55 protein-coding genes (2 of these 55 cut by a window edge) are annotated in these 56,415 nt (G+C 68.4%); 27 read left to right on the forward strand and 28 right to left on the reverse strand.

What is annotated here, in order from left to right:
- Window positions 1-579, forward strand: partial view of a YibE/F family protein gene (locus ABZ953_RS08895; protein WP_361719004.1) — the final stretch only. Its footprint begins 885 nt before the window's first position; the window shows 579 of its 1,464 coding nt (coding positions 886-1,464); the start codon falls outside the window, past its left edge; the stop codon is at window positions 577-579.
- Window positions 580-665: 86 nt separating this feature from the next.
- On the opposite strand, the gene ABZ953_RS08900 is transcribed toward ABZ953_RS08895, so the two are convergent.
- The 4 genes from ABZ953_RS08900 to ABZ953_RS08915 form a co-directional block, all read right to left on the reverse strand.
- The gene (locus ABZ953_RS08900; RefSeq protein ID WP_361719007.1) at window positions 666-1,103 is read right to left on the reverse strand and encodes an SsgA family sporulation/cell division regulator; all 438 of its coding nucleotides are present in this window, start codon (window positions 1,101-1,103) and stop codon (window positions 666-668) included.
- 103 nt (window positions 1,104-1,206) lie between these two features.
- Window positions 1,207-2,010 (reverse strand): helix-turn-helix domain-containing protein, encoded by an 804-nt coding sequence (locus ABZ953_RS08905; RefSeq protein WP_361719269.1) that lies wholly within the window; start codon window positions 2,008-2,010, stop codon window positions 1,207-1,209.
- Between the two features lie 262 nt (window positions 2,011-2,272).
- Window positions 2,273-2,494 carry a DUF5326 family protein gene (locus tag ABZ953_RS08910; RefSeq protein WP_361719010.1) on the reverse strand — a complete coding sequence of 74 codons (222 nt, stop codon included), beginning with the start codon at window positions 2,492-2,494 and terminating at the stop codon, window positions 2,273-2,275.
- A gap of 222 nt (window positions 2,495-2,716) precedes the next feature.
- Window positions 2,717-3,034, reverse strand: coding sequence for a cupin domain-containing protein (locus ABZ953_RS08915; RefSeq protein WP_361719013.1), 318 nt, complete (start codon window positions 3,032-3,034; stop codon window positions 2,717-2,719).
- Window positions 3,035-3,145: 111 nt separating this feature from the next.
- On the opposite strand from ABZ953_RS08915, the gene ABZ953_RS08920 reads away from it, so the two are divergent.
- The 3 genes from ABZ953_RS08920 to ABZ953_RS08930 all read left to right on the forward strand — a co-directional run bounded on the left by ABZ953_RS08920 (window position 3,146) and on the right by ABZ953_RS08930 (window position 5,492).
- Window positions 3,146-3,526: a phage holin family protein gene (locus tag ABZ953_RS08920; RefSeq protein WP_361719016.1), complete on the forward strand. Its 381-nt coding sequence runs from the start codon at window positions 3,146-3,148 to the stop codon at window positions 3,524-3,526.
- A gap of 131 nt (window positions 3,527-3,657) precedes the next feature.
- Entirely contained in the window at window positions 3,658-4,848 is a 1,191-nt protein-coding gene (locus ABZ953_RS08925; protein ID WP_361719019.1) for a cystathionine gamma-lyase, read from the forward strand.
- Window positions 4,849-5,009: 161 nt separating this feature from the next.
- Window positions 5,010-5,492, forward strand: coding sequence for an NUDIX hydrolase (locus tag ABZ953_RS08930; protein WP_361719021.1), 483 nt, complete (start codon window positions 5,010-5,012; stop codon window positions 5,490-5,492).
- Window positions 5,493-5,511: 19 nt separating this feature from the next.
- Here the strand turns inward: ABZ953_RS08930 and ABZ953_RS08935 are convergent, their stop codons facing one another.
- Window positions 5,512-6,948: a globin domain-containing protein gene (locus ABZ953_RS08935; RefSeq protein ID WP_361719024.1), complete on the reverse strand. Its 1,437-nt coding sequence runs from the start codon at window positions 6,946-6,948 to the stop codon at window positions 5,512-5,514.
- 390 nt (window positions 6,949-7,338) lie between these two features.
- Window positions 7,339-7,971 (reverse strand): HAD-IB family phosphatase, encoded by a 633-nt coding sequence (locus ABZ953_RS08940; RefSeq protein ID WP_361719027.1) that lies wholly within the window; start codon window positions 7,969-7,971, stop codon window positions 7,339-7,341.
- A 180-nt stretch (window positions 7,972-8,151) separates the two neighbouring features.
- Here ABZ953_RS08940 and ABZ953_RS08945 point away from each other — a divergent pair, with 180 nt between their 5' ends.
- On the forward strand, window positions 8,152-9,021 hold the full coding sequence (locus tag ABZ953_RS08945; protein ID WP_361719030.1) for a GNAT family N-acetyltransferase: 870 nt from the start codon (window positions 8,152-8,154) through the stop codon (window positions 9,019-9,021).
- Between the two features lie 60 nt (window positions 9,022-9,081).
- On the opposite strand, the gene ABZ953_RS08950 is transcribed toward ABZ953_RS08945, so the two are convergent.
- Window positions 9,082-9,516: a heme-binding protein gene (locus ABZ953_RS08950; RefSeq protein ID WP_361719033.1), complete on the reverse strand. Its 435-nt coding sequence runs from the start codon at window positions 9,514-9,516 to the stop codon at window positions 9,082-9,084.
- 79 nt (window positions 9,517-9,595) lie between these two features.
- Window positions 9,596-10,819, reverse strand: coding sequence for an MFS transporter (locus ABZ953_RS08955; RefSeq protein WP_361719036.1), 1,224 nt, complete (start codon window positions 10,817-10,819; stop codon window positions 9,596-9,598).
- Between the two features lie 139 nt (window positions 10,820-10,958).
- Here ABZ953_RS08955 and ABZ953_RS08960 point away from each other — a divergent pair, with 139 nt between their 5' ends.
- Window positions 10,959-11,417 (forward strand): MarR family transcriptional regulator, encoded by a 459-nt coding sequence (locus ABZ953_RS08960; protein ID WP_361719039.1) that lies wholly within the window; start codon window positions 10,959-10,961, stop codon window positions 11,415-11,417.
- A gap of 80 nt (window positions 11,418-11,497) precedes the next feature.
- Entirely contained in the window at window positions 11,498-11,950 is a 453-nt protein-coding gene (locus tag ABZ953_RS08965; protein WP_361719042.1) for a GNAT family N-acetyltransferase, read from the forward strand.
- A gap of 58 nt (window positions 11,951-12,008) precedes the next feature.
- Here the strand turns inward: ABZ953_RS08965 and ABZ953_RS08970 are convergent, their stop codons facing one another.
- From ABZ953_RS08970 to ABZ953_RS08980, 3 genes are all read right to left on the reverse strand, one after another.
- Complete coding sequence (locus ABZ953_RS08970) at window positions 12,009-13,388, reverse strand: serine hydrolase domain-containing protein (protein WP_361719045.1); 1,380 nt, start codon at window positions 13,386-13,388, stop codon at window positions 12,009-12,011.
- Window positions 13,389-13,445: 57 nt separating this feature from the next.
- Window positions 13,446-13,910, reverse strand: a complete 465-nt coding sequence (locus tag ABZ953_RS08975; RefSeq protein ID WP_361719049.1) for a carboxymuconolactone decarboxylase family protein — start codon at window positions 13,908-13,910, stop codon at window positions 13,446-13,448.
- Between the two features lie 64 nt (window positions 13,911-13,974).
- Window positions 13,975-14,445, reverse strand: a complete 471-nt coding sequence (locus ABZ953_RS08980; RefSeq protein ID WP_361719052.1) for a MerR family transcriptional regulator — start codon at window positions 14,443-14,445, stop codon at window positions 13,975-13,977.
- 58 nt (window positions 14,446-14,503) lie between these two features.
- Here ABZ953_RS08980 and ABZ953_RS08985 point away from each other — a divergent pair, with 58 nt between their 5' ends.
- Window positions 14,504-15,457 carry an SDR family NAD(P)-dependent oxidoreductase gene (locus tag ABZ953_RS08985; RefSeq protein WP_361719055.1) on the forward strand — a complete coding sequence of 318 codons (954 nt, stop codon included), beginning with the start codon at window positions 14,504-14,506 and terminating at the stop codon, window positions 15,455-15,457.
- 74 nt (window positions 15,458-15,531) lie between these two features.
- On the opposite strand, the gene dnaB is transcribed toward ABZ953_RS08985, so the two are convergent.
- Entirely contained in the window at window positions 15,532-17,007 is a 1,476-nt protein-coding gene (gene dnaB, locus ABZ953_RS08990) for a replicative DNA helicase (protein ID WP_361719058.1), read from the reverse strand.
- 460 nt (window positions 17,008-17,467) lie between these two features.
- Between dnaB and ABZ953_RS08995 the strand changes: the two genes are divergently transcribed.
- Both ABZ953_RS08995 and ABZ953_RS09000 read left to right on the forward strand, forming a co-directional pair.
- Window positions 17,468-18,805, forward strand: a complete 1,338-nt coding sequence (locus tag ABZ953_RS08995) for an MATE family efflux transporter (protein ID WP_361719061.1) — start codon at window positions 17,468-17,470, stop codon at window positions 18,803-18,805.
- 3 nt (window positions 18,806-18,808) lie between these two features.
- Window positions 18,809-18,874: a pentapeptide repeat-containing protein gene (locus ABZ953_RS09000; protein WP_361719271.1), complete on the forward strand. Its 66-nt coding sequence runs from the start codon at window positions 18,809-18,811 to the stop codon at window positions 18,872-18,874.
- Window positions 18,875-18,955: 81 nt separating this feature from the next.
- Here ABZ953_RS09000 and rplI read toward each other — a convergent pair whose 3' ends face one another.
- From rplI to rpsF, 4 genes are all read right to left on the reverse strand, one after another.
- A complete protein-coding gene (rplI, locus tag ABZ953_RS09005; protein WP_361719064.1) occupies window positions 18,956-19,402 on the reverse strand; it encodes a 50S ribosomal protein L9 in 447 nt (148 codons plus the stop codon).
- Between the two features lie 18 nt (window positions 19,403-19,420).
- A complete protein-coding gene (rpsR, locus tag ABZ953_RS09010; RefSeq protein ID WP_003949403.1) occupies window positions 19,421-19,657 on the reverse strand; it encodes a 30S ribosomal protein S18 in 237 nt (78 codons plus the stop codon).
- Window positions 19,658-19,730: 73 nt separating this feature from the next.
- Entirely contained in the window at window positions 19,731-20,342 is a 612-nt protein-coding gene (locus ABZ953_RS09015; RefSeq protein WP_361719067.1) for a single-stranded DNA-binding protein, read from the reverse strand.
- A gap of 78 nt (window positions 20,343-20,420) precedes the next feature.
- On the reverse strand, window positions 20,421-20,711 hold the full coding sequence (gene rpsF, locus ABZ953_RS09020) for a 30S ribosomal protein S6 (protein ID WP_016644628.1): 291 nt from the start codon (window positions 20,709-20,711) through the stop codon (window positions 20,421-20,423).
- A 266-nt stretch (window positions 20,712-20,977) separates the two neighbouring features.
- Here rpsF and ABZ953_RS09025 point away from each other — a divergent pair, with 266 nt between their 5' ends.
- From ABZ953_RS09025 to ABZ953_RS09035, 3 genes are all read left to right on the forward strand, one after another.
- Complete coding sequence (locus ABZ953_RS09025; protein WP_361719071.1) at window positions 20,978-21,292, forward strand: hypothetical protein; 315 nt, start codon at window positions 20,978-20,980, stop codon at window positions 21,290-21,292.
- 148 nt (window positions 21,293-21,440) lie between these two features.
- Entirely contained in the window at window positions 21,441-22,562 is a 1,122-nt protein-coding gene (locus tag ABZ953_RS09030; protein WP_361719074.1) for a peptidoglycan bridge formation glycyltransferase FemA/FemB family protein, read from the forward strand.
- Between the two features lie 66 nt (window positions 22,563-22,628).
- Complete coding sequence (locus ABZ953_RS09035; RefSeq protein WP_361719077.1) at window positions 22,629-23,660, forward strand: alanine racemase; 1,032 nt, start codon at window positions 22,629-22,631, stop codon at window positions 23,658-23,660.
- Between the two features lie 129 nt (window positions 23,661-23,789).
- Here the strand turns inward: ABZ953_RS09035 and ABZ953_RS09040 are convergent, their stop codons facing one another.
- A complete protein-coding gene (locus ABZ953_RS09040; RefSeq protein ID WP_361719080.1) occupies window positions 23,790-25,325 on the reverse strand; it encodes a glycosyltransferase 87 family protein in 1,536 nt (511 codons plus the stop codon).
- A gap of 143 nt (window positions 25,326-25,468) precedes the next feature.
- A complete protein-coding gene (locus tag ABZ953_RS09045; RefSeq protein ID WP_361719083.1) occupies window positions 25,469-28,225 on the reverse strand; it encodes a transglycosylase domain-containing protein in 2,757 nt (918 codons plus the stop codon).
- A 373-nt stretch (window positions 28,226-28,598) separates the two neighbouring features.
- On the opposite strand from ABZ953_RS09045, the gene ABZ953_RS09050 reads away from it, so the two are divergent.
- From ABZ953_RS09050 to ABZ953_RS09065, 4 genes are all read left to right on the forward strand, one after another.
- A complete protein-coding gene (locus ABZ953_RS09050) occupies window positions 28,599-29,285 on the forward strand; it encodes a helix-turn-helix transcriptional regulator (protein ID WP_361719086.1) in 687 nt (228 codons plus the stop codon).
- Between the two features lie 59 nt (window positions 29,286-29,344).
- Window positions 29,345-30,427, forward strand: a complete 1,083-nt coding sequence (locus ABZ953_RS09055; RefSeq protein WP_361719089.1) for an inositol-3-phosphate synthase — start codon at window positions 29,345-29,347, stop codon at window positions 30,425-30,427.
- Window positions 30,428-30,506: 79 nt separating this feature from the next.
- On the forward strand, window positions 30,507-31,763 hold the full coding sequence (locus ABZ953_RS09060; RefSeq protein ID WP_361719092.1) for an MFS transporter: 1,257 nt from the start codon (window positions 30,507-30,509) through the stop codon (window positions 31,761-31,763).
- A 141-nt stretch (window positions 31,764-31,904) separates the two neighbouring features.
- Window positions 31,905-32,402: a hypothetical protein gene (locus ABZ953_RS09065; protein WP_361719274.1), complete on the forward strand. Its 498-nt coding sequence runs from the start codon at window positions 31,905-31,907 to the stop codon at window positions 32,400-32,402.
- Window positions 32,403-32,515: 113 nt separating this feature from the next.
- Here the strand turns inward: ABZ953_RS09065 and ABZ953_RS09070 are convergent, their stop codons facing one another.
- Entirely contained in the window at window positions 32,516-33,958 is a 1,443-nt protein-coding gene (locus tag ABZ953_RS09070) for a CCA tRNA nucleotidyltransferase (protein WP_361719095.1), read from the reverse strand.
- A gap of 193 nt (window positions 33,959-34,151) precedes the next feature.
- Here ABZ953_RS09070 and ABZ953_RS09075 point away from each other — a divergent pair, with 193 nt between their 5' ends.
- The 7 genes from ABZ953_RS09075 to trxA all read left to right on the forward strand — a co-directional run bounded on the left by ABZ953_RS09075 (window position 34,152) and on the right by trxA (window position 44,252).
- The gene (locus ABZ953_RS09075; RefSeq protein ID WP_361719098.1) at window positions 34,152-36,533 is read left to right on the forward strand and encodes a DUF6049 family protein; all 2,382 of its coding nucleotides are present in this window, start codon (window positions 34,152-34,154) and stop codon (window positions 36,531-36,533) included.
- A 46-nt stretch (window positions 36,534-36,579) separates the two neighbouring features.
- Entirely contained in the window at window positions 36,580-39,108 is a 2,529-nt protein-coding gene (gene murJ, locus ABZ953_RS09080) for a murein biosynthesis integral membrane protein MurJ (RefSeq protein WP_361719101.1), read from the forward strand.
- Window positions 39,109-39,226: 118 nt separating this feature from the next.
- Complete coding sequence (locus tag ABZ953_RS09085; protein WP_361719104.1) at window positions 39,227-40,939, forward strand: protein kinase family protein; 1,713 nt, start codon at window positions 39,227-39,229, stop codon at window positions 40,937-40,939.
- Between the two features lie 42 nt (window positions 40,940-40,981).
- Window positions 40,982-41,716 (forward strand): RNA polymerase sigma factor SigM, encoded by a 735-nt coding sequence (gene sigM / locus ABZ953_RS09090; RefSeq protein ID WP_361719107.1) that lies wholly within the window; start codon window positions 40,982-40,984, stop codon window positions 41,714-41,716.
- Window positions 41,713-42,690 carry a hypothetical protein gene (locus ABZ953_RS09095; protein WP_361719110.1) on the forward strand — a complete coding sequence of 326 codons (978 nt, stop codon included), beginning with the start codon at window positions 41,713-41,715 and terminating at the stop codon, window positions 42,688-42,690. Before sigM ends, ABZ953_RS09095 begins: the two co-directional genes overlap by 4 nt.
- Before the next feature lie 213 nt (window positions 42,691-42,903).
- On the forward strand, window positions 42,904-43,881 hold the full coding sequence (trxB, locus tag ABZ953_RS09100; RefSeq protein WP_361719113.1) for a thioredoxin-disulfide reductase: 978 nt from the start codon (window positions 42,904-42,906) through the stop codon (window positions 43,879-43,881).
- 41 nt (window positions 43,882-43,922) lie between these two features.
- The gene (gene trxA, locus ABZ953_RS09105; RefSeq protein ID WP_361719115.1) at window positions 43,923-44,252 is read left to right on the forward strand and encodes a thioredoxin; all 330 of its coding nucleotides are present in this window, start codon (window positions 43,923-43,925) and stop codon (window positions 44,250-44,252) included.
- 135 nt (window positions 44,253-44,387) lie between these two features.
- Here trxA and ABZ953_RS09110 read toward each other — a convergent pair whose 3' ends face one another.
- From ABZ953_RS09110 to rpmH, 9 genes are all read right to left on the reverse strand, one after another.
- On the reverse strand, window positions 44,388-45,005 hold the full coding sequence (locus ABZ953_RS09110) for a GNAT family N-acetyltransferase (protein WP_361719118.1): 618 nt from the start codon (window positions 45,003-45,005) through the stop codon (window positions 44,388-44,390).
- Between the two features lie 307 nt (window positions 45,006-45,312).
- On the reverse strand, window positions 45,313-46,428 hold the full coding sequence (locus ABZ953_RS09115) for a ParB/RepB/Spo0J family partition protein (RefSeq protein WP_361719121.1): 1,116 nt from the start codon (window positions 46,426-46,428) through the stop codon (window positions 45,313-45,315).
- Complete coding sequence (locus ABZ953_RS09120) at window positions 46,425-47,501, reverse strand: ParA family protein (protein WP_361719124.1); 1,077 nt, start codon at window positions 47,499-47,501, stop codon at window positions 46,425-46,427. Before ABZ953_RS09120 ends, ABZ953_RS09115 begins: the two co-directional genes overlap by 4 nt.
- A gap of 285 nt (window positions 47,502-47,786) precedes the next feature.
- Entirely contained in the window at window positions 47,787-48,494 is a 708-nt protein-coding gene (gene rsmG / locus ABZ953_RS09125; RefSeq protein WP_361719127.1) for a 16S rRNA (guanine(527)-N(7))-methyltransferase RsmG, read from the reverse strand.
- A 99-nt stretch (window positions 48,495-48,593) separates the two neighbouring features.
- On the reverse strand, window positions 48,594-49,109 hold the full coding sequence (locus ABZ953_RS09130) for a R3H domain-containing nucleic acid-binding protein (RefSeq protein ID WP_361719130.1): 516 nt from the start codon (window positions 49,107-49,109) through the stop codon (window positions 48,594-48,596).
- A gap of 14 nt (window positions 49,110-49,123) precedes the next feature.
- Window positions 49,124-50,446: a membrane protein insertase YidC gene (yidC, locus tag ABZ953_RS09135; protein WP_361719133.1), complete on the reverse strand. Its 1,323-nt coding sequence runs from the start codon at window positions 50,444-50,446 to the stop codon at window positions 49,124-49,126.
- Between the two features lie 3 nt (window positions 50,447-50,449).
- On the reverse strand, window positions 50,450-50,806 hold the full coding sequence (gene yidD / locus ABZ953_RS09140; protein WP_361719136.1) for a membrane protein insertion efficiency factor YidD: 357 nt from the start codon (window positions 50,804-50,806) through the stop codon (window positions 50,450-50,452).
- Entirely contained in the window at window positions 50,803-51,174 is a 372-nt protein-coding gene (gene rnpA, locus ABZ953_RS09145) for a ribonuclease P protein component (RefSeq protein ID WP_361719139.1), read from the reverse strand. The genes yidD and rnpA overlap by 4 nt, the downstream gene beginning before the upstream one ends.
- A gap of 21 nt (window positions 51,175-51,195) precedes the next feature.
- Complete coding sequence (rpmH, locus tag ABZ953_RS09150; RefSeq protein WP_006381191.1) at window positions 51,196-51,333, reverse strand: 50S ribosomal protein L34; 138 nt, start codon at window positions 51,331-51,333, stop codon at window positions 51,196-51,198.
- Between the two features lie 367 nt (window positions 51,334-51,700).
- Between rpmH and dnaA the strand changes: the two genes are divergently transcribed.
- The 3 genes from dnaA to gnd all read left to right on the forward strand — a co-directional run.
- The gene (gene dnaA / locus ABZ953_RS09155) at window positions 51,701-53,581 is read left to right on the forward strand and encodes a chromosomal replication initiator protein DnaA (protein ID WP_361719142.1); all 1,881 of its coding nucleotides are present in this window, start codon (window positions 51,701-51,703) and stop codon (window positions 53,579-53,581) included.
- A 941-nt stretch (window positions 53,582-54,522) separates the two neighbouring features.
- Window positions 54,523-55,653: a DNA polymerase III subunit beta gene (dnaN, locus tag ABZ953_RS09160; RefSeq protein WP_361719145.1), complete on the forward strand. Its 1,131-nt coding sequence runs from the start codon at window positions 54,523-54,525 to the stop codon at window positions 55,651-55,653.
- 88 nt (window positions 55,654-55,741) lie between these two features.
- On the forward strand, window positions 55,742-56,415 hold the 5' portion of the coding sequence (gnd, locus tag ABZ953_RS09165; RefSeq protein WP_361719148.1) for a phosphogluconate dehydrogenase (NAD(+)-dependent, decarboxylating). The gene runs 211 nt beyond the window's last position; only the first 674 of its 885 coding nucleotides appear in the window; its start codon is at window positions 55,742-55,744; its stop codon lies off the right edge, out of view.

The raw sequence follows: 56,415 nt of genomic DNA on the forward strand, positions 1-56,415 counted from the left end.
CTCTTCATCGGATGGGCCTCCCTGACCGGCAACACGGACGACAACACCGGCCTCATCCATGGCCTGTATCCGTCCATCGACATGAGCGGCCTGCTGCTCGCGGGCGTCATCATCGGCTCCCTCGGTGTACTCGACGACGTGACGGTGACGCAGACCTCCGCGGTCTGGGAACTGCACCAGGCCAACCCGACGATGGGCTGGCGCGGCCTGTACCGCGCGGGCATCCGCATCGGCCGCGACCACATCGCCTCGGTCGTCAACACCCTCGTCCTCGCCTACGCGGGTGCCGCGCTCCCCCTCCTGCTGCTCTTCTCGATCGCGCAGTCCAGCGTGGGCACGGTGGCCAACAGCGAGTTGGTCGCCGAGGAGATCGTGCGCACCCTGATCGGCTCGATCGGCCTGGTCGCCTCGGTGCCGGTGACGACCGCACTGGCCGCCCTGGTCGTCTCGGCGGACCGCACGACCGGGACGCCCCCCGCCCCCGGCACGGGCCCCACCGCTGCGGCGGGCGCCAACGCCATCGCTACCGGTCCCGCCCGGCCTCCCCGGGGTGGAAAGGGGCGGCGCCGCAAACGGTGACCGCTTCCGACACTACGGAATGCACCCAGCCCAGTGCCACGAAATGCACCAAAATGCCACCCTCATCCGCCCCTTGCGGCTACAGGTCAGCCCGCGTTCTGCTCCTCCGCGAGGATCCGGTCCAGCGCCTCGTCGAGATGCGTGTCGAAGTCGGCGAGCGACCGCTCCTGCCCGAGCGGCACCAGCCTGTCCGTACGGTCGAGGAAGGCGAGCAGCGGCGGGATGCCCACCCGGAACAGCGCCTGGTCCGCGCCGACCTGAAGCCTGATCAGCGCCTCGTCGAGCAGCCCGGAGTCGGTGGGCTCGACCCGCACATCCCCCTCCCCGCACGGCCTGCCCACCCCGTCGATCAGCAACTCCCGACCAAAGGTCCAGGTCACCGGGGCGTCCCCCGGCAGATGGAACGTCAGCCGCACCGCATAGGGATCGTCGATCTCGTAGCGCAGCTCCACCGGGATGCGAAACGACAGCTCCTCGGAAACAAGGAAGCTCATCATGACCTCTGCCTGAACCGTCTCGCCCATCGCGCCCTACCCCGTCACGTAGCCCTCGAGGAGCCAGAGACCAACTCCCTGGCACCCTTGGCATCTTGCTCAACGTGCACACCAGATCACAAGGAGTGAGTTTTCAGATGCTGATAGAGAAGGCGAGTGTCCCTAGTAGCTTTCCGAGTTCACGCTGCAAACGGTGGGCTGCGGGCAGCAGCCGATCGGCTTGGTAGGAGGGGACAGAAATGGCCATGGTCGCGACGGTGTCACCCACTGTGATCGGAATCGCCGCGCAAACCGTGCCGAGCGCGTACTCCTGACGCTCCACGACGGGCTGCATCCGCTCCATCGTGGCGAGCCGCCGCATGAACGCGCGGTCGTCCCGGACCGAGTAGCGAGTGATCGACTGGACCGGATAGCGGTCGAGGTGGTCAAGCCGGGCCTCATCGTCGAGTTGACCCAGCAGACACTGCCCGATCGCGTGGGCGTGCCCCGTCTCCCGGAAGTCCGCCCACTCCTCGACGGCTGGGTTGCCCGGGGTGTCCGCGACGGCCACGAGGTCGATCTCGCCCTCGCGGTAGACCGCGAAGTACACGGGAACTCCGATGGTGTCGTGCCAGTGCGCCAGGGTCTCCTCGATGGCGCCGCGTCGATTCTGCTGCGCCCCGCTGCTGCCCAGCCGCTCGGCCGCCTCGCCGAGCACGAACACGCCCTTCTCTCTTCGTAGATAGCCCTCGTGGGTCAGGGTGCGCAGCAGGTGGTACGCGGTGGGGAGGGCAAGTCCCGCCTCACGCGCCAACTGCTTCGCGGGCGCCCCGCCTTGATGCGCGGCGGCGGCTTCCAGCAGTCGCATCGCCCGCTGCACGGACCCGATGAGAGTCGGCCCGACGGCTGCGGTGGATGCGTCGGCCTGCGCGGATGCGTCGGCCTGCGCGGTGGACACGTCGGCCGGTGCGGCGGATGCGTCGACCGGTGCAGTGGTGGCGTCAACCGGCGAGGTGGTGGCGTCAACCGCAGCCAAGGTTCACTCCCGAAGCGCGTGAGGGGTCCGCCCGTGCCCGCGAGGAGCGAGGGAGGGGCAGTGCACGTGCACCCGTCCACGGAGGGTCGACCTCCGCGTCGGATTCCGGACTCTAATCCTTGGCCACCGCTCTACGGCTCCGCTCGGGAAAACTTCCCCCGGCCGAGGGAACCGTTGCGAAAACTCACCAGTCCGTACGGGACGAAGACGAGCCGGATATGAACTTCCGTACGACATAGATGAGTCCACCGACCAAAGCTACGAATAGCAGGGCCTTGAAGAGCAGGCCGACCACGAATCCGACAACGGTCGCTATCACGCTGCCGAAGACGACGAGTGCGATGACGGGCACGGCCACCCACTTCACCCACCACGGCATTCCCGCAAAGATCTCCTTGGCTGCCATCGTCGTTACCTCTCTCCGCTCTGTCCGCACTTCCGCGCTCTTCGCGTCGGTGCGGGTCCCTGAATCTCCGCAGGTTCCTGGCTTCTCGCATTCGATGCTAGGACGCCAGAGGGCTCCGCGGGGGCCTCGGAGCCCTTGTCCTCCCCTGATCCGACCCTGAGAGAACCCCGAGGTCGCAGCCCTGAAGTCGCAGCCCTGAAGAGGTCAGCCGGCGGACGGAGATCAGGACTCGGGCGGCGAGAAGACGACGAGCACGCGCAGGTCCTCGCTGATGTGATGGAACTTGTGGGCCACTCCGGCCGGCACATAGACGACGCTGCCCCGCGCCACCTGCGTGGTCTCCATGCCGACCGTGATCGATGCACGGCCGCTGACGACCATGTACACCTCGTCCTGCCCGTGCGGCTGCTGCGGGTCGGACTCCCCGGCGTCCAGCGCGTACAGCCCGACCGACATGTTCCGCTCACGCAGGAACTGCAGGTACGCACCGTCGTTCGCGGCGCGCTCCGCCTCGAGCTCGTCCAGTCGGAAAGCCTTCATCGCTCTCGTACACCCCTCGCTGATGCCCGTCGTGCCGTCGCTGGGCCGGTCCTTGGTAGCGGACCCTCCTGAGCCGACCGTTCCCGGCCCGTGTCTGCCACGATCAGACACATGAAGAATTTTGTAGTCAAGACGATCGCCAACGCCGCGGCCCTGGCCGTCGCCGTGTGGCTGCTCGACAAGATCACCCTGACCGGTGACAGCACGGGCAAGAAGGTCGGCACGCTCATCGTCGTCGCCCTGCTCTTCGGGCTGGTGAACTTCCTGGTCAAGCCGGTGGTGAAGGTCCTCACCTTCCCCTTGTTCATCCTGACGCTCGGCCTGATCACCTTCGTGGTCAACGCCCTCATGCTGCTGCTCACCTCGTGGCTTGCCGACAAGCTGGACCTCAGCTTCCACGTCGAGGGCTTCTGGACCGCCGTCCTGGGTGGCCTGATCATCTCGATCGTGTCCTGGGCCATGAACGTCGTCCTCCCCGACGACAAGGACTGACCCCGCTGGACGGTCGGCAGGGCCGGGGGAACCAAGGGGGCCGAGGGGCTCGCGGTGTGTCCGAGAATGGTGGGGACGGCGAGCCGGAGCCTGCTCGGCGTTGTACGTGAGGCAGTGGAAAGGCGGGCGGCATGACGGAATCGGGACCCATAGGCGACGGTGCGGCGCGCATCGGCGATGGTGCGGCGCGCATCGGCGACGGCACGCGGGCGGTGCGGGCCGGGCTGCCCGAGCCCGTGAAGCACGAGCCGACGCTGCCCGGCCCGGTGTTCGCCGCGCACTTCCACCTGCCCGGCGTCCCGACGGGCGGATACGCCTACGGCCGCGACGACAATCCCACCTGGACGCACCTGGAGCGCGCCATCGGCGAGCTCGAGGCACCGGACTCCGCTGCCGATGTCGAGACGCTGGTCTTCGGTTCCGGCATGGCCGCCATCTCGGCAGTGCTGTTCTCGCAGCTGCGTGCCGGTGACGCGGTGGTCCTGCCGGACGACGGCTATCAGGTCCTTCCGCTGGTCCGCGAGCAGCTCACGGCATACGGCATCGAGGTGCGCACCGCCCCGACCGGTGGCGATGCCCAGCTCGACGTCCTGGACGGCGCCAAGCTGCTGTGGATCGAGACGCCCTCCAACCCGGGCCTCGACGTGTGTGACGTGCGGCGGCTCGCCGATGCGGCACACGCGCGTGGCGCCCTGGTGGCCGTCGACAACACCCTGGCGACGCCGCTCGGCCAGCGCCCCCTCGAGCTCGGCGCCGACTTCGCCGTGGCCAGTGGCACCAAGATGCTCACCGGCCACGGCGACATCCTCCTGGGGTACGTCGCCTGCCGTGACGCGGAGCTGACCGCCTCCGTGCGGAACTGGCGCAAGATCGTCGGGGCGATCCCGGGGCCGATGGAGGCCTGGCTCGCACACCGTTCGCTCGCCACGCTGCAGCTGCGCGCCGACCGCCAGAGCGCGAACGCGCAGGCCCTCGCCGAGGCCCTGCGCGAACGCGCCGAGGTGTCCGGACTGCGCTATCCCGGGCTGCCCGACGACCCTTCGTACAAAATCGCCGTGCAACAGATGCGGCGCTTCGGGTGCGTGGTCTCCTTCACGCTGCCCACGCGCGCGCGTGCCGAGCGTTTCCTTGAGGCGCTGCACCTTGTCGACGACGCCACGAGTTTCGGCGGGGTGCGGTCCACGGCCGAGCGTCGCCGTCGCTGGGGCGGCGACGCCGTCTCGGAGGGCTTCATCCGTTTCTCCGCGGGCGCCGAGGATCCCGCGGACCTGGTGGCGGATGTGCTGCGTGCGCTGGACGAGTCGGCCGGTACGGCGGACTGACCGCTCGGACCACCCCGCCGACGCGCGGCGGCGCACCGGTTGCGCACCGGCTGCGCACCGGCTGCGCACAACGAACGGTCCGCCGCCGTTCGCTGGGCTTGATGGGGGGCGCGGCCGGTCCACGATGTTTCACGTGGAACAGTCCGGGCCACATTTCCCCCATGACCGTCCGACCCGTGGTCAAGCGCACCGCACGCGCCGTCCTGCTGGACGGTGACGACCTGATCCTGATCAAGCGCACCAAACCCGGCGTCGATCCGTACTGGGTCACCCCGGGCGGCGGGGTGGAGGCGGAGGACGGCTCCGTCGTCGACGCGCTCCACCGCGAGGTCCACGAGGAGCTAGGCGCCAAGATCACCGACGTCGTGCCCTGTTTCGTCGACACCGTGGAGCACATCGGCGAGGACGGGGGCGCGACCGGAGTGAAGGTGCAGCACTTCTTCGTCTGCCGCCTGGAGTCCATGGACACGGGCCAGCGGCACGGGCCCGAGGTCGACGACCCGTGCGGCGAGTACGAGATCGTGCACGTGCCCTTCACTCGGGTCGGTATCGCCTCGGTCCACCTCGTACCGCTGTCACTGCGGCACTACCTGGACGGCAATATCGAGGGCGTACGCGCGATGCACGCCCCCGACCTGGGCTGAGGACGAGTCGAGTCCGGCCCTAGGGCGCCGCTATCAGCTCCTCTACGGAGTCATGGCGGATCCTGCCTTCGGGGATGCCGATGTCGCGCAAGGCGTCCACTCCATTGCGGATCATTCCGGGCGGTCCGGAGAGATAGGCGTCGTACTCATTCCACGGCCCGTACTCGCGCACGGCGTCGGGCAGTTGGGCCCGTCGTTGGTCGACGACCGGGCGCACGGCCAGCCACGGGTGCGTCTGCTGCAGCCGCAGCATCGTGTCGATGTCGTACAGGTCGTGATCGGTGCGGGCTCCGTAGAACACCTCGACGGGGCGGCGCCTGCCGTGCTCGGCCACGTCCTCGACAAGGGCCTTGATGGGCGCGATGCCCGTGCCACCGCCCAGGCAGAGCAGACCGCTGTCGGTGGTGTGGTCGACGGTCATCGAGCCGGCGGGCGCGCCGAGCCGCAGCACGTCACCGGGGCGGGCGTGATGCACCAGGGCATTGGAGACCCAGCCGGCCGGGACCGCTTTGACGTGGAAGGACAGCAGACCGTCGGGGCGGGGCGCCGACGCGAAGGAGTAGTGGCGCCAGATCCGCGGCCACCAGGGGGTCTCCAGGCTGGTGTACTGCCCGGCGAGGAAGGGGTACGGCTGGTCGGGGCGGACCGTGACGACCGCTATGTCCGAGGTTCTGAGATCGTGCGAGACGACCTCGGCGAACCACCAGGCGGGGGCGCGTAGCTCGTCCTCGGCCGCCGCGTCGATCATGATCTGGGAGATCGTCGTGTACGTCCGGACCCAGGCGGCCTCGGTCTCCTCGTCCCAGACCGCGCTCGCGTACCGGCTCAGCGAACCGATCAGGCACTCGCCGACGGCCGGGTAGTGCTCGGGCTGGGTGCCGTACTTACGGTGTCCGCGCCCGAGGTTCTTCAGATACGCGACGAGCACGTCGGTGTGGTCGATGTGCTCGGCCGAGATCAGCAGCGCCTTGAGGATCCGGTCCCGCTGGACGTCCATCGCCGCGGGGAACAGGGCGCGCAGATCCGGGTGGCGGGTGAAGAGCAGCGCGTAGAAGTACGAGGTGACCTTGTCGGCGACAGGGGCTATCTCGGCCATCGTGCGCTGCACCAGGACCGCGTCGGGGGAGGCCTTCCGCGTGGGCTTCGCCGCCGGGGCGGGCTTGGGGGGCGAGGCCGGGTGGGGCTGCGGCGCCGGGGCCTGCGGAGCTGCGGACTGCGGAGATGACGTCTGCGGAGCCGGGGCTTGAGGAGCCGGCGCTTGAGGAGCCGGCGCTTGAGGAGCCGCAGCGGCGGATATTCGCTTGTCCGCCTGCTCCGTGGCGGGCGCCTGCGTGGAGGCGTCGGACGACTGCCGCTCGCCGCCCTCAGGTCCCTGCGGGGGCTTGCGCGGGGTGAACCAGCCGCTCCCGTCGCTGGAAGTGCCGTCGTCAGCCGACATGGTGGTCGGAGCGTCCATGCTGTGCCTCGCCTCGAACATCTCTCGGTCGGTCTGCGCACTCCCTGCCGGAAGTTGCCTGCTTTCCCCGCTCTGCCTCGATGGCCGTTACGGCCACATTGAACCCCGGCTTCCCGGACCCTACGGACAAGTAGGTCGAGAATGTGACATTGGCCGCAGTCGCCTCACGGCAGCATCCCAATACCCGCCGTCGCGTCGACCGCATAACGGCAAGTACGGGTTCTGGATCTCGTCACCCCGTTAGGCTTCATTGCCTGCGCGCGTGCCCCCCAGAGTGCGAAGTGGCGCACCCGGCACGAACCGTGATCGACCCTACCGGCAGCCGCCGAACGCACAAGTCCTTCTACCCTGCGCCTGCAATTCCACTGCTCTGACTGCCAATTACCTCAATTACCGGTCGTGCCGGACCAATTCGTATGCCTTCCGCAGGTCCCGCCCGACATAGGAGTGGGTGGCCAGGCTCACCAGCCGTTGATCCGCATTGACCGCCACAGAAACGGGCACGACGCCGAACAACTCCAGGTCGGAGAGCGAGTCGCCGTACGCGACGCAATCACTCCGGCCCACCCCGAACTCTTCACACAGGCGGTTCGCGATCTTCACCTTGGCCGCTGCGTTGAGAATGCCCGTCGGGTCGACCGGCTCGGTGAACGGAACGGCCGGGAAACGCGATCCGTGTGCGGCATGCGCACCCCACCCGGTAAGCCGCTCCACGAAGAACGACGGCGACAGGGACACCACCGCGCAGTAGTCACCGCCCTCGCGGATCTCGGCCCAGGTCTCCCTGATCCCGGCCAGCCAGGGCGCTCCCTCGAAGGCCGCCGCCACCTGTGCGTCCGTGAGCTCCGCCCACAGCGCGTGCACCCGCTCCGCATACGCCGGTGAGTCGATGCGCCCCGCCACGAAGTCCCGCTCAAGCGCGGCGATCTCCGCGTCCAGGCCGAGCTGCCGCGATATCTCCACGGGTGCCGCTGTGCCGTGCAGCAGCGTCCCGTCCAGATCGAAAAGGTGTAGGCGTGCCATGCCGCCGAGGCTAGTACCCACGGTTACTCCCGCCGCCGGACGCCCCTGCCCCAGAGCCTTTCGTCATCGTGTTTCACGTGAAACACGGCCGCATGGTCAGGCACAAGGTGGCCAGAAGCAGCGTGCTTCTGCCCACAAACGGGTGGACGCCGGGGATGTACGTCAGACAGCCTGGCCCGCGTGTCGACACCTTCCCTCTCCGCACTGCCCATCCGCCGACTGACGCCCCGCGATCTGCTGGCCTGCGCCGACCTCTCCGAGAACCGGGGCTGGCCGCGTGAAGAACACAAGTGGGGTCTGCTGCTGTCGGCCGGAACGGGCTACGGCATCGACGACCCCGACGGCAACGGCCTGATCGCCGCCTACGTAGTGACTCGGTACGGCCCTCAGGAGCGCCCCGATCTGGCTGCGATCGGCATGGTCCTCGTCGCCGAGCGGTACGCCCGGCAGGGCATCGGCCGCCGACTGATGGAGTACGCCGTCGAGGAGGCGGGCACCACCCCGCTGACTCTCCACGCGACACCGTTGGGCCGCCCTCTCTACGAACAGCTCGGCTTCAAGGTGATCGGCCGGGCCGAGATGGTCAGCGGGCACCTCACCCCCGTCGGACCGCTGCCTGGCATCGCCACCCGGCCCGCCACCGCAGAGGACCTGACCGCCGTCCTCCGGCTCGACACGGAAGTCTTCGGTCATGACCGGATGCATGTGATCACCCGGCTCCCCGCCTTCACGGACCAGTTCCGGGTCGCGGTGGTCGACGGCGAGATCGTCGGTTACGCGGGTGTCTGGCCCAACATGGAGACTCACGTCGTGGGCCCGCTCGTCGCCCGGGACACCGAGACCGCGAAGGCACTTGTCGCCTCGCTCGCCGCGCACACCGACCGCCCGCTGCGCACCGACATCGACGTGCGGCACGAAGAGTTGCTGACGTGGGTGAAGGAGAGCGGCCTGGAGCACATCGCCGACAACGCCGTCATGGCGTACGGGACGCCGGAACTGCCCGGCGATTGGACCCGCCGCTTCGCGCCTCTGACAGTCGCGGCCGGCTGAGTCGACCGCCGTAACGCAGAGAGGCCCGCCCCCAGGGTCCCCGGGGGCGGGCCTCTCTTGCTAGTGCTGCACGAGGGCCTCCACTGCCGTCGTCGCGAAGCCGTGGTCCTGCTCGGGCGCACCGCCGCCTACACCGACGGCACCGATCAGGCGACCGTCGCGGTGGACCGGCACCCCGCCCGCGATGAAGAGCAGGGGACGGTCGAGTGCGGTGGGCAGGGTGTGGAAGAGGCCGCCGGGCTGCACCGCGTCGACGAGGTCGGCGGTCGGCGCGTTCAGCTGCAGGGCGGTGTAGGCCTTGCGGGTGCTGGTCTCACCGGAGATCAGGAGGGCCCGGTCGTCGCGCCGGAAGGCGAGGAGGTGGCCGCCCGCGTCCAGGACGGTGACGCTGACCGTGACGCCGGCTGCTTCGGCCGCGCGGCGGGCCGCGGTGACCAGTGCCTCGGCGTCCTCGATGGTCAACGGGGCGACGGCGGTGGCGGGGGTGGTGCTCATGCGGGGTTCTCCTTGCGGGGTGGTACTGGGGTTGTAGGGAAGCGAGGGGCTCCCCCCCCCGGGGGGGGAGCCGGGGGAGTCAGTGATGGACGGGCGTCGGCTGCTCGACGGAGTGGGCGGGCGTCAGCTGCTCGACGGAGACGACGAGAGCCGGGCCTCCGGAGCGGCGCTCCAGCGCGGCCGAGACGAGCGCCAGGACGAGGGCGGAGGCGGCGAGCACTGCGCCGACCCAGTTCGGGGCGGTGTAGCCGAGGCCGGCGGAGATGACGAGCCCGCCGAGCCACGCCGACAGCGCGTTGCCCAGGTTGAAGGCGCCGATGTTGACCGCGGAGGCGAGCGTCGGGGCGCCCGAGGCGTAGTCCAGGACCCGCTTCTGCAGCGGTGGCACGGTCGCGAAGCCCAGGGCTCCGATCAGCAGAACGGTCACGGCGGCGGAGACCTTGTTGTGCGCGGTGAGGGTGAACAGACCGAGCACCAGGGCGAGGGAGCCCAGCGTCACGTACAGCATCGGCATCAAGGCACGGTCCGCGAGGCGTCCGGCGACCAGGTTGCCGCCGACCATGCCGAGCCCGAAGAGGACGAGCAGCCAGGTGACGGAGGAGTCCGCGTATCCGGCGACATCGGTCATCATCGGCGTGATGTAGGTGATGGCCGCGAAGACGCCGCCGAAGCCGAGGACCGTCATCGCCATGGCGAGCAGCACTTGTACGTTGCGGAAGGCGCCGATCTCGTCGCGCAGCCGCACGCCTTCGGGCTTGGGCAGGTCCGGTACGAGCTTGGCGACTCCGAGGAGACCGAGGACGCCCAGGGCCGCGACGAGTACGAAGGTGATCCGCCAGCCGATGGCCTGGCCGACCAGCGTGCCGAGCGGAACACCGACCACGTTGGCCACGGTGAGGCCCGAGAACATCATGGCGATCGCCCCGGCCTTCTTCTCGGGAGCGACCAGCTCGGCCGCGACGACCGAGCCGATGCCGAAGAAGGCGCCGTGGGCGAGTGAGGCGACGACGCGCCCGGCCAGCATCACGCCGAAGACCGGGGCCACGGCGGAGAGCAGGTTGCCGACGATGAAGAGGCCCATCAGGAGCATCAGCATCCGCTTGCGCGGGATGCGGGTGCCGAGGGCGGTCATCAGAGGGGCGCCGAGCACGACGCCGAGGGCGTAGCCCGTCACAAGGAAGCCGGCCGTCGGGATGGAGACACCGAAGTCACCCGCGACCTCGGGAAGCAGCCCCATGATCACGAACTCGGTGGTCCCGATTCCGAAGGCCCCGATCGCGAGAGCCAGAAGCGCGAGAGGCATGGATCTACCTTCCAAACGATTGCAGGTGCGCTTAACAAGCGTCCACAATAATTGCAGACGCGGGATATTGGCAAGCGCCGTATATTGCAGCGGTGGACTACCCTGGATGCAGCCACTCCGGGACGGAGGAACAAGAGCCATGACAGCGACAGACCCCGCGCTCACCGCGCTCGCCCAAAGCTGGTGCGCCCTCTCCCTGCTCCACGGGAAGATCGAGGCACGCGTCGAGCGCGCCCTCCAGGCCAAGCACGGCCTGAGCGTGCGGGAGTACGGACTCCTCGACGTCCTCAACCGCCAGCACGACGGCGAGGGCGGCCACCTGCAGATGAAGCAGGTCGCCGACGCCGTGGTGCTGAGCCAGAGCGCGACCACCCGCCTGGTGACCCGGCTGGAGGAGCGTGGCCTCCTGTCCCGCTACCTGTGCCCCACCGATCGGCGCGGCATCTACACGGACGTCAGCGAGACCGGCGCCGCACTGCTCGCCGAGGCGCGCCCCACCAACGACGCCGCCCTGCGCGAGGCCCTCGACGAAGCCGCGCAGAACCCGGAGCTGGCCCCGCTGGTCAGGGCCGTCGAAACGCTGCGCGCGCCCGCGTAGGACCTGTCGGCTGCCTGCCGTGGATGCAGCCACGGGGCGTACGCCCGAGAGGCCGCGGGCGGCCCACATAGGCTGCGGCCATGGGAGACCTTGAAATCCGCCCTGCCATAGCCGCAGATCTGTCCGCCATCGTGGGTATGCTCGCCGATGACCCTCTGGGTGCCACGCGCGAGTCGCCGAACGACCTCACTCCGTACGTCACCGCGTTCGAGCGACTGGTCGACGACCCGAACCAGCATCTGGTCGTCGCCGAACGCGAGGGCCGCGTCGTCGGCACGCTCCAGCTCACGATCGTCCCGGGGCTCTCTCGCAAGGGCGCCACGCGTTCGATCATCGAGGGCGTACGTGTCCACTCCGACGAGCGCGGCAGCGGGCTCGGCACGCGGTTCATCGAATGGGCCGTCGACGAATCCCGCCGTCAGAACTGCCAGTTGGTGCAGCTGACCTCCGACGCCACCCGCATCGACGCCCACCGCTTCTACGAGCGGCTCGGTTTCGCGGCATCACACCTGGGCTTCAAGCTGCAGCTCTGAAGGACACAACGAGGCGGCTTGTTTCACGTGAAACAAGCCGCCTCGTCACGCCGTCCGCCTACGGGAAGCCGCGCCACCCCCGCGGGTCCACCCCGCCGGGGACCGGCGCCTCCTCGTCGTACGGCGTGCGGGTGAAGATGAACGACCCCAGGTCGAGGTGGCTCACCGAACCGTCCACCCGCCGTACCGCCTGCAGCAGCTCCCCCGCGTAATAGCCGTTGAGGCCGGTCCAGGTGCCGTCCCCGTTGGACCGGAACCGGGCCTGGCGCCCCGCCCCGGAGAGCGGCCCCACCTCGATCCCGCCGTCGGCCGCCAGCCGGAGCGCGAGCACCTGGGTCCCCCAGTACCAGGGCCCGGCCAACTCCAGCACCTTCTCGTCGACTTCGGTGAGTGGCCGCCACGGCTCCGGGATGCGGGGCTCGGCATCGGCCACGATCTTCACCAGATCCACGGCCAGCGCTGCCACCTGCGGCCCCGACGTGCAGTTGGCGAGGGCGACCGTGGCGAGACCGTCCGCCTCACTCACCCACAGAGCGGCCAGGAAGCCCGGCAACGATCCACCGTGCCCGGCCAGGCTGCCCCTCTCCCACCTCAGCAGATCCACGCCCAGGCCGTACGCCCTGTCCCATTCCCCCGTCTGCAACGGCGCCGACGGCGTCCGCATCTCCCGCACGGACTCCAGGGCCAGGACCCGGTCATCGCCCTTCAGCAAGAAGGCCCCGAAGCGCGCCAGGTCCCCCGCGGTGGACCACAGCTGCCCTGCCGGAGCCATCAGCCCCAGGTCCTCGACGGGCTCGGGCATCATCACGTCCGCCCAGGGATGCACGGCGAAGCCACCCGCGTGCGGCGCCTGAGGCTGTGCGCTCGTACGGCTCAGGCCCAGCGGCTCGAGCACCTCACGGCTCAGCACCTCCGCCCACGGAGCGCCCCGCAACGCCTCCACCAGCGAACCCAGCAACGTATAGCCGGGGTTGGAGTAGTGGAAGCGGCGGCCCGAGGGGTGCTTGAACGGGTCCTGACCCAGTACATCGGCGAGTTCCGGACGTGTCGAGCCGGGCGTGCGCTCCCACCACGCACCAGGCGTCTCGGCAGCCAGCCCGCCGGTGTGGGAGAGGAGTTCAGCGATGGTGACCTCTCCCGCCCCGGTCCCCGGAAGATGCTTCTCCAGCGGGTCGTTCAGGTCCAGCACGCCCTCGTCCCGCAGCCGCATCACCAGCACTGCGGTGAAGGTCTTGGTGATCGACCCGATGCGGTACTGCACGTTCTCGTCCGGCGCGTGTCCGTCCACCATGCTGCGGCCGCCGCTCCACACCAGCTCACCGTCCCGGGCCACCGCGGCCACCAGCGACGGCGTCCGGCCCTCCGTCTGGGCGGTGGCGACTCGGTGCAGCAAGGCTCGGCGGGTGGACGGGAGAAGCTCTTCATGGGATGTCGTCATGGGTCCAGTTCACCTGGGAGGCGCCGGTGAGTCGAGCGAATTCGTATCCGTGCCCCGTCAGGTCTCCCAGGGCATCGAGCCCGCGACCCGCCGCGTCGCGACATTGATCCGGTTGAACATGTTGGTCACGCCGACGGCGAGGACGATCGCCGCGAGTTCCTGCTCGGTGAAGTGCTTCGCCGCCTCGTCCCAGATCGCGGCCGGCACCGGGTCGGGCCGGTCGGCGAGCCGGGTGGCCGCCTCCGCGAGGGCGAGGGCGGCGCGCTCTGCTTCGGTGAAGCAGGTCGTTTCCCGCCAGGCGGCCACCGCTGAACGCCGCTCGTCGGTGACGCCCGCCGCCCCGGCACTCCGCGCGCTCCCGTCCACACAGACACTGGACCCGTTGATCTGGCTCACGCGCAGTTGCACCAGCTCGATCGTCGCCTGGGGCAGACCTTGCTTCCTGGCGACCTTGGACAGGATCAGCAGGGCCTTCATGGCCTCAGGGATGATCACGGCGGGGTTCTGCATACGAGCCTGCATTGAGTGTTCTCCTCAAGCGTCTGCCCGGCGCCGCTGTCTGCCGCGGCGGCGTCGTGGTGGTCCGTCACTGCACCGACGAATCGCGGCGCGGGAGTGTGAGCGGCGACGGCGACCAGAGACCGGCCGCCGTCCCGTCACGCAGGTGCTGCTCGTAGGTGACGACCTTGCCGTGAATGACCTCCAGACAGGCGCTGAGGTCGTCGATCTTCGCGCGTACGGCCCGTTCGTGCTCTTGGAGCAGCGCCAGGCGGTCCAACTCGTTGCCGGGCCCGGCGCGCACGAGCGCCGCGAACTGCTGGACCGTGGCGATCGGCATGCCCGAGTCGCGCAGCCGACCGCACAGCAGAAGCCAGTCCACATCGCTCTGTTCGTAGACGCGCTGTCCCCCGCCGGTGCGCGGGATCTCCCGAAGGAAGAGCCCTTCCCGCTCGAAGAACCGCAGCGCGTGCACGCTCAGACCGGTCGCCTCGGCCACCTTCCCTATGGACAGCCCACGCGCCTTGCCGTCGGGCAGACCCCCCGCATCGTCACTCATGCCGCGACCGTACAGATCCCTTGACCTAGCGCGCGGTCTAGGTCCTAGCGTCCAGGACATGATCACTGAACAGCAGAAGCTCGGCACCGGATTCGGTGCCCGCAGCACGGCCGACGACGTGCTCGCAGACGTGGATCTGGCAGGCACCACGGCCCTGGTCACCGGCGGCTACTCCGGTCTCGGGCTCGCGACCACCCGCGCCCTCGTCCGCGCGGGAGCGCACGTCGTCGTCCCCGCCCGCCGCCCCGACACCGCCGAGGACGCCCTGCGCGGCATCCCCGGGACCGAGGTGCAAGCCCTCGACCTCGCCGACCCGGACAGCATCCGCGTCTTCTGCGAACGCTTCCTCGAGACCGGTCGGCCCCTCGGCGTCCTCATCAACGGTGCGGGCGTCATGGCCTGCCCGGAGACACGTGTCGGCCCGGGCTGGGAAGCCCACTTCGCCGTCAACCACCTCGGGCACTTCGCGCTCACCCAGCGCCTGTACCCGGCGTTCGCGCCGACCGGGGCGCGCGTCGTGGCCGTCGCCTCCTCCGGGCACTTCCTGTCCGACATCCGCTGGGACGACCTCCACTTCCGTACCGGCTACGACCGGTGGCTGGCCTACGCCCAGTCCAAGACCGCCAACACCCTCTTCGCCCTGCAACTCGACCGCCTCGGCGCCGACCGCGGCATCAACGCGTTCGCCGTGCACCCCGGCAGCATCCTCACACCGCTGCAGCGCCACATTCCCCGCGAGGAGTGGCTCGCACAGGGCTGGGTGACCCCGGACGGGACGCCGGCCGAGGGCTTCAAGACACCGGAGCAGGGCGCGGCGACGGCGGTCTGGGCTGCGACCTCGCCCCTGCTGGACGGTCGTGGAGGGGCGTACTGCCAGGACTGCGACATCGCCGAGCCGGCCACCACCGACGACATGCTGATCGGCGGCGTCAAGCCCTGGGCCGTCGACCCCGACGCGGCGTCCCGGCTCTGGGACCTCTCCTGCGAACTCACCGGGCTCAGCGCCTTCTGACTCCTGGCCAGACGCGATCGTCCTGAACGGTCACGCGGAAGTGCTCGCGAAACTGCGGAACCTACACGAGAAGATCAGGTCTGTGCCATATCCACGAAGCGCGAGTAGTGCCCCTGGAAGGCGACCGTGATCGTCGCCGTCGGGCCGTTACGGTGCTTGCCGACGATGATGTCCGCCTCGCCCGCGCGAGGCGACTCCTTCTCGTACGCGTCTTCGCGGTGGAGCAGGATCACCATGTCCGCGTCCTGCTCGATCGAACCGGATTCACGCAGGTCGGAGACCATGGGCTTCTTGTCCGTGCGCTGCTCGGGGCCACGGTTCAGCTGCGAGAGGGCGATCACCGGCAGCTCCAGCTCCTTGGCCAGGAGCTTCAGGTTTCGCGACATGTCCGAGACTTCCTGCTGTCGGCTCTCGGACCGCTTGGATCCGCCCGACTGCATCAGCTGCAGGTAGTCGATGACGACGAGCTTCAGGTCGTTCCGCTGCTTGAGGCGGCGGCACTTGGCTCGGATCTCCATCATCGACAGGTTCGGGGAGTCGTCGATGTAGAGCGGGGCGGCCGAGACGTCCGGCATGCGCCGGGCGAGCCGGGTCCAGTCCTCGTCGGTCATCGTGCCGGAGCGCATGTGGTGCAGCGCGACCCGCGCCTCGGCGGACAGCAGACGCATCGCGATCTCGTTGCGGCCCATTTCGAGCGAGAAGATCACGCTCGGCATGTTGTGCTTGATCGAACAGGTTCGGGCGAAGTCCAGGGCCAGCGTCGACTTACCCATGGCGGGGCGGGCCGCGATGATGATCATCTGGCCCGGGTGCAGACCGTTGGTGAGCTGGTCGAGGTCGGTGAAGCCGGTCGGAACACCGGTCATCTCCCCCGACCGCGAGCCGATCGCCTCGATCTCGTCGAGAGCGCCCTCCATGATGTCGCCGAGCGGCAGATAGTCCTCGGTGGTGCGCTGCTCGGTGACCGCGTAGATCTCGGCCTGGGCGCTGTTGACGATCTCGTCGACGTCGCCGTCGGCCGCGTATCCCATCTGGGTGATCTTGGTGCCGGCCTCGACGAGGCGGCGCAGCACCGCGCGCTCGTGGACGATCTCCGCGTAGTACTCGGCGTTCGCCGCGGTCGGGACCGTCTGGACCAGCGTATGCAGATACGATGCGCCGCCGACCTTGGTGATCTCACCGCGCTTGGTGAGCTCGGCCGCCACGGTGATGGGGTCGGCCGGCTCACCCTTGGCGTAGAGGTCGAGGATCGAGGCGTAGATCGTCTCGTGCGCGGGGCGGTAGAAGTCGTGGCCCTTGAGGACCTCGACGACATCGGCGATGGCGTCCTTGGAGAGCAGCATGCCGCCGAGCACGGACTGCTCCGCGTCGAGATCCTGCGGCGGGACACGCTCGAACGACGATCCTCCGCCGTCCCAGCCGCCTTCCCTGCCACGATCGTGCTGCTCGTCGCGGCCCCGTCCTCCGTCGCGGCGCTGACGGGATGCGGGCAGACGGTCACTGGGACCGCTGTCGGCCCAGGGGTCGTCCAAAGGCTCGGAGATACTCACCGGGCCACCTCCTCCCGTCCGCCGAGCGGACCTCGCCGTGCCCCTCTTTCCTACGGCACGACACTGACAAATAAGGGGGCCCAACTCCGGTTCTGACGCGTCGGTTTTTCGGGGTTTCCGAGGTCGTACGACGAGGCGGGCGCCGGTCCACGGTAGGCCTGTGGGCACCGTCAGCCAATCTGGTTATCCACAGGCGGTGTGGATGACGGACCCTATGCTGTGGAGAACTCCGCCAAACCTGTGCACGGTCCGGTGGACAGCCCTGTGAACAAGCCCTCAGCCGCTCTCACGCAGCGCCTCTGACCTGCATCTTTCCCATCCACTGGCTGTGCAGAAGAAAAACTTCCCCAGTCGGACCAAGATCGTTGGAAACCGCGTGTGACAGCGCGCCGAAGGACGGCCCAGGTAAGGGTCTCAATAGCATTGCATCTCTTACCTGTGGAAGATTACATTGGTGTCCATGACACAGGCTCCCGCGGCGCCCAAGGCCGCCCGGCGACGACACGACCGAGAGATCATCGCGCTCGCCGTTCCCGCCTTCGGCGCACTCGTCGCCGAGCCCCTCTTCGTACTGGCCGACAGCGCCATCGTGGGGCACCTCGGCACCGCGCAACTGGCCGGTCTCGGCGTCGCGTCGGCGCTCCTGACCACCGCGGTGAGCGTCTTCGTCTTCCTCGCCTACGCCACCACTGCCGCCGTCGCCCGCCGGGTCGGCGCCGGAGACCTCCCGTCCGCCATCCGCCAGGGCATGGACGGCATCTGGCTCGCACTGCTCCTTGGCGCCGCCGTCATCGCCGTCGTCCTGCCCACCGCTCCGGCCCTCGTGGAGCTCTTCGGCGCATCGGACACCGCGGCCCCGTACGCCGTCACGTATCTGCGGATCTCCTCGCTCGGCATCCCCGCCATGCTCGTCGTACTCGCCGCCACCGGTGTCCTGCGCGGCCTGCAGGACACCAAGACCCCGCTGTACGTCGCGATCGGCGGGTTCGTCGCCAACGGCGCCCTCAACGTCGGCCTCGTCTACGGCGCGGGCCTCGGCATCGCGGGCTCCGCCTGGGGCACCGTCATCGCCCAGTGCGGCATGGCCGCCGTGTACCTCTACGTCGTCGTCCGCGGTGCGCGGCGGCACGGTGCCTCGCTGCGCCCTGACGTCGCCGGGATCCGGGCCTGTGCGCAAGCCGGTGCGCCTCTCCTGGTCCGCACGCTCTCGCTGCGGGCCATCCTGATGATCGCGACCGGCGTGGCCGCCCGCCTCGGGGATTCCGACGTGGCCGCCCACCAGATCATTCTGTCCCTGTGGAGTTTGATGGCCTTCGCGCTCGACGCCATCGCCATCGCCGGGCAGGCGATCATCGGACGCTACCTGGGCGCCGACGACCCGGAGGGCGCACGCGCCGTCTGCCGTCGCATGGTGGAGTGGGGCATCGCCTCGGGAGTCGGCCTCGGCCTGCTGATCATCCTTGCCCGGCCGTTGTTCATCCCGCTCTTCACCGGCGACGCCGCGGTACAGGACGCGGCACTGCCCGCCCTTGTGGTCGTGGCCCTCGCCCAGCCGGTCTGCGGCATCGTCTTCGTCCTCGACGGCGTCCTGATGGGCGCGGGCGACGGGCCGTATCTCGCCTGGGCGATGATCGCCACGCTGGCCGTCTTCACACCGGTCGCCCTGCTCGTGCCGACCTTCGGCGGAGGCCTGACCGCGCTGTGGGGGGCGATGACGCTGATGATGGCGGTTCGGATGCTGACCCTGTGGCTGCGTTCCCGCTCCGGCCGCTGGATCGTCACAGGTGCCACGCGCTGAGCCTTGCGAGCTGTTGCACGGGGGTGCTGCTTCACGGGGTGCTGCTTTACGCGGTGCTGTTTCACGTGAAACAGCACCGCGTGAAACACGTTGGGCCGTACCCCGAGGGGTACGGCCCAACGCTTGCTTCAGCTCTGCCAAGCGCAGTGCTTAGGCGGAGACGACCTCGACGTTGACCTTCGCGGCAACCTCGGGGTGCAGACGCACGGACGTCGAGTGGGCGCCCAGGGTCTTGATCGGCGAACCGAGCTCGACGCGGCGCTTGTCGACCTTCGGGCCACCGGCAGCCTCGATCGCCGAAGCGACGTCAGCCGGGGTGACGGAACCGAAGAGACGACCGGCGTCGCCGGAGCGGACGGCCAGGCGGACCTTGACGCCCTCGAGCTGGGCCTTGATCTCGTTGGCCTGCTCGATGGTCGCGATCTCGTGGATCTTGCGCGCGCGACGGATCTGCGCGACGTCCTTCTCGCCACCCTTGGTCCAGCGGATCGCGAAGTTCCGCGGGATCAGGTAGTTGCGGGCGTAGCCGTCCTTGACGTCTACGACCTCGCCGGCGGCGCCGAGGCCGGAGACCTCGTGGGTGAGGATGATCTTCATTTTTCGGTCACCCTTCCCTTATCGCGCGGTGGACGTGTAGGGCAGCAGCGCCATCTCACGGCTGTTCTTCACGGCCGTGGCGACGTCACGCTGGTGCTGCGTGCAGTTGCCGGTCACGCGGCGGGCACGGATCTTGCCGCGGTCGGAAATGAACTTCCGCAGCATGTTCGTGTCCTTGTAGTCCACGTACGTGACCTTGTCCTTGCAGAAAGCGCAGACCTTCTTCTTAGGCTTGCGCACAGGCGGCTTCGCCATGGTGTTTCTCCTGTGTGATCAAGAAGTGGGGGTACGGCCCACCTTCGGCCCGAGGGCCTGAAAGCCCTGAGGCTTAGAAGGGGGGCTCGTCCGAGTAGCCGCCGCCGGAGCCGCCGGAACCGCCGGAGCTTCCGCCCCAGCCGCCACCGCCGCCACCCTGCTGCTGGCCGCCACCTGCCGGAGCACCGGTCGCCCAGGGGTCGTCGGCGGGAGCACCGCCGCCACCCTGCTGCTGGCCGCCGCCGGAGTTTCCACCCCAGCTGCCGCCACCCTGCTGACCGCCGCCACTGCCGCCGCCGTAACCGCCCTGGCCACCTCGACCAGTGGTCTTGGTGACCTTGGCCGTGGCGTTCTTCAGGCTGGCGCCGACTTCCTCGACGTCCAGCTCGTAGACCGTGCGCTTGATGCCCTCACGGTCCTCGTAGGACCGCTGCTTCAGCCGGCCCTGCACGACGACGCGCATGCCTCGCTGAAGCGACTCCGCGACGTTCTCCGCCGCCTGACGCCAGACCGAGCAGGTCAGAAAGAGGCTTTCGCCGTCCTTCCACTCGTTCGTCTGGCGGTCGAAGGTGCGGGGAGTGGACGCGACACGGAACTTCGCGACCGCCGCACCGGAGGGGGTGAAGCGCAGCTCGGGGTCGTCGACAAGATTGCCGACGACCGTGATGACGGTCTCGCCTGCCATGGGGGAACCTCTCGGCGGGTTTGCTGCTGGCTGCTTGTTGCTGCTACTCGATTCCCGGGTGCTACTGAGCTAGGAAGCTCAGTGCATCTCGGGACGGAGGACCTTGGTCCGGAGGACCGACTCGTTCAGGTTCATCTGTCGGTCGAGCTCCTTGACGACCGCAGGCTCGGCCTGCAGGTCGATGACCGAGTAGATGCCCTCGGGCTTCTTCTTGATCTCGTAGGACAGACGACGACGGCCCCAGGTGTCGACCTTCTCGACCTTTCCGTTGCCCTCACGGACGACGGAGAGGAAGTTCTCGATCAGCGGGGAGACAGCGCGCTCCTCGAGATCGGGGTCGAGGATGACCATCACTTCGTAGTGACGCATGTGGAACCCACCTCCTTTGGACTCAGCGGCCACGGTCGTTCCGTGGCAGGAGGGTCGTGATGCGTACGCAACGGTATCCGCAGCCACTGACAATCGGCTCCCGCGAGCGGGGGCTCATGCTGTGGCCAGGGCAGACACCGGTGCAGACGGTACAGAGTACCCGCACCGAGGCTTCCGGTTGAAATCCGGCGGCGGACGGGCAGAATCTGTACACATCGGGTGTCTATGGCGCTACGATGCGCCGCCTTACGCAGGAGGTGCCTCACATGGCACAAGCAATGCGACCGCACACCGCCACATCTCTCTTCGCCACGGACGGCAAGGCCCATCCGTTCCAGGACGCGCTGGTCGGCGTGACGCTGGTCCTCGGCGTGATCGCCTTCGTGACGGCGATGTTCCACAACCTCCATCTGATCAGCTCGTGGACGGGCCTGATCGGGATCGCCACCGGCGCGTACGGCCAGTTCATCTCGGTGACCACGCGCGAGCGCTTCGGCCTCATCCTGGGGCTCGGCGCCTCGGCGATGGGCTTCTTCCTCGGCATGGCGCACGGCGGACTCTTCGGCGGAATCGTCGGCTGACGGCCTCCCGGTGCCCCGGTCGCTCGAACGGGCCGGGGCGCTGAGTTCCGTACGCCCAGACGGGGCGCTCGCAGGGCGCAGTAGGCTTCGGCGCGTGAGCCGGAGCCCCTGAACCCATGGGGACACACCAGCCCGAGGAGCGCCCCGAATGAGTCTGACCCTGAGGACCATCAGTCGCGAGCAGCATCTGGCATATATCCAGACACTGCCGTCGGCAAGTCATTGCCAGGTCCCGGCATGGGCTGACGTGAAGAGCGAATGGCGCTCCGAGAACCTGGGCTGGTTCGACGACAGGACCGGTGCGCTGGTCGGCGTGGGCCTGGTGCTCTACCGGCAGCTGCCCAAGCTGAAGCGTTATCTCGCGTACCTCCCCGAGGGCCCGGTCATCAACTGGTACGCCCCGAACCTCGACGAGTGGCTGCAGCCGATGCTGGCGCATCTGAAGCAGCAGGGCGCCTTCTCCGTGAAGATGGGTCCGCCGGTCGTGATCCGCCGCTGGGACGCTCCGGCGATCAAGGCCGGCATTCAGAACCCCGACGTCAAGCGGCTGCGGGACACCGAGGCGACCCTCATCGAGCCGCGTGCCTTTGAGGTCTCCGACCGGCTGCGGCGGATGGGCTGGCAGCAGGGCGAGGACGGCGGCGCCGGCTTCGGTGACGTGCAGCCCCGCTTCGTCTTCCAGGTGCCGCTGGCCAACCGCTCCCTGGATGAGGTCCAGAAGGGCTTCAACCAGCTGTGGCGGCGCAACATCAAGAAGGCCGAGAAGGCGGGCGTCGAGGTCGTCCAGGGCGGCTACCAGGACCTCGCCGAGTGGCAGCGTCTCTACGAGATCACCGCCGTGCGCGACAAGTTCCGCCCGCGGCCCCTCGGCTACTTCGAGCAGATGTGGCGGGCCCTCAACTCCGAGGACCCCAACCGCATGCGGCTGTATTTCGCGCGGCACAACGGCGTGAACCTGTCGGCCGCGACGATGCTCGTCGTCGGCGGACACGTCTGGTACTCCTACGGAGCCTCGGACAACATCGGGCGTGAGGTCCGGCCCTCGAACGCGATGCAGTGGCGGATGCTGCGCGACGCGTACGCCATGGGGGCCACGGTCTACGACCTGCGCGGCATCTCCGACTCGCTGGACGAGACCGATCACCTCTTCGGTCTCATCCAGTTCAAGGTCGGCACCGGTGGCGAGGCCGCCGAGTACATCGGCGAGTGGGACTTCCCGCTCAACAAGCTGCTGCACAAGGCGCTGGACATCTACATGTCGCGCCGCTGATCCCGCACAATTTCCTTCCATAACTCTGATACATCGCAGACACGAGAAAGGTTCCGGGATCCAGCCATGGCGCTCACGCTCTATGTCGACACCGCGCGCTGGCGGGCACACCAGAAGCACCTGCTGGAGCAGTTCCCGGGCATCGTCCCGGTCTGCAAGGGCAACGGGTACGGCTTCGGTCATGAGCGCCTCGCCGAGGAAGCCACGCGCTTCGGCTCCGACGTCCTCGCCGTGGGCACCACCTACGAAGCCGCCCGGATCAAGGACTGGTTCAGCGGTGACCTGCTGGTCCTGACCCCGTTCCGGCGGGGCGAGGAGCCGGTGCCGCTGCCCGACCGCGTCATCCGTTCCGTGTCGTCGCTCGACGGCGTGTACGGCCTCGTGGGCGCCCGCGTCGTCATCGAGGTCATGTCCTCGATGAAGCGCCACGGCATCAGCGAGCAGGAGCTTCCGCAGCTGCACGCGGCGATCGAGGACGTACGACTCGAAGGCTTCGCGATCCACCTGCCGCTGGACCGCACCGACGGCTCGGATGCCGTCGAGGAGGTCATCGGCTGGATGGACCGGTTGCGCGCCGCCCGCCTGCCGCTCCACACGATGTTCGTCAGCCACCTCAAGGCCGGTGAACTGGCGCGGCTGCAGCAGCAGTTCCCCCAGACCCGCTTCCGTGCCCGCATCGGTACGCACCTGTGGCTGGGCGATCACGAGGCCACGGAGTACCGCGGCGCGGTCCTCGACGTCACCGCCATCGCGAAGGGCGACCGCTTCGGCTACCGCCAGCAGAAGGCCGCGTCCGACGGCTGGCTGGTCGTGGTCGCGGGCGGCACCTCGCACGGTGTCGGCCTGGAGGCCCCCAAGGCGCTGCACGGCATGATGCCGCGGGCCAAGGGCGTGGCGCGTGCGGGCCTCGCGACCGTCAACCGCAACCTCTCGCCGTTCGTCTGGGCGGGCAAGCAGCGCTGGTTCGCCGAGCCGCCGCACATGCAGGTCTCGATCCTCTTCGTGCCCTCCGATGCTCCGGAGCCGAAGGTCGGCGAGGAGCTGGTGGCCCATCTGCGGCACACCACGACGCAGTTCGACCGGATCGTCGACCGCTAGAGGGCGGCAGCAGCAGACGGAAGGGCCGGTACGACGACGAGGCGTACCGGCCCTCACGCGTTCTTCCGCTGTTCGCCCTGAGCGAACACCCCCGGAGCGCCTCAGCCGAATCGCCTCAGCCGGAGTGCCTCAGCGCGACAAGTCGGTGGCCGAGCCCCACTTCACCGCGGGAGCCCCTGTCGAGCGTCTCACCGTCCGCGTCGCACCGCCCGCGTACCCGAGGACGAAGACGTCTCTCGCGCCGTCCAGGACGCCCCCTGAGGGGTCGTCATCGCCGCCCTGCCGCACCACGTCCCGCTCCGGCATCAGGATGTCGCGTACGACCACGGCGCACAGCCACAGCGTGCCCACCAGATGTACGACGATGGCCAGTTGATAGCCCTCTGTCGGCAGTCCCTTATGGGCGTCCCCACTCGTCGTGTACGCGAGGTACATCCAGATCCCGAGGAAGTACGCGACCTCCCCCGCCTGCCAGATCAGGAAGTCCCGCCAACGCGGGCGGGCCAGCGCGGCGAGCGGAATCAGCCACAGGACGTACTGCGGCGAGTAGACCTTGTTGGTGAGGACGAAGGCGGCGACCACCAGGAAGGCGAGCTGCGCGAAGCGCGGGCGGCGTGGTGCGGTGAGCCCGAGCGCGGCGATACCCAGGCAGGCGAGGAGCATCAGGGCCATCGCCAGGGTGTTGACGGTGTCCGTGGTCAGCGGTGAATCCATGCGCTGGGAGAGGATCAGCCAGAAGGACCCGAAGTCGACGCCGCGCTGCTGGCTGAATGTGTAGAACTTCGACCAGCCGTCGCCGGCGAGCAGCATCACCGGCAGGTTCACGACCAGCCAGGTGCCCACCGTGCCGACCAGGGCCGTCCCGAACTCCCGCCATCGCCCGGCCCGCCAGCACAGGACCAGCAGGGGTCCGAGCAGCAGCACGGGGTAGAGCTTGGCAGCCGTCGCGAGCCCGAGCAGCACACCGAAGGCGACGACACGCGCGCGTGCCCACATCAGCATCGCGGCGGCCGTGAGAGCCACCGCGAGCAGGTCCCAGTTGACGGTTGCCGTCAGCGCGAGGGCGGGCGCCAGGGCGACGAGCAGCGCGTCCCAGGGGCGGCGCCGGTGGGTGCGCGCGACACAGATGGCGAGGACCGCGGTGCAGGCCATCAGTATCCCCGCGTTGACCATCCAGTAGATCTTCTCCTGGTGCTGGACGGTTCCGCTGCCGGGCGTCACCCAGGAAGCCATCTCCATGAACACCCCGGTCAGGACCGGGTATTCGAGGTACTCCATGTCGCCGGGCAGCCTGTCGAAGTACGGCACGAGCCCGTCGGCGAAGCCGCGTCCCTGGTAGAGGTGCGGGATGTCGGAGTAGCACGCGTGCGTGTACTGCGAGCTGGCGCCGACGAACCACGCGCCGTTGTAGCACGGCATCTTCTGGATCAGCCCGAGCGCGAACATCCCGAGCGCGACGAGCATGATGACGCGCACGGGGGTCCACCAGCTCGCCGCGAACAGCACTCTTCGGCCGACCGGACCCCCGAGCAGCTCGCTGCCGGCCCTGGCGACCTCGTCCTCCTTGGTCGGCCGTACGGGCTCCTGCGGGCTCACGGGCTCGTACGCGCTCGCACGCGCCGTCTCTGCACCGGGGTCTGCGCTGTGGGGGTCTGCACTGGGCATGTCCGCCATCCTGCCGTACGCACCTGAGAACACGGAGAGGACCGCCGCACTCATCGGTGCGACGGCCCTCGTTTCACGTGAAACATCCGCGGGGGAGTCCCGGCAACTCGCCGTGCAGCCCCCACGGGCCCGGCTCAGCCGGCTCAGCCTCCCGCGCCGCGGATGAAGCCTCCGCCGTCTTCGTTGCCTTCGTTGGCGCCGCCACCGGCCGGATCCTCTGTCTCCGGTGGCGACTCTCCCCCTGGGCCGCCGTCGACGCCGCCCTGGGCCCCACCGTTGCCCTGGCCACCGTTGTGGTTGCAGTCCCAGTCCAACGGCTCACAGGTCTCAGTGGGGTCGGGCGACTCCGTCGGAGGCTTCGTGGTCGCGGACTTCGAGGGCGTGGGCGATGTGGTCTTCTCCGGCTCCTCGGTCTTCGACGGGGTCGGCGGCGGGGGCGGGGTCTCGCCGACGACCTTGCCGATCGGACCCGGCACGGGGAAGGGGATGACGCGCTCGTTCTTGAGCGCCTGCTCCATGTAGTCCTGCCAGATCTGTGCGGGGAACGAAGCGCCGTGGATCTTCTTCTCGCCGCCCGTGCCGAACATCTGCAGGAACTCGCGCTTCTTGTTGGTCTCGTCGTCATCGAGCCGGTACATGCTCACCGCCGTCGACAACTGCGGTGTGTACCCCACGAACCAGGCGGACTTGTTGCCGTCGGTCGTACCGGTCTTGCCCGCGACCTGGCGTCCGGTGAGCTTGGCCGAGGTGCCGGTGCCCCTGTCCACGACGGTCCGCAGCACGTCCGTGACGTTGTTGGCGACGTCCTCGTCGAAGGCCTGCTTGGTCTGCTTCTTGTGCTCGTAGACCGTGTCGCCCTCGTGCGCCACCTCCGTGACGGAGTACGGCTCGTTCTGCTTGCCGCTCGCCGCGAAGGTGGAGTACGCGCCGGCCATCCGGATCGCACTGGGTGACGAAGTACCGAGCGAGAAGGACGGGTAGTTGGCGCTGGCCATGGAACTGTCGTCCTTGAGGCCGGCGGCCATGGCCGACTCCTTCACCTTGTCCAGACCGACATCCATGCCGAGCTGTACATAGGCGGAGTTGACCGACTCCCGCATCGCCTCGCGGAGGTTGATCTGGAAGCTGGGCCGGTTGTACGACTGGCCACCGTCGTTCTTCTGGTTCCACTGCTTGCCGTCGCGGTCCGTCCAGACGTCGCCGTTGTACTTCTGGATCTTCAGCTCGTTTTTGCCGCTGTACAAGCTCTTCGGATTGACGATGGTGCGTTCGTCATTCGACTGCACCTCACCGAGATCCGGGTTGCGCACGCCGTACTTGAAGGCCGCGGCCAGCACGAACGGCTTGTAGGTCGAACCGACCTGGGCACCGGTCTGGTCGGCGTTGTTGGTGAAGTGCTTCGTCGCGTCCACACCGCCGTAGATGGCCCTGATCGCGCCATCCTTCGGATTCACGGAGGCGCCGCCGAACTGGACGTGCGTGTCCTTCTCCGGCCGGACCTTCGGCTTGATCTTCGCCTTGCGGACCTTGTTCACCGACTTCTCGAGCTCCTTGACCTGCCTCCTGTCGAAGGTGGTATGGATCTCGTAGCCGCCCCGCTGGAGCTGCTCGGCGGTGATGTTGGTGTTCTTGATGACGTTCGCCTTGGCCAGGTCCACGAGATAACCCGTCTGGCCGGCCAGGTCAATGTTCGACCGGGGGTTCTGCAGCTTGGGGAACTTGTCGTACTTGGCCCGGTCCGCGGCGGTCAGGCGGCCGTCCTTGACCTCCTCGTCGAGGATCCACGACCACCGCTTCTTGGCACGCGCGGTGTTGTCCTGCTTGTTCGCCGCGGGGTCGATCTCCGGGGCTCCGGCGGGGTCGTAGTACGTGGCGCCCTTGAGCACGGTCGCGAGGAGAGCGCACTGGCTCGGGTCAAGTTCCTTGGCCTCGGTGTTGAAGTACGCCCGCGCGGCCGCCTGGATGCCGTAGGCCCCACGTCCGTAATAGGCGGTGTTGAGGTACCCCGCCATGATGTCTTCCTTGGAGACCGTCCGGCCGACCTTTATGGAGATGAAGAGCTCTTTGAACTTACGCGTGAATGTCTGCGACTGGTCGCCCAGACGCGCGTTCTTCACGTACTGCTGGGTGATCGTGGAGCCACCCTGGGTCTGCCCGCCCTTGGCCATGTTGACCAGGGCACGGGTGATGCCCATCGGGTCGACGCCCTTGTCCTTCTCGAAGGTCTTGTTCTCCGCCGACATGACGGCGAAGCGCATCTCCTCGGGGATGTCGTCGTAGTCGATGATCTGGCGGTTGCGCTCACCACCGGTCGCGACCATCTGCTTGCCGTCGGCCCAGTAGTAGACGTTGTTCTGGGCCTTGGCCGCCTTGTCGACCTCCGGCACCTCCACCAGGGCGTACGAGATACCGGCGACCGCCATCAGACTGCCGAGGAACCCGAGGAACAGGCCGCTGACCAGGCGCCACGACGGAACCCAGCGCCGCGCACCGGACTTGTTCGCGCGCGGGTAGTCGATGAACCGCTTCTTGCGTGGCGGCTCCGCGCCGCGGCCTCTGCCCCGGCCGGCCCCGCCCGGGCCCCCGGCGCCGCCACCACCGCGACGGCCGCCACCACCGGCGCCCGAACGCCCACCGCCGTCGGGTGCCCGGCGCCGGCCGCCGCTCGCGCCGACCGAACCACTGCGCTGTGCGGCGCGCCGGGCCTCGGCCCTGCCGCCATAAGTCCGGCCTCCGTCATCCGGAGCGCCCGGGGCGGGCGTCCCGTAGGAGGAAGAAGGCGACCCGGTTTCGCCACGCGGTGCCGCACGGCGGCCCGAAGGCGGTGCTTGGGCGCCACGCCTTGCCGCGGCGCGTCCGCCGTCCTGCGGCTGCGGCGGTTTGCGACGGTGCTCGCTCATCGAACGATTACTCCTCGGGCAGGCGCAGCTGTCCACGCCTGGAAACGGCGGCTGGTTTCCGGTCCCCCCGAAGTGCGGTTGCGCCCGTTCCGGAACACACCCGCACTGCACCGGGGACCACGACGCTCCCCGGCGTCACTTGGTTCCCGGCGGCATACATGGCGCACAGACTACGCACCGTCAAAACCCTCGTAGAGCCGAAGTTCACCCCAAATCAGGCAAGTTACTTCCTACGAATCGGTGATGTGACGCCGTTCACCGTGCCCCCTCTTGTATCAGCCGGATCGCCGTTCTATCGTCTCGATGTATCGAGTCGATACATCAGCTCGGCATAAAGGCCGTACTGAGGGACCATGGCAGACGGGAGGCGAAGATGAGCAGGCGCTCCGGCATCCTTGAATTCGCTGTGCTCGGTCTGCTCAGGGAGTCCCCGATGCACGGCTATGAGCTGCGTAAACGACTCAATACGTCACTGGGAGTGTTCCGCGCCTTCAGCTACGGGACGCTCTACCCCTGCCTCAAGACGCTGGTCGCCAACGGCTGGTTGATCGAGGAGTCGGGCAGCACGCCTGAAGACGCCCTCGCAGCTCCACTCGCAGGACGTCGCGCCAAGATCGTCTATCGGTTGACGGCGGAAGGTAAGGAGCACTTCGCGGATCTGCTGTCGCAGACCGGCCCCGACGCATACGAGGACGAGCACTTCGCCGCCCGCTTCGCCTTCTTCGGGCAGACCTCGCGGGATGTACGGATGCGGGTGCTCGAGGGCCGCCGCAGCCGCCTCGAAGAGCGTCTGGAGAAGATGCGCGCCTCCCTGGCCCGTACCCGGGAGCGCCTGGACGACTACACGCTCGAGCTTCAGCGGCACGGCATGGAGTCCGTGGAGCGCGAAGTGCGCTGGCTGAACGAGCTCATCGAGAGCGAGCGATCGGGACGGGACCAGCAACGGTCCGCCCCCGACAGCTCCGCTCAGCAGAACAGCACATCTGGGGAGTCGGCGGGCCTGCCCCGGCGGCGGGAGACCAACCCGCCGCCGGATCCGTCCGATGACCCCGCCAAGTGAGACCCAGCGTTCCGCAGGGTTTCATCCGGAATACCGAGATCACACAGGGAGCAACCGGAATGGGTTCGGTTCGCGTAGCCATCGTCGGCGTGGGCAACTGCGCCGCCTCGCTGGTCCAGGGCGTCGAGTACTACAAGGACGCAGACCCGGACGCCAAGGTCCCGGGCCTGATGCACGTCCAGTTCGGCGACTACCACGTCGGTGACGTCGAGTTCGTCGCCGCCTTCGACGTCGACGCGAAGAAGGTCGGCCTCGACCTCTCGGACGCCATCGGCGCCAGCGAGAACAACACCATCAAGATCTGCGACGTGCCGAGCAAGGGCGTCACCGTCCAGCGCGGCCACACCTACGACGGCCTTGGCAAGTACTACCGCCAGACCATCGAGGAGTCCGCCGAGGCCCCGGTCGACATCGTCCAGATCCTCAAGGACCGCAAGGTCGACGTCCTCGTCTGCTACCTGCCCGTGGGCTCCGAGAACGCCGCGAAGTTCTACGCGCAGTGCGCCATCGACGCCAAGGTCGCGTTCGTCAACGCCCTCCCGGTCTTCATCGCCGGCACCAAGGAGTGGGCGGACAAGTTCACCGAGGCCGGTGTCCCGATCGTCGGCGACGACATCAAGTCGCAGGTCGGCGCCACGATTACGCACCGCGTGATGGCGAAGCTGTTCGAGGACCGCGGTGTCCGTCTTGAGCGCACCATGCAGCTCAACGTCGGCGGCAACATGGACTTCAAGAACATGCTCGAGCGCGACCGCCTCGAGTCCAAGAAGATCTCGAAGACGCAGGCCGTCACCTCGCAGATCCGCGACCGCGAGCTGGGCGAGGACAACGTCCACATCGGCCCGTCGGACTACGTCGCGTGGCTCGACGACCGCAAGTGGGCGTACGTCCGCCTCGAGGGCCGCGCCTTCGGCGACGTCCCGCTGAACCTGGAGTACAAGCTCGAGGTCTGGGACTCCCCGAACTCGGCCGGTGTCATCATCGACGCCCTGCGCGCCGCGAAGATCGCCAAGGACCGCGGCATCGGCGGCCCGATCCTCTCCGCGTCGAGCTACTTCATGAAGTCCCCGCCGGTCCAGTACTTCGACGACGAGGCCTACGCGAACGTCGAGAAGTTCATCAAGGGCGAGGTCGAGCGCTAAACAGCCCTCTCCTTGTTGCTTGTCGAGGGTCCCCGGGCATTCCGCCCGGGGACCCTCCTCGTATGTGAGGCTGTGCCCCATGGCTGTCGTCGGTGACCTGCGGATACTGCTGCGGCTGCGGGACTTCCGGCGGCTGCTCGCCGTACGGCTGCTCTCCCAGGGCGCGGACGGCGTCTACCAGGTCGCGCTCGCCACGTACGTCGTCTTCTCCCCGGAGAAACAGACGTCGCCGGCGGCCATCGCCTCCGCCATGGCGGTCCTGCTCCTGCCCTATTCGCTGATCGGCCCCTTCGCAGGGGTCCTGCTCGACCGCTGGCAGCGCCGCCAGGTCTTCCTGTACGGCAACCTCCTGCGGGCCGCACTGGCCGCGCTGACGGCCGTGCTGATGCTCAGCGGCGTCCCCGACTGGCTCTTCTACATCTCCGCCCTCTGTGTCACCGCGGTCAACCGCTTCGTCCTGGCCGGACTCTCGGCCGCGCTGCCACGGGTCGTCGACGCCGACCGCCTGGTCATCGCCAACTCCCTCTCGCCGACCGCGGGGACACTCGCCGCGACCATCGGCGGCGGGCTCGCGTTCGTCGTCCGGCTGGTGGGGTCGGACTCGGACGCGGCAGTGGTCCTCCTCGGCGCCGCCCTGTACCTCTGCGCCGCACTCGCCTCGCTCCGCATGGCGCGCGGGCTGCTCGGCCCGGACCCGGACCTGGTGCCGCCACGGCTCGCTGCCGCGCTGGCCGGAACGGCGCACGGGCTGAAGGCAGGGGTGCGGCATCTGAGCCAACGGCCCGCGGCCGCCCGCGCGCTGGCCGCGATGACGATGATGCGGTTCTGCTACGGCGCGCTGACGGTCATGGTCCTGATGCTGTGCCGGTACGCCTGGTCGTCGACGGAGCCCGACGGGCTCGCGCTGCTCGGCCTGGCCGTGGGGATTTCCGGGGCGGGGTTCTTCGTGGCGGCTCTGGTGACGCCTGCGGCGGTGGGACGGCTGGGGGCGGGCGGCTGGATCGTCGCCTGCGCGGGAACGGCGGCAGTCCTCGAACCCGCGCTCGGCCTCCCCTTCGAGCCCGCCCCGCTCCTCGTCGCCGCCTTCGTCCTCGGCCTGACCACCCAGGGCGCCAAGATCGCCACGGACACGGTGGTGCAGTCCGCGGTGGACGACGGCTTCCGCGGCCGGATCTTCAGCGTTTACGACGTGCTCTTCAACGTCGCATTCGTCGGCGCCGCGGCAGTGGCCGCCTTGATGCTGCCACCTGACGGCCGCTCGGTTCCGCTGGTCATCACGGTGGCTCTGGTCTACGCGGCGATTGCTGGGGCTATGGCCCGGTTTGACGCGCAGTAAGTGTCACATCAGTGACACAGAGCCTCCCTGGGCTACAGAGATACCGCCGCGCCTGGATAACTTACGGGCGTCGTATTCGCGCCATCGCGCTTTCGTTCTAGGGGGACCCCCAACGTGACCACTCCGCCGCCCCAGGGCCAGATGCCGTACCCGCCCCAGGGCCAGAACCCCTATGGCCAGCCCCAGGGCGGCGCTCCGTACGGTCAGCAGGCCTCGACAGCCCCGTACCCGGTGCACCAGGGACAGCCGGGTATGCCGCAGCAGCCGTACCCGCCCTACAACCAGGGTGGTCCCGTGCCCCCGCCGGCCGCCCCTCGCGGGCGTGGCAAGAAGCTGTTGCTGCGGATCGGCGGCTTCGTCCTGGTGGCGATCCTCATAGCCGTCGGCAAGACGATGCTAAACAAGAGCGACGCGGAGTCCACCTCGGTCGGCAGCTGCATGCACAATGAGGGCACACAGTTCTCGCCGGACCTCAAGGAAGTCGACTGCTCGTCGAGCGAGTCCGAGTTCAAGGTGGTCGAGAAGTTCGACGACACCAGCGACAGCGACAAGTGCGAGGCCGTCAAGACCTCAGAGGTCGCCTACTACCAGAGCGGCAAGGGCCACAACGTGGTGCTCTGCTTGAAGAAGACCAAGTAGCAGACCGCCGAGGGGCGCTGTTTCACGGTTTCACGTGAAACAGCGCCCCTCGGTGTTTCCGGGGTGGGGATGTTTCACGTGAAACATCCCCACCCCGTCTCCGCTCTCAAGCCTCAGCTCTGCGCGGCCCACCACTCCTTGAGCGCTGCCCCCGCCGCCTCCCGCTCCATCGGCCCGTTCTCCAGGCGAAGCTCCAGCAGGAACTTGTACGCCTGGCCGATCACGGGGCCCGGGCCCACGCCCAGGATCTCCATGATGTCGTTGCCGTCGAGGTCGGGGCGGATCGAGTCCAGCTCCTCCTGCTCCTGGAGGCGGGCGATGCGCTCCTCCAGGCCGTCGTACGCGCGCGACAGGGCATTCGCCTTGCGCTTGTTGCGCGTCGTGCAGTCGGAGCGGGTCAGCTTGTGCAGACGCTCCAGCTGCGGGCCCGCGTCGCGTACGTAGCGCCGTACGGCCGAGTCCGTCCACTCTCCCGTGCCGTAGCCGTGGAAGCGCAGGTGAAGCTCGACCAGACGCGAGACGTCCTTCACGAGCTCGTTGGAGTACTTGAGCGCCGTCATCCGCTTCTTGACCATCTTGGCGCCGACCACCTCGTGGTGGTGGAACGAGACACGTCCGTCGTCCTCGAAGCGCCGCGTCCGCGGCTTCCCGATGTCGTGCAGCAGTGCCGCGAGCCGCAGCGTCAGATCGGGGCCATCCTTCTCCAGCGCCATCGCCTGCTCGAGGACGATCAGCGAGTGGTCGTACACATCCTTGTGGCGGTGGTGCTCGTCCCGCTCCAGACGCAGCGCCGGCAGCTCGGGCAGGACCCGCTCGGCCAGCCCCGTCTCGACGAGAAGGGCAAGGCCCTTGCGCGGGTGCGCGGAGAGGACCAGTTTGTTCAATTCGTCCCGTACCCGCTCCGCGGAGACGATGTCGATGCGCTCGGCCATCGCCTTCATCGCGGCGACGACGTCGGGAGCCACCTCGAAGTCGAGCTGCGCGGCGAAGCGCGCGGCCCGCATCATGCGCAGCGGATCGTCCGAGAAGGACTCCTCGGGAGTGCCAGGAGTCCTCAGCACGCGCTCCTCGAGATCGTCGAGCCCGCCGTGCGGATCCACGAACTCCTTCTCGGGGAGTGCGACGGCCATCGCGTTGACGGTGAAGTCACGGCGCACGAGGTCTTCCTCGATGGAGTCGCCGTAGGACACCTCGGGCTTGCGCGAGGTCCTGTCGTACGCCTCCGAGCGGTACGTCGTGACCTCGATCTGGTAGCCCTCCTTCTGGCAGCCGACCGTGCCGAAGGCGATCCCGACCTCCCACACCGCGTCGGCCCACGGGCGGACGATCTTCAGTACGTCCTCGGGGCGAGCATCGGTCGTGAAGTCCAGGTCATTGCCGAGCCGGCCCAGAAGGGCGTCCCTGACCGAGCCGCCGACCAGGGCGAGAGGGAACCCGGCCTCCTGGAAACGGCGGGCGAGATCGTCCGCGACAGGGGACACACGCAGCAGTTCGCTGACCGCGCGGCGCTGCACCTGGCTCAGTGCGCTGGGATTGTCTTCATTGGCGTTCGGCACAACAGAAAAGGGTACGTGGCCCGGACGCCCGCGGCCGACCCGATTACTCTCCGGCCCCACAGGGCTCCCGCCGCCGCTCCGGACAGGTCTTCCGATCACGTGGAGCAGTCCGCGGCACTTCGCCACAGCGCGCATCGTTACCATGCGTGGACGCACAACCGACGACCACTGACGACGAGGGACGGGCGAACGCGTGGCCGAGGCGGCAGACTTTCCGGGGACAAGCCCCTCACCTGCCCGCCGGTGGCTGCGGCGCACCGCAGCACTGCTGGTGGGTACCCCATTGCTGGCCGGCCTCCTACAGGTCCCGGCAGGCCCAGTGGCACACGCCACAGGCCCCGGCGCCAAGGCAGGAGCCGTCGTACAGAGCGCGAAGGCCGACGCGACCGGCTCCCGTACCGTCGATGTCTCTGTGGACTCGCTCACCCCCACTGCTCCCAGTGAGGGCGACACCCTCACGGTGTCGGGCACGGTCACCAACAACGGCAAGCAGACGGTGACCGGGTCGCAGGTCGGCCTGCGTGTCGCACCGCTCAGCTCCCGGAGCTCGATCGACAGCGCCGCCCAGCGCACGGGCTTCCAGCCCGGGTCGGAGGGCACGGAGGTCGGCGGCAAGTACGTCGACAAGTTCCGCAGGCTCGCTCCGGGGGTCCGGCAGGACTTCAGCATCTCCGTACCCGTCAAGGAACTGCCCCTTGGCATGGACGGCGTCTATCAGCTGGGGGTCGCCCTCACCGGCCAGACCAGCGCCCAGCCCTATCCGCAGGTGCTGGGCATCGAGCGCACCTTCCTGCCGTGGCAGCCCGATGCCGCCGGCACGAAGACGAAGACCTCGTATCTCTGGCCGCTCACCTCCAGCAACCACCTCACGGCTAAGACCGGCTCCGACGAACAGCAGACGCCCGTCTTCAAGAACGACGACCTGGCCGAAGAGCTGGCCACGGGCGGGCGCCTGGAACAGCTGCTGTCCCTCGGCAGCGGCCTGGACATCACCTGGGTCATCGATCCGGACCTGCTCGCCTCCGTCGACGCGATGACGAAGAGCTACCGGATCGAGAACCCCGACGGGAAGACCACCAGGGCGGGCAGGCACCAGGCGGTCGCCAACCAGTGGCTCAACAACCTCCAGGCCGCCGTCAAGGGCAAGAAGGTCGTCGCACTGCCTTTCGCCGACCCCGACCTCGCGTCCCTCGCACACACCGGCAAGGCGGTCACCGGTTCCCTCGGCCACCTCAAGGAAGCCACCGACGTGGGCGCCAACGCGGTGAAGACGATCCTCCAGGTGAAGCCGAGCACAGACTTCGCGTGGCCCGCCGACGGGGCGATCGATCCGTCGATCGTCGACGTCGCCACCTCTGCGGGCGCCCACTCGGTGATCGCCCGCAGCGACAGCATGGGGGAATCGGACGACCTGCAGTACTCGCCGAACGCGGCGCGGCCCATCGGCGGCGGCACGACCGCCGTGGTGACCGACGCGCGCCTCTCGACGGCCTTCCAGCGCGACATGACCGGTGCCGAGGACTCCACGCTCGCCGTCCAGGAGTTCCTCGCCCAGAGCTTGATGATCAACCTGCAGAACCCCGACAAGCAGCGCCACATTGTCGTCGCTCCGCAGCGCATGCCCTCGGCGAGTCAGGCCCAGGCCATGCAGAAGGCGCTCTCCGCTCTCGCCGACGAGAAGTGGTCGCAGTCCGAGGACCTGCCCGCCGCCGCGAAGGCGAAGCCGGATCCGCAGGCCACCACCCAGGTCCCCTCGGCCGGGTCCTACCCGGCGTCGCTGCGCAAGCAGGAGCTGCCGCAGCGGTCCTTCGAGAACATTCAGAACACCCAGAACCGGCTCACACGCTTCCAGGTGATCCTGATCCAGAAGGACCGTGTGGTCACCCCCTTCGGGAGGGCCATAGACCGTGAGATGTCCACGTCCTGGCGGGGGCGCCCGAAGGAGGCGAGGGCCTATCAGGACAGCGTGTGGGCCTATCTGAACGACCTCACCAGGCAGGTGTCCCTGATCCGGAGGGCCGACGCGAAGCTCTCCGGCCGCAGCGCGACCATCCCCGTGTCGGTGCAGAACAACCTGGTGCAGGGCGTCGAGCACCTGGTCCTGCGGCTGTCCTCGAGGAACCCCACCCGTCTGAAGATCGGCGACGGGCAGTTCGAGGAGAAGCCGATCAAGATCGCGGGCGGGCACTCCCAGTCCGTGAAGTTCACGACCACGGCCAACGCCAACGGCCCGGTCCCCGTGTACGCCCAGCTGTACACAGAGGACGGGGAGCCTTACGGCGAACCCGTCCGCTTCGACGTCAACGTCACCGAAGTCACCCCCACGGTGATGCTGGTCATCGCCGGCGGGCTTCTGCTCCTCGTACTGGCCGGGTTCCGGATGTACACGCAGCGCAAGCGCGCGGCCCGGAAGCAGGCCCAGGAAGGCCCGGGCACAGGGCCGGACGACGGGCCGGAGGGCGAATCGGGCACCGAGCCCGGGAAGGACGACCCCGAGCAGCCGAGTGACCCGACACCGGACACCGCCCCGGAAAGCACCGACCCGTCGGACACGGGTGAGAGAGTGGACCGTTGAGCGATGTCGTGGCCGGTGGGCCCGGGGACGATGAGGTGGGGTAACCATGAACGCGCCGTACGACGGTGACCGTGGCCAGGGCACGGGCGGCTCCGCCTCGCCCGAGGGCCCACCGCCCGGCCCCGAGCACGGGCACGGGCAGGTACCACCGCAGCCCGCGCCGGACATGTATCTCCAGGACGCCTACGACCAGGACCCCTACCGGGCACAGGACCTCTCCGCCCAGGACCCGGTCACCGAGGCGCTCTACGACCGCGCGGCGCACCCCCCGCCGCCGCCCGGCGCCTACCCGCAGCAGCCGCTCTACGCCCAGCCACCCGCCTCGCAGCACTCGCCCGACCCGCGCGTGTGGGCGCAGACCCCGCCCCCCGAGCCGGAGGGAGTGACCCGGCACCTCCCGTACGGCGACGACGCCCGCACGACGCAGTTCGTGGGCGTCGACGACCTGGTCACCCAGGCGGGCGAGGAACGCCACGAGCCGGATGCCTTCGCTCACCTCTTCCGCGACCAGCAGCCCGGTGGCTACCGCGGCCAGCAGGGCGGGTACCAGCAGGCCGACTACCAGCAGGACGCGTACCCCCAGGCCGGTCATCAGCAAGGCGGGTACCAGCAGAGCGGCTACCCGCAGGGCGCGTACCAGCAGGACGGTTATCCCCAGGACAACGGTTACCAGCAGGGGAACAGCTACCCGCAGGGGAACGGTTACCAGCAGGGCGAGGGCTACCCCCAGGGCAACAGTTATCAGCAGGACGAGGGCTACCCGCAGGGCGGCCAGTACCCCCAAGGCAACGGTTACCCGCAGGACGACGGCTATCCGCAGCCTGTCGGTGGCGGCTATCCACCCGCCGTGGAGCAGCCGATCGTCCCCGCGCCGGCCGCCGACCCGACCCCGGCGCCGCCGCCCGTCCCAGCGCCCGCACCCGCGCCTGCCGGAAAGTCCGGCGGCCGCGCGTCGAGCCTGCTGAAGTCCAGCGCCGTCATGGCCGCGGGCACACTCGTCTCACGCCTCACCGGCTTCATCCGCTCCGCCCTGATCGTCTCGGCGCTCGGCGTCGGCCTGCTCGGCGACACCTTCCAGGTCGTCTACCAGATCCCGACGATGATCTACATCCTCACCGTCGGTGGCGGTCTCAACTCCGTGTTCGTGCCGCAGCTGGTGCGCTCCATGAAGGAGGACGAAGACGGCGGTGAGGCGTACGCCAACCGCCTGCTGACCCTCGTCACGGCCGCACTCGGCGTGCTCACGGTCCTTGGCATCGTGCTGGCTCCGCAGCTGGTGCGGCTGATGTCCGTCCCGGTCGCCAACAACGCGGCGGCCACCGATGTCGGCACCACGCTGCTGCGTTACTTCCTGCCCTCGATCTTCTTCATGGGCGTCCACGTGGTGATGGGGCAGATCCTCAACGCACGCGGCAAGTTCGGCGCGATGATGTGGACGCCGGTCCTCAACAACATCGTCATCATCTCCACGCTCGGCATGTTCATCTGGGTGTACGGAACCTCCGAGACGTCCGGCATGGGCGTCAACAGCATCCCGCCGGAGGCCGAGCGTCTGCTCGGTGTCGGCATTCTCCTCGGTCTCGTCGTCCAGGCCCTGGCGATGATCCCGTATCTGCGCGAGACCGGGTTCAGGCTGCGCCCGCGCTTCGACTGGCGGGGCCACGGCCTGGGCAAGGCCGCCAAGCTCGCCAAGTGGACGATCCTGTTCGTCCTCGCCAATCAGGCGGGCGCCCTCGTCGTCACCCAGCTGGCCACCTCGGCCACCGTCGATCTGCCGTCGACGAGCGGCATCGGCTTCGCCGCCTACGCCAACGCGCAGCTCATCTGGGGCCTCCCGCAGGCGATCATCACGGTCTCGCTGATGGCGGCCCTGCTGCCCAGGCTCGCCCGTTCCGCGCACGACGGGGACACGGGTTCCGTCCGTGACGACATCTCCCAGGGACTGCGCACGACGGCTGTCGCCATCGTGCCGATCGCCTTCGGGTTCGTCGCGCTCGGCATCCCCATGTGCACGCTGATCTTCGGTTCCTCGGGCAGCGCACAGGCCACGAACATGGGCTACATGCTGATGGCCTTCGGCCTCGGCCTGATCCCCTACTCCGTGCAGTACGTCGTGCTCCGCGCGTTCTACGCCTACGAGGACACGCGGACGCCCTTCTACAACACGGTCATCGTCGCCGTCTTCAACGCCGCCGCGTCAGGGGCCTGCTACGTCGTCCTGCCCACTCGCTGGGCGGTGACCGGCATGGCTGCCGTCTACGGTCTCGCGTACGCCATCGGCGTGGGCGTCGCCTGGCGCAGGCTGCGCAAGCGCCTCGGTGGCGATCTGGACGGCGCCCACGTACTGCGTACCTACGCCCGTCTGGGCATTGCCGCGCTGCCCGGGACCCTGCTCGGCGGCGGCGCCGCCTACATGGTCACCAAGGGCCTCGGACAGGGCGTCATCGGATCCCTGGCAGCGCTCCTCGCCGGGGGTGTGGTGCTGCTCGGCGTCTTCTTTGTCGCCGCGAAGCGCATGCGCATCGCGGAGCTCAACTCGATGGTCGGCATGGTCCGCGGCCGTCTCGGTCGCTGAGATGGTCGGCCTCGCACAACCATCGTCGGCCACCGTGTGTCGTGCATAGCGCCAGACTGTGGGCACAATTGGCTTTGGCGTCTGACGAAGCGCAACGGATGGGGAGGCAGGAACGACGGTGGCGGAACGGAGCACGGCTGCCGTCGACGTGGCAGACAACAGCGGTGACGAACCGCTGACCGCGAAGGCGGAGCAGGCCACGGCCGACGGGGTGGCCCAGACCCGGGAGCGGGAAACGGCAGCAGAAGAAGACGTGGCGGAGAACGACGAACCCACGGGCCACGGGGCCTCCTCACCCCCAGAACTGCACAGTGGCCACAAACTCGCCAGACGCTATCGACTCGAAGAGTGCGTCACCCGTCTGGACGGTTTCAGCAGCTGGCGTGCGGTCGACGAGAAGCTTCGCCGCGCCGTCGGTGTGCATCTCCTGCCCGCCGACCACCCGCGGGCCCGTTCGGTCCTCGCGGCGGCCCGTTCCTCGGCGCTGCTCGGTGACCCGCGCTTCGTGCAGGTCCTGGACGCGGTGGAGGAGAACGACCTCGTCTACGTGGTCCACGAGTGGCTCCCCGACGCCACGGAGCTGACCGCGCTCCTGGCCGCGAGCCCGCTCGAGGCGCACGACGCCTACCAGCTCGTCAACCAGGTCTCCCAGGCCATGGCCGCCGCGCACCGCGAAGGCCTCGCGCATCTGCGGCTGACCCCTGGCGCGGTGCTGCGCACCTCCACGGGCCAGTACCGCATCCGGGGTCTCGCCGTGAACGCCGCGCTGCGCGGCATCAGTTCCGAAACCCCGCAGCGCGCCGACACAGAGGCGATCGGCGCCCTTCTGTACGCGTCGCTGACCCAGCGCTGGCCGTACGAGGACGACGCGTACGGCCTCTCCGGGCTCCCCAAGGACATCGGCCTCATCGCCCCCGACCAGGTGCGCGCGGGCGTCCACCGCGGCCTGTCCGAGCTCGCCATGCGCGCGCTCGTCAACGACGGTGCGACCGCCTCCCGCCAGGACCCTCCGTGCACGACGCCGGAGGAGCTGGTGAAGGCGATCGGCGAGATGCCCCGCATCCGCCCGCCCGAGCCGGTGTTCACCGCGCCGCCCGAGTACCAGCGCACCACGTACCAACAGGGCACGTACGGCCGCCCCGCGGGTCCGGGCGCCACCCAGCCCGTGGCCGCCCCGCTGCCGCCGCTGCAGAGCCGTACCGGCAAGGCCCTCAAGTGGACCGTCTCCGCGCTGCTCATCGCCGCGCTCGGGTTGGGCAGCTGGCAGCTGGCTGACGCCCTCATGGACCGCGAGAACTCCAGCGACCCCGGCACGACGCACACCAACGGAGGCGACGGAGACAAGGGGCAGCCGAAGCCTGCGAAGCCGATTCAGATCAAGAGTGGCCAGGAGCTGGTCCTCAAGGGCGACCCCCAAGCCCCGAGCGACGTCCCCAAAACCTTCGACAACGACTCCTCCACGCTCTGGCGCACCAAGACGTTCAGGGAAGGCCCGCGTCTTGCCCCGTTCAAGCCCGGTGTCGGTATCGTCTACGACCTCGGATCGGAACATGAGGTCTCCGAGGCATCAGTAGCCCTTCTCTACGGCGGTGACCGCACCACGGTCTCGCTGTACGCGACGGACTCACTGGCACCCTCGACAGGGGTCGACTCCATGGAGAAGATCGGTACCGCGACCACCTCGGGCACCACCGCCAAGATCAAGGCGAAGAAGCCCGTGAAGTCGCGGTACGTGCTCCTCTGGATGACCGAAGTCCCGAACTCCGGCAGGGACGGGTACATCGGAGCCGGGTACAAGCAAGCCATCAAGGACGTGCAGCTCAAGGGCTGAAGGATCGGCCCACCACAGCTCACTGGGGGAGGGGGTTCGACGATGGACAGCACCGCGCACGGTGAGCTGAGCGATCAGGACCTCCTCGCCCGGCACGTCGCCGGCGACAAGGACGCCTTCGGCGAGCTGGTGAGGCGCCACCGTGACCGGTTGTGGGCCGTGGCGCTGCGCACGCTCGGAGACCGCGAGGAAGCCGCCGACGCGGTGCAGGACGCCCTGGTGTCCGCTTACCGCGCGGCACACACTTTCCGCGGGCAGTCCGCCGTGACGACCTGGCTCCACCGGATCACCGTGAACGCCTGCCTGGACCGGGCGCGCAAGGCAGCCTCGCGCAAGGCCACACCGATCGATGACACCGAACGCCTCGAGCAGCTCCTGGAACCGGAGGAGTCGGCTGCCGCCCCGGTCGAGCGGGGCGACCTGCACCGGGAGCTCATGGAGGCGCTCGGCACTCTGCCTCACGACCAGCGTGCCGCCCTCGTCCTGGTCGACATGCAGGGCTACCCCGTCGCCGAGGCGGCCAGCGTCCTCGATGTGCCCACCGGGACCGTCAAGAGCCGCTGCGCACGCGGCAGGGCCAGACTCCTGCCGCTCCTCACCCATCTGCGTACGGAGTCGCCTCCGGGCAAGGGGGATGGCGGCAACGACGAGGGAAGCAAGAAGCCCGGCTCGGGAAGGAACCGGACGCAGGGGACATCCGTCCCACCGGCAGCGGGGCCACGGGATACAGGACCGAGCGATTCAGCTGCTGTGAAGGGCGGAGGTGGGCGAGCGTGACCACGACCGATACGGCCGAGCACCCGGACGTCGCCGAGATCTCCGATCTGACCGAGGGTCTCCTCCCTCCGTCGCGCACGAGCGCCGTGCGTAGGCACCTGGACGGCTGCGAGCTCTGCGCCGACGTCTACGCCTCCCTGGAGGAGATCCGCGGCATGCTCGGGACCCTCCCGGGCCCTCCGCGGATGCCGGACGACGTCGCCGGGCGCATCGACGCGGCACTCGCTGCCGAGGCTCTGCTGGACTCCACCACGACCGGAGACCTGCACTCAGAAGATGTGAACTCGGAGGAGACGGCGTCGGAGGAGGCGACCTCTGAACCGGCAGTCCTCGCTTCTGCGTCCGCTGCCGCACGTGTTTCACGTGAAACATCGTCCGTTCCTGTCTCCGCCGGAGTCACCGACAGGCCCGCGGGACATTCCCGGGCAGCCACCGGACCTGGGCGTGGGGGCCGCCTCCGGAGCATGCGCCGACGGACGACCGTGCTCGGCGCCGTCTTCACCGCAGCGGCCATCGGTCTCGGGACCCTGCTGATCCAGACCATGGGCGGCGATACCGACGGCCCGGCCGGGTCTGCCTCTGAGCGCACCGATACCGCGAACGCCTTCTCCGAAGGAAAGCTCGAAGGACGCGTCGCCGGTCTCCTCGACAAGAACCACGTGCGGAAGCCCCAAGGGCAGACGGATGCCTCGACGCCGTCCTTCGACACGCGTTCCAGCCCGGAGTCCCCCAAGAAGAACTCTCCGATGACCACGGTCCAGGTGCCGAACTGCATCCAGCGCGGCATCGGTGACAGGACACCGCTCGCTGCCGAAGAGGGCTCCTACGAAGGCAAGGACGCCTACCTCGTGGTGGTCCCCCATGACTCCGACAGCTCCAAGGTCTCCGCGTACATCGTCGATGCCGCCTGCGTGGGCAAGTCCTCGCCGCGCGCGGGCAAGGTTCTCATGACGCACGCCTACCCTCAGGGCTGACAGTCCCAGGCTTTTTCCCGCCCTGTCCGGCGGGCGCTCGACGCTGCGGCCAGCGCTCTTGTGGCACATGGCACTCTTCCGCCTGCCGCGCTTCCGTGCGCTCGGCCATGTCGGGGAATGCATGCCCCGTAGGATCCGTTGGGTGGGGTGAGAGTCCTGAGACAGGCACCCACCAGCACTACGCAGCAGTCCCCAGAGACGAGGAATCAAGCCGTGACCGACGTCCGTAACGTGATCATCATCGGCTCCGGGCCCGCCGGCTACACGGCGGCGCTCTATACCGCGCGCGCGTCGCTGAAGCCGCTGGTGTTCGAGGGCGCCGTCACCGCCGGCGGTGCGCTGATGAACACCACCGAGGTGGAGAACTTCCCCGGCTTCCAGGACGGCGTCATGGGCCCCGAGCTCATGGACAACATGCGGGCCCAGGCCGAGCGCTTCGGTGCCGAGCTCGTACCCGACGATGTCGTCGCCGTCGACCTCAGCGGTGACATCAAGACCGTGACGGACACCGCGGGCACCGTGCACCGCGCGAAGGCCGTCATCGTCACGACCGGCTCTCAGCACCGCAAGCTGGGCCTGCCGAACGAGGACGCCCTCTCCGGACGCGGCGTCTCCTGGTGTGCCACCTGTGACGGCTTCTTCTTCAAGGACCAGGACATCGCCGTGATCGGCGGCGGTGACACCGCGATGGAGGAGGCCACCTTCCTCTCGCGCTTCGCCAGGTCCGTGAAGATCGTGCACCGCCGTGACACCCTGCGCGCCTCCAAGGCGATGCAGGACCGCGCCTTCGCCGACCCGAAGATCTCGTTCGTCTGGGACAGCGAGATCGCCGAGATCAAGGGCGACCCGAAGCTCGAGGGTCTGACGCTCCGCAACCTGAAGACGGGCGAGACGTCCGAGCTGCCGGTGACGGGTCTCTTCATCGCGATCGGCCACGACCCGCGCACCGAGCTCTTCAAGGGACAGCTCGAGCTGGACGACGAGGGCTACCTCAAGGTCGAGGCTCCCTCGACCCGGACGAACCAGACCGGTGTCTTCGGCGCCGGTGACGTCGTCGACCACACGTACCGTCAGGCGATCACGGCGGCCGGTACCGGCTGCTCCGCCGCTCTCGACGCCGAGCGCTTCCTGGCGGCACTGTCCGACGCCGAGGCCCCGGAGCCCGAGAAGACCCCGACCGCCAGCGTCTGACCCTCCCCCCGTGCACCACCCCGAGAGATGAGGAGCCCGCAGTGGCCAACCTGAAGATTGTGACGGACGCCTCCTTCGAGGAAGATGTCCTCAAGAGCGACAAGCCCGTCCTGGTGGACTTCTGGGCCGCCTGGTGTGGCCCGTGCCGTCAGATCGCGCCCTCCCTGGAGGCGATCGCTGCCGAGCACGGCGACAAGATCGAGGTCGTCAAGCTCAACATCGACGAGAACCCGGGTACGGCCGCCAAGTACGGCGTCATGTCCATCCCGACGCTGAACGTGTACCAGCACGGTGAGGTCGCCAAGACCATCGTCGGCGCCAAGCCCAAGGGCGCGATCGAGAAGGACCTCGCGGACTTCATCGCCGAGTAATCGGCGGCGATGTTTCACGTGAAACACGAATGGGCCAGTCCCCACGGGGACTGGCCCATTCGTCGTTCAGTGGCCTGAGGCCTTCCCTGGCTCAGGCCCTCGGCTCAGGTCCTCCCACGCGGCCCGCGCGTCGGTTCACAGCGGTCGGAGCGCGGGCTCCTTCTGCACCGCTCCCAGCAGTCGGTCGAGCGCCAGCTCCACGTCCTCCTTCCAGGAGAGCGTCGTCCGCAGTTCGAGTCGCAGCCTCGGATAGGCGGGATGCGGGCGGACCGTCTTGAAGCCCACCGCCAGAAGATGCTCCGCGGGGAGCACACACGCGGGCTTCTCCCACCGCGCGTCTCCGAAGGCCTCGATCGCCTTGAACCCTCTGCGCAGGAGATCCTTCGCGACGGTCTGGACCATCACTCGGCCCAGCCCCTGCCCTTGGTACCCGGGCATGATCCAGGCCGTCATCAGCTGCACGGCATCCGGAGACACCGGGCTCGTGGGAAATGCCGTGGAGCGGGGGACATACGCCGGAGGCGCGTAGAGCACGAAGCCGACCGGCATGTCGTCGACGTAGACGACGCGGCCGCAGGACCCCCACTCCAGCAGGACGGCGGAAATCCACGCCTCCTTCTCCGTCTCCGGAGTGCCGGCCTTTACCGCGGCCTGGCCGCTGACCGGGTCCAGCTCCCAGAAGACACACGTCCGGCACCGCTTGGGGAGATCCGGGAGGTTGTCCAGTGTGAGCGGTACGAGCCGACGCCCCATGAAGGCGGTTCCTCATTTCCATCGGCCGCCGCACTACGGGCAGCTGTCAGAGCGCTGCGTTCCCTGAGCAGGCTGCCGACGAAGCCGCCGACCGCTCCTAACCCCAGGCCCGCGGTCATCAGTCCGGTGCGGCTCATCGATCGCATGGCCCCCGCCTCCCCAAAGAGGTGCCGTCAGGTGGATGCGCCATACCCGATCGCATCGTATCCACGATGTGATTGCATCGAAACCGTAAGAAAGCAAAGAGCGGGCCGTGTTCCGGTACTAACCGGACACGGCCCGCTCTCGCGGTGCCGACCCCTGGGGATCAGCCCTTGTCGTTCTCGGTGGCGTTCTCCGACTCGTCGTCGTCCGGTCCGCTCTTCAGCACCGGCCCCTCTCCCGGAGCCAGGGTGCCGAGGATGCGCTCCAGATCCTCCAGAGAGGCGAAGTCGACGACGATCTTGCCCTTCTTCTGTCCCAGGTCCACCCGGACCCGGGTCTCGAACCGGTCGGAGAGCCGAGTGGCGAGGCTGCTCAGCGCCGGTGAGAGCCTGGCGCCGGCGCGCGGCCCCTTGGCCTTCGGGGCTCGCTGCGGCCGCGCTCCCATGAGGGTCACGATCTCCTCGACAGCACGCACCGAGAGGCCTTCGGCCACGATCCGGTGGGCGAGTCGGTCCTGCTCCTCCGAGTCCTCGACGGAGAGCAGTGCACGGGCATGCCCTGCGGAGAGAATCCCGGCGGCGACCCGGTTCTGCACCGTCGGCGAAAGCTTCAGCAGCCGCAGCGTGTTGGAGACCTGAGGGCGGGACCGGCCGATGCGGTCCGCCAGCTGGTCGTGCGTGCAGTTGAAGTCCTTGAGCAACTGGTCGTAGGCGGCGGCCTCTTCCAGCGGGTTCAGCTGGGCACGGTGCAGGTTCTCGAGCAGCGCGTCCAGGAGGAGCTTCTCGTCGTCCGTGGCCCGCACGATGGCCGGGATGCGCTCCATGCCCGCTTCCCGGCACGCACGCCAGCGCCGCTCGCCCATGATGAGCTCGTAGCGCGCAGGACCCAGCTGCCGTACGACGACCGGCTGAAGAAGCCCGACCTCCTTGATGGAGGTCACCAGCTCGGCGAGAGCGTCCTCGTCGAACACCGCACGCGGCTGCTGAGGGTTGGGCTTGATGACGTCGACCGGCAGCTCGGCGAAGTGTGCGCCCGCGACGGTCTGGTTCTCCGGTGTCTCCGCCGCTTGCTGGGGCGGCTCGATCGTTTCATGTGAAACAGAGCTCTGTGGAAGTGCCGCCACCTTCGCGGCCGCTACTCCCCGCTCAGCGGTCAGTACCGGCACCGCCGAGGGAGAGGCCGAGGCTCCTCCCATGCTCTGCGAGGGCTGCTTCTCCGTCGGGGCCGCAGGGATCAAGGCGCCGAGGCCTCGCCCCAGTCCTCTCCGTCGCTCGCTCACTGCATCCCCTCCGTCATGCTGTGCTGGTCGTTCTGAGCGCCCATATGGGCGTGCTGTACGTCGTAGCGGACTCCGACTCCGCGCAGCGCGATCTCTCGTGCCGCTTCGAAATAGGAGAGGGCACCGCTCGATCCCGGATCGTAGGTGAGCACCGTCTGGCCGTAGCTCGGGGCTTCGGAGATGCGAACCGATCGCGGAATGCTCGTCCGCAGGACCTCGTCGCCGAAGTGAGTGCGTACTTCGTCCGCGACCTGCGAGGCGAGCCGGGTCCTGCCGTCGTACATGGTGAGCAGGATCGTCGACACATGCAGGTTCTGGTTGAGGTGCCCCCGCACCAGATCGACGTTGCGCAGGAGCTGGCCGAGACCTTCCAGTGCGTAGTACTCGCACTGAATGGGGATCAGCACCTCCGCGCCGGCCACCAATGCGTTGACCGTCAGGAGACCCAACGACGGCGGACAGTCGATGAGGATGTAGTCCAGCGGCTGCTCGTACGCCTGGATCGCCCGCTGCAGTCGGCTCTCCCGCGCGACCAGCGACACCAGCTCGATCTCCGCACCGGCGAGATCGATGGTGGCCGGGGCGCAGAAGAGGCCTTCTACATCAGATACCGGCTGGACGACGTCGGAGAGCGGCTTGCTCTCGACCAGGACGTCGTAGATGGACGGCACCTCGGCGTGATGGTCGATGCCGAGAGCCGTGGAGGCGTTGCCCTGCGGGTCGAGGTCGATCACCAGGACGCGGGCACCGTGCAGAGCGAGCGAGGCGGCGAGATTGACGGTCGTCGTCGTCTTGCCCACCCCGCCCTTCTGGTTGGCGACCACCATGACGCGGGTCTGCTCAGGACGTGGCAGACCCTCGCCGGCGCGGCCGAGCGCTTCCACTGCCAGTTGGGCAGCACGACCGATGGGTGTGTCGTCCATCGGGGTCGGTGTTTCACGTGAAACATCCTCCCCCGCCGATTCGGTACGGGGGCCGGGGACCGGATCGGTCATCGGTCCCGCGATGTTGGCGTCGGACCGCAAGGATTCACTCTCCTCGACATCAGGCTCGCAATGAACAGAGCCTCCCATGCTTTGAGGTTCATGAACCAGCGAGGCCCGGTCTTCTGTGGACGAATCCACCTCTGTGGAAAACTCCGTGCCCCTATCGAGGGAACCGAGTGGCCGGCGGTCGCGAGGTTCCGCAGCGCGGCCGCGACTGATGATGCCATGCAGCAGTGAGCGACGTTTCACGTGAAACACGATGCACGGCAGCCGGGGTGCCGCTGGCGCGACACCCCGGTATGGGTACGTTTGACTGCTTTTGTGGAGTACGTCTCGTCGTCAGGACGGATCAGTGACGGCGCTGCAAGAGATTCAGCGGCGACGGCGGGCGCGGGCGGCCTTGGCCCGCTTCGCCGCGAAGCGCACACCGCCGGGGCTCTCCCCGACCTCGACCCTGACGACGGTGGACTGCGGGTCCACCACGCCCTCGCCAACATGCAGCACCGAAGTGTCCACCGCGCCTAGCTTGCTCAGGGCAGCGCCTGCCGCCTTGACCTCTTCCTCGGCGGTGTCGCCCTTGAGCAGCAGCATCTCCCCGTAAGGGCGGAGCAGGGGTACGCCCCAAGCCGCCAGGCGGTCCAGCGGGGCGACGGCTCGCGCGGTCACCACATGGACGGGCGGCAGCTTGCCGAGAACTTCCTCGGCGCGGCCCCGCACCACCGTGACGTGGTCCAGGCCGAGCAGCTCCACGACCTCGGTGAGGAAGTTCGTGCGCCGCAGCAGCGGCTCAAGGAGCGTGATCTTCAGGTCCGGGCGGACGAGCGCCAGAGGGATGCCCGGCAGCCCGGCGCCGGAACCGACGTCGCACACCGTGACGTTCTCGGGCACGACCTCGGACAACACGGCGCAGTTCAGCAGGTGCCGCTCCCACAGTCGGGGCACTTCGCGGGGGCCGATCAGGCCTCGCTGCACTCCCGCATCGGCCAGCAGTTCCGCGTACCGGACCGCGTCCGCGAAGCGATCACCGAATACTGTCCGTGCCTCTTCCGGCGCCGGGGGGAGTTCCGCTGCCTCCGTCACGGGGACCGTCCTTCCGTACCGCACTGGGGTGGCTGTCTATCAGGCTGACAAAGATCGGCCCCGCCTGCGAACAGACGGGGCCGGGAAACGCTGTGCCGATCAGGCGGGGAGGACGACGACGAAGCGCTGCGGCTCCTCGCCCTCGGACTCGCTGCGCAGGCCGGCCGCCTTGACCGCGTCGTGCACGACCTTGCGCTCGAAGGGGGTCATCGGCTCGAGCTTGGCCGGCTCGCCGGAGCTCTTCACCTCGGCCGCGGCCTTGGCGCCCAGCTCCGAGAGCTCCTCGCGCTTCTTGGCACGGTAGCCCGCGATGTCCAGCATCAGACGGCTGCGATCACCGGTTTCGCGGTGGACGGCGAGACGGGTGAGCTCCTGGAGGGCCTCGAGGACCTCGCCGTCACGCCCGACCAGCTTCTGCAGATCGCGGCTGCTGACGTCGCTGATGATCGAGACAGCGGCCCGGTCGGCCTCGACATCCATGTCGATGTCGCCGTCGAGGTCGGCGATGTCGAGCAGACCCTCGAGGTAGTCCGCCGCGATCTCCCCCTCCTGCTCGAGGCGGGAGAGGGTGTCGCCGGCCTCAGCTGCGGCGGAGGTGGTGGTGCCTTCCGTCACTGGATGGGCTCCTTCTACTTCTTGGAGGACGGGTGCTTGGGCCGCTGCTGGCCCTTGCGCTGCTGTCCCGACTTGGCTCGGCTGCGCTGACCGGAGCCGGGCTTGGCGCCCTGCTTGTTGTCGCCACCGGTCTGCTTGGTCTTGGGGGAGTCGTCCTCGGGCTCGGGCTCGGCCTCGGTCTTCTCCAGCGACGTCTTCGCGTCGGGAACGGCGTCCGCCTTGGTGGCGCCGACCGCGCCCTGTGTCGGGGCCGTCTGGCGCTTGGACTTGCTCTGCCGCTTGGGCTGCTGGCGCTTCGGGGCACCGCCGGCGGGGGTGCCGTCCTCGGTCTCGGTGACGACGGTGCTGTCGCTCTCCACCACGGTGCCGTCGGTCTGAGCCGCGAGGCCCGCCTTGGTCAGACCGTTGATGAACTTGCGCTCGAACTCGTTGCGGTCACGGCCCTTGGCGACGATCGCCTTGATGACGTTCGTATTGCCACGCCCCCGCACCGACTTGGAGTGCACGACCTGCTTGTGCAGGCGCTCCAGGAACGCGGCCTGGGCCTTGGAGCCGGGGGTGGGGTTCCGGCGGATGACGAACATCTGCTGGCCCATGGTCCACACGTTGGTGGTCAGCCAGTAGACGAGGACACCGACCGGGAAGTTGATGCCGAAGACGGCGAACATGACCGGGAAGACATACATCAGCATCTTCTGCTGCTGCATGAACGGCGTCTTGACCGTGGTGTCCACGTTCTTCGTCATCAGCTGGCGCTGCGTGAAGAACTGCGACGCCGACATCATGATGATCATGATCGCGGTGACGACCCGGACATCGGTCAGGGTGGCGCCGAGAGAGGCGACCTTGTCCGCGCCGTCGGTGAACTTCGCGGCCAGCGGGGCACCGACGATGTGCGCCTTACGCGCGCTCTCCAGGAGCTGGTCGTCGATGACGCCGATGGTCTTGCCGGTCGCGATGCCGTTGAGCACGTGGTACAGCGCGAAGAAGAACGGCGACTGCGCCAGGATGGGAAGGCACGAGGAGAGCGGGTTGGTACCCGACTCCTTGTACAGCTTCATCATCTCTTCGGACTGGCGCTGCTTGTCGCTCTTGTAGCGCTCCTGGATCTTCTTCATCTCGGGCTGCAGCGTCTGCATCGCCCGAGTGGCCTTGATCTGCTTCACGAAGAGCGGGATCAGGCAGATCCGGATCAGGATCACCAGGGACACGATGGACAGGCCCCAGGCCCAGCCCGTGTCGGGACCGAAGATCTTCCCGTACACCGAGTGGAACTGGACGATGACCCACGAAACTGGTGTCGTGATAAAGCTGAAGAGACTGGCAATCGTGTCCACTAATCAGGCTCCTTGAGCATGGGACGGGGTCTCGGTCTCGGTGGCCGTTCCCGGGGGCAGATCCCCGGTCGGCGCACCTGCGGCGGAGGGCCCGCCCTTGCGTTCGCGCCAGGCAGCGCGCAGCATCTCGTGCCACCGCGGACGCTTGCGCGGCGGAACATGGTCGACTCCGCCCAGCGACCACGGATTGCACCGCAGGATGCGCCAGGCGGTGAGCGCCGTTCCCTTGATCGCACCGTGCCGGTCGATTGCCAGGAAGCCGTAGCGGGAACACGACGGGTAGTACTTGCACACCGGGCCCAGGAGTGGACTGATCGTCCACTGGTACAGCTTGATCAGAGCCAGCAGCGGGTACTTCATCGCGCGCCCCCTCCCAGCAACCGCTCCAGGGCGGCATCCAGGTCTCGGGCCAGCTGTGCATGGTCGGCGCCGCCCGCTCCGGGCAGCGCTCGTACTACTACCAGGCTACCGGGGGGCACCTTGGCCAACCGGTCGCGCATCAGATGGCGAAGTCTGCGCTTCACCTCATTGCGTACGACAGCTCCACCCACGGCCTTGCTGACGACGAAACCCGCACGTGTCGGGGGAGAGCTCTCCCCTGGCACGTGCGGGTCCGTTGCGCCCCTACGTAGATGGACGACGAGAAGCGGGCGTCCGGCCCGGCGTCCTCGGCGTACCGCGGTCGCGAAGTCTTCGCGCCGCCTCAGCCGATGCTCGGTAGGCAGCACGACGTCATGACCTGACTGAAATCAGGCGGACAGGCTGGCGCGACCCTTGCCACGACGGTTCGCAAGGATTGCGCGACCGGCACGGGTGCGCATCCGCAGGCGGAAGCCGTGGGTCTTGGCGCGGCGACGGTTGTTCGGCTGGAAGGTGCGCTTGCTCACTCGGGGGCTCCAGAAATGATCGTGTGGTGGCGGGACATCGCCTGGCTGTCACCGTGCGCCCACGAGAAGCTCGCGAATACGCACCGAGTGCACCGCTTCACAATCACAGATCGTGATCTTTGCCCATCGGAGGCAGGCGGCAGCAGCCATCGACAACTCGACCTGGTCACGGTACGCGGGGCTGCGCCATCCGGTCAAACCGGCCACCGAAGGGAGACACTGTGCACAGCCTGTGGACAACAACTTGAACCCTACCGGTCGCCCTGACTACCGTGACGGAACTCCGATTCGTTCCCTTCCTTCTCCCCATATCGATTTCCGTCCCAAGAACCACACGTTCGTGGGACCCCGTGAGAGAGCGTGCCCTGTGGCTGACGTACCTGCCGATCTTGCCGCAGTGTGGCCACGAGTTCTGGAACATCTGCTGGGTGAGGGCCGCGGGCAGGGCGTCGAGGCGAAGGACGAGCGGTGGCTCCGGAGCTGCCAGCCCCTGGCACTCGTCGCCGACACCGCGCTCCTGGCCGTTCCGAACGAATTCGCCAAGGGCGTACTGGAAGGCCGTCTCGCCCCGGTGGTCAGCGAGACCCTGAGCCGCGAGTGCGGCCGCCCGATCCGTATCGCCATCACCGTCGACGACTCCGTCGGTGAGCCGATGGGCCCGCCGGCCCCGCCCATCCAGCACCAGTCCGCTCCTCAGCACCCGCAGTCCCACCAGCAGCGCTACGAGGAACCCGAGCTGCCGCCCGGCTCCGGTCAGGAGCACGACTCCTACGAGAGTTACGGACGCCGCCCCTCGGACGAGCACCAGGGCGGCTCACGGCCCGACCAGATGCCGACCGCGCGCCCCGCCTACCCGGAGTACCAGCGCCCGTCCCCGGGCGCCTGGCCGCAGCACCAGCAGCAGGACGACTACGGCTGGCAGCAGCCGCGGCTCGGCTTCCCCGAACGTGACCCGTACGCGAATCCGGTGCAGCAGCCGCAGCACGACTACCGCTCGCAGCCGCCGCAGGAGCGTTCGCCGTACGAGCAGCAGCGCTCCGCTCCGCAGGACCGGCGCGAGCGCCACAACATGTCCGAGCCGCCCGGTGGCCACCGCGGCGGGGGCCACGGGGGCCATGGAGTGCACCGGGGCGGGCCTGTGGGGCCCACCTCGTCCAGCGGCGCCCCCGGCCCGCTGGCCGCGCAGCCGGCGCCCGCGACGGGGCCCGGGGAGCCCACCGCGCGCCTCAACCCGAAGTACCTCTTCGACACCTTCGTCATCGGCGCGTCGAACCGTTTCGCCCACGCGGCCGCGGTCGCCGTCGCCGAGGCGCCCGCGAAGGCGTACAACCCCCTCTTCATCTACGGAGAGTCGGGGCTCGGCAAGACGCACCTGCTGCACGCCATCGGGCACTACGCCCGCAGCCTCTATCCCGGCACGCGCGTGCGCTACGTGAGCTCGGAGGAGTTCACCAACGAGTTCATCAACTCCATCCGCGACGGCAAGGGCGACAGCTTTCGCAAGCGCTACCGCGAGATGGACATCCTGCTCGTCGACGACATCCAGTTCCTCGCGGACAAGGAGTCGACGCAGGAGGAGTTCTTCCACACGTTCAACACGCTCCACAACGCGAACAAGCAGATCGTTCTCTCCAGTGACCGGCCGCCCAAGCAGCTGGTCACCCTGGAGGACCGGCTGCGCAACCGCTTCGAGTGGGGACTGATCACCGACGTCCAGCCGCCGGAGCTGGAGACCCGTATCGCGATCCTTCGTAAGAAGGCGGTGCAGGAGCAGCTCAACGCCCCGCCGGAGGTGCTCGAGTTCATCGCGTCGCGGATCTCGCGGAACATCCGCGAGCTGGAGGGCGCGCTGATCCGGGTGACCGCCTTCGCGTCGCTCAATCGACAGCCTGTGGACCTGGGACTCACCGAGATCGTCCTCAAGGACCTGATTCCAGGCGGTGAGGACGCGTCTCCGGAGATCACCGCGCCGGCCATCATGGCGGCGACCGCCGACTACTTCGGCCTCACGGTGGACGACCTGTGCGGATCCTCCCGCAGCCGCGTCCTGGTGACGGCGCGCCAGATCGCCATGTATCTGTGCCGGGAGCTGACCGACCTCTCCTTGCCGAAGATCGGTGCGCAGTTCGGCGGGCGCGACCACACCACCGTGATGCACGCGGACCGCAAGATCCGCGCGCTGATGGCCGAGCGTCGCTCCATCTACAACCAGGTAACCGAGCTCACCAACCGCATCAAGAACGGCTGACGACCGCCGCGACGCTTCGCTGAGGGCGTTCCAGGGCAACTCCTGGGGCGCCCTTTTTCGTTGCTCACGCGCGCGTGGAGGCCGTTTCAGGGCTCCTCGGGCCTCACTCAGAGCACGCGGACCCGCACAGAGACGTCGTACGACCGCCGCCCGCTGTTCGATTTCCCCTGCTCATACGGCTGTTCTCCACAGATGTGCGTACTTTTTTCCCTCCACACCCTGGGGACTGGAAAGTTGTCCAGACGCTGTCCACAGGTGGCGCCGCTGAGGGATCATCAGGCCAGGTCAAGTGGCTGTGGATTCGTGGACGAAGAGTCTCCACAGGTTGTGGAGGAAAATCTTGTCCACAGGCTGTGCATGAAGTTGTCCACCGGCAACCCACAGGCTGAGATCCGTTGTCCCCAGCTTTCCCCAGCTTCTCCACACGGCCGTCCACTGTTCGGCAACGCGACGCGCCCTCTCACCGGGTCGAGTGAAAGGCGTCACACCAAGGTGGTCGGTTGGCCTGTGGGGAAGCTGGGTAAAGCTGGGGACAGTGCTGGGGAGAAGTCGCCCCCTCCTGTGCATCGGGTGTGCAGAACTTTCGCTCGTCCACAGAAACCCCCGGTTGTCCACGGGCTCCGCCCACAGGCTCGGTGGATAAAAAACCGATGCTGACCTGCGAAAACGGGGTTATCCACGGTTTCCACAGCCCCTACTACTACTCCCAACTAGAGAGACCGGGGAAATGGTTTCGAAGTTGGGGCTGTGCACAACTCTCGCTCCGGAGCTCCGACACCGCTCGGCACGACTTGACCCCGACAGGCACCGACTGTCAGTGCGGTGCGTCAGACTGTTCCCCGGTGTCCTTCCCACGGCATGGCTGAGAGACACCGAGTCAGACGACGAGGGCCACAGGTCCAGCGGGCGAGAGCAGCCAGCAACAGCAGGAGGCGGCTTAGGTGAAGATCCGGGTTGAACGCGACGTACTCGCGGAGGCAGTGGCCTGGGCGGCGCGCAGCCTCCCGGCCCGGCCGCCAGCGCCCGTCCTCGCAGGACTGCTGCTGAAGGCCGAGGAAGGCGCACTGAGCCTGTCGAGCTTCGACTACGAGGTCTCGGCACGCGTCTCGGTGGACGCGGAGATCGACGAGGAAGGCACGGTCCTCGTATCGGGCCGGCTGCTCGCGGACATCTGCCGTGCGCTCCCCAACCGTCCGGTGGAGATCTCCACAGACGGTGTACGGGCGACGGTGGTCTGCGGCTCCTCGCGATTCACACTCCACACGCTTCCTGTGGAGGAGTACCCCGCGCTGCCGCAGATGCCGACCGCCACGGGCACCGTCCCCGGTGAGGTCTTCGCTTCGGCCGCCTCTCAGGTGGCCATCGCCGCCGGTCGCGACGACACTCTGCCCGTGCTGACCGGTGTGCGCATCGAGATCGAGGGCGACACGGTCACCCTGGCCTCCACCGACCGCTACCGCTTCGCGGTCCGCGAGTTCCTGTGGAAGCCGGAGAACCCCGAGGCGTCCGCTGTGGCCCTGGTGCCCGCCAAGACGCTCCTGGACACCGCCAAGGCGCTCACGAGCGGCGACACGGTCACCCTGGCGCTCTCCGGCTCCGGTGCGGGCGAGGGCCTGATCGGTTTCGAGGGCGCCGGACGGCGTACGACCACGCGTCTCCTCGAGGGCGACCTGCCGAAGTACAAGACGCTCTTCCCCACGGAGTTCAACTCGATCGCGGTCATCGAGACCGCCCCGTTCGTCGAGGCCGTGAAGCGTGTCGCCCTGGTGGCCGAGCGGAACACCCCGGTCCGGCTCAGCTTCGAACAGGGCGTGCTGATCCTGGAGGCCGGCTCCAGCGACGACGCACAGGCTGTGGAGAGGGTCGACGCCCAGCTCGAGGGCGACGACGTCTCGATCGCCTTCAACCCGACGTTCCTGCTCGACGGCCTCAGCGCGATCGACTCGCCGGTCGCCCAGCTGTCGTTCACGACGTCGACGAAGCCCGCGCTCCTGAGCGGCAGGCCGGCCCTCGACGCGGAGGCTGACGAGGCCTACAAGTACCTGATCATGCCTGTACGTCTGAGCGGCTGAGCCCACAGGTGTGAGCGTGCGTCCGGGCGTAGGCTCGGGCGCAGGTACGAAAGTGCCGTAACGCCACCTCGCTAGTGAAGGAACTCTGATGGAGCTCGGTCTCGTCGGCCTCGGCAAGATGGGCGGCAACATGCGCGAGCGCATCCGCCGCGCAGGTCACACCGTCATCGGATACGACCGCAACCCGGACGTCGCGGATGTCGCCAGCCTCGAAGAGCTGGTCGGCAAGCTCAAGGGCCCCCGAGTGGTGTGGGTGATGGTCCCGGCCGGCGCCGCGACCCAGTCCACCGTCGACGAGCTGTCCGAGCTGCTGCAGCCCGGCGACGTCGTCGTCGACGGCGGGAACTCCCGCTGGACGGACGACGAGAAGCACGCCGAGGAGCTCAAGGCCAAGGGCATCGGCTTCGTCGACTGCGGCGTCTCCGGCGGCGTCTGGGGCCTCAAGAACGGCTACGCGCTGATGTACGGCGGCGACGCCGAGGACATCGCGAAGGTCCAGCCGGTCTTCGACGCGCTCAAGCCCGAGGGCGACTTCGGTTCGGTCCACGCGGGCAAGGTCGGCGCGGGCCACTTCTCGAAGATGGTCCACAACGGCATCGAGTACGCGATGATGCAGGCCTACGCCGAGGGCTGGGAGCTCCTGGAGAAGGTCGACTCCGTCACGGACGTGCGCGAGGTCTTCCGCTCCTGGCAGGAGGGCACGGTCATCCGTTCCTGGCTGCTCGACCTCGCGGTCAACGCCCTGGACGGCGACGAGCACCT

It is taken from the genome of Streptomyces sp. NPDC046465 (assembly GCF_040646035.1).
Taxonomy (GTDB): Bacteria; Actinomycetota; Actinomycetes; order Streptomycetales; family Streptomycetaceae; genus Streptomyces.

Coding starts and splice junctions, on each gene's coding strand:
- ABZ953_RS08900 (WP_361719007.1), bottom strand. CDS start 1,103: ATGGGCGAGACGGTTCAGGCAGAGGTCATGATGAGCTTCCTTGTTTCC.
- ABZ953_RS08910 (WP_361719010.1), bottom strand. CDS start 2,494: ATGGCAGCCAAGGAGATCTTTGCGGGAATGCCGTGGTGGGTGAAGTGG.
- ABZ953_RS08915 (WP_361719013.1), bottom strand. CDS start 3,034: ATGAAGGCTTTCCGACTGGACGAGCTCGAGGCGGAGCGCGCCGCGAAC.
- ABZ953_RS08920 (WP_361719016.1), top strand. CDS start 3,146: ATGAAGAATTTTGTAGTCAAGACGATCGCCAACGCCGCGGCCCTGGCC.
- ABZ953_RS08925 (WP_361719019.1), top strand. CDS start 3,658: ATGACGGAATCGGGACCCATAGGCGACGGTGCGGCGCGCATCGGCGAT.
- ABZ953_RS08930 (WP_361719021.1), top strand. CDS start 5,010: ATGACCGTCCGACCCGTGGTCAAGCGCACCGCACGCGCCGTCCTGCTG.
- ABZ953_RS08935 (WP_361719024.1), bottom strand. CDS start 6,948: ATGGACGCTCCGACCACCATGTCGGCTGACGACGGCACTTCCAGCGAC.
- ABZ953_RS08940 (WP_361719027.1), bottom strand. CDS start 7,971: ATGGCACGCCTACACCTTTTCGATCTGGACGGGACGCTGCTGCACGGC.
- ABZ953_RS08950 (WP_361719033.1), bottom strand. CDS start 9,516: ATGAGCACCACCCCCGCCACCGCCGTCGCCCCGTTGACCATCGAGGAC.
- ABZ953_RS08955 (WP_361719036.1), bottom strand. CDS start 10,819: ATGCCTCTCGCGCTTCTGGCTCTCGCGATCGGGGCCTTCGGAATCGGG.
- ABZ953_RS08960 (WP_361719039.1), top strand. CDS start 10,959: ATGACAGCGACAGACCCCGCGCTCACCGCGCTCGCCCAAAGCTGGTGC.
- ABZ953_RS08965 (WP_361719042.1), top strand. CDS start 11,498: ATGGGAGACCTTGAAATCCGCCCTGCCATAGCCGCAGATCTGTCCGCC.
- ABZ953_RS08970 (WP_361719045.1), bottom strand. CDS start 13,388: ATGACGACATCCCATGAAGAGCTTCTCCCGTCCACCCGCCGAGCCTTG.
- ABZ953_RS08975 (WP_361719049.1), bottom strand. CDS start 13,910: ATGCAGGCTCGTATGCAGAACCCCGCCGTGATCATCCCTGAGGCCATG.
- ABZ953_RS08980 (WP_361719052.1), bottom strand. CDS start 14,445: ATGAGTGACGATGCGGGGGGTCTGCCCGACGGCAAGGCGCGTGGGCTG.
- ABZ953_RS08985 (WP_361719055.1), top strand. CDS start 14,504: ATGATCACTGAACAGCAGAAGCTCGGCACCGGATTCGGTGCCCGCAGC.
- ABZ953_RS08995 (WP_361719061.1), top strand. CDS start 17,468: ATGACACAGGCTCCCGCGGCGCCCAAGGCCGCCCGGCGACGACACGAC.
- rplI (WP_361719064.1), bottom strand. CDS start 19,402: ATGAAGATCATCCTCACCCACGAGGTCTCCGGCCTCGGCGCCGCCGGC.
- rpsR (WP_003949403.1), bottom strand. CDS start 19,657: ATGGCGAAGCCGCCTGTGCGCAAGCCTAAGAAGAAGGTCTGCGCTTTC.
- ABZ953_RS09015 (WP_361719067.1), bottom strand. CDS start 20,342: ATGGCAGGCGAGACCGTCATCACGGTCGTCGGCAATCTTGTCGACGAC.
- rpsF (WP_016644628.1), bottom strand. CDS start 20,711: ATGCGTCACTACGAAGTGATGGTCATCCTCGACCCCGATCTCGAGGAG.
- ABZ953_RS09025 (WP_361719071.1), top strand. CDS start 20,978: ATGGCACAAGCAATGCGACCGCACACCGCCACATCTCTCTTCGCCACG.
- ABZ953_RS09030 (WP_361719074.1), top strand. CDS start 21,441: ATGAGTCTGACCCTGAGGACCATCAGTCGCGAGCAGCATCTGGCATAT.
- ABZ953_RS09035 (WP_361719077.1), top strand. CDS start 22,629: ATGGCGCTCACGCTCTATGTCGACACCGCGCGCTGGCGGGCACACCAG.
- ABZ953_RS09040 (WP_361719080.1), bottom strand. CDS start 25,325: ATGCCCAGTGCAGACCCCCACAGCGCAGACCCCGGTGCAGAGACGGCG.
- ABZ953_RS09045 (WP_361719083.1), bottom strand. CDS start 28,225: ATGAGCGAGCACCGTCGCAAACCGCCGCAGCCGCAGGACGGCGGACGC.
- ABZ953_RS09050 (WP_361719086.1), top strand. CDS start 28,599: ATGAGCAGGCGCTCCGGCATCCTTGAATTCGCTGTGCTCGGTCTGCTC.
- ABZ953_RS09055 (WP_361719089.1), top strand. CDS start 29,345: ATGGGTTCGGTTCGCGTAGCCATCGTCGGCGTGGGCAACTGCGCCGCC.
- ABZ953_RS09060 (WP_361719092.1), top strand. CDS start 30,507: ATGGCTGTCGTCGGTGACCTGCGGATACTGCTGCGGCTGCGGGACTTC.
- ABZ953_RS09065 (WP_361719274.1), top strand. CDS start 31,905: ATGCCGTACCCGCCCCAGGGCCAGAACCCCTATGGCCAGCCCCAGGGC.
- murJ (WP_361719101.1), top strand. CDS start 36,580: ATGAACGCGCCGTACGACGGTGACCGTGGCCAGGGCACGGGCGGCTCC.
- sigM (WP_361719107.1), top strand. CDS start 40,982: ATGGACAGCACCGCGCACGGTGAGCTGAGCGATCAGGACCTCCTCGCC.
- ABZ953_RS09110 (WP_361719118.1), bottom strand. CDS start 45,005: ATGGGGCGTCGGCTCGTACCGCTCACACTGGACAACCTCCCGGATCTC.
- ABZ953_RS09120 (WP_361719124.1), bottom strand. CDS start 47,501: ATGGGAGGCTCTGTTCATTGCGAGCCTGATGTCGAGGAGAGTGAATCC.
- yidD (WP_361719136.1), bottom strand. CDS start 50,806: ATGAAGTACCCGCTGCTGGCTCTGATCAAGCTGTACCAGTGGACGATC.